This is a genomic window from Ochrobactrum sp. PL_is483 (assembly GCF_055816855.1).
Genome location: NZ_JBVPGS010000037.1, coordinates 1 through 57,671 on the forward strand (window position 1 = coordinate 1; position 57,671 = coordinate 57,671).

At 57.2% G+C, this 57,671-nt stretch carries 53 protein-coding genes and 1 pseudogene (1 of these 54 running past the window's edge); 37 read left to right on the plus strand and 17 right to left on the minus strand.

Annotation, left to right across the window (positions count from 1 at the left end):
• Positions 1 to 624 (plus strand): hypothetical protein (locus AC0TNJ_RS13740; RefSeq protein ID WP_473771407.1); only part of this gene is annotated, 624 nt, incomplete at its 5' end.
• 286 nt (positions 625 to 910) lie between these two features.
• A pseudogene (locus AC0TNJ_RS13745) lies at positions 911 to 1,094 on the plus strand (IS481 family transposase); the annotation flags it as partial.
• A gap of 171 nt (positions 1,095 to 1,265) precedes the next feature.
• Here AC0TNJ_RS13745 and AC0TNJ_RS13750 read toward each other — a convergent pair.
• Complete coding sequence (locus AC0TNJ_RS13750; RefSeq protein ID WP_473771408.1) at positions 1,266 to 4,520, minus strand: RCC1 domain-containing protein; 3,255 nt, start codon at positions 4,518 to 4,520, stop codon at positions 1,266 to 1,268.
• Positions 4,521 to 4,756: 236 nt separating this feature from the next.
• Here AC0TNJ_RS13750 and AC0TNJ_RS13755 point away from each other — a divergent pair, with 236 nt between their 5' ends.
• Positions 4,757 to 6,493, plus strand: a complete 1,737-nt coding sequence (locus tag AC0TNJ_RS13755; protein ID WP_473771409.1) for a Hint domain-containing protein — start codon at positions 4,757 to 4,759, stop codon at positions 6,491 to 6,493.
• Positions 6,494 to 6,821: 328 nt separating this feature from the next.
• On the opposite strand, the gene AC0TNJ_RS13760 is transcribed toward AC0TNJ_RS13755, so the two are convergent.
• From AC0TNJ_RS13760 to AC0TNJ_RS13770, 3 genes are all read right to left on the minus strand, one after another.
• Positions 6,822 to 7,394 carry a histidine phosphatase family protein gene (locus AC0TNJ_RS13760; protein WP_473771410.1) on the minus strand — a complete coding sequence of 191 codons (573 nt, stop codon included), beginning with the start codon at positions 7,392 to 7,394 and terminating at the stop codon, positions 6,822 to 6,824.
• Between the two features lie 69 nt (positions 7,395 to 7,463).
• Positions 7,464 to 7,886 (minus strand): VOC family protein, encoded by a 423-nt coding sequence (locus AC0TNJ_RS13765; protein WP_473771411.1) that lies wholly within the window; start codon positions 7,884 to 7,886, stop codon positions 7,464 to 7,466.
• Between the two features lie 207 nt (positions 7,887 to 8,093).
• Positions 8,094 to 8,714 (minus strand): transglutaminase-like cysteine peptidase, encoded by a 621-nt coding sequence (locus AC0TNJ_RS13770; RefSeq protein WP_473771412.1) that lies wholly within the window; start codon positions 8,712 to 8,714, stop codon positions 8,094 to 8,096.
• A gap of 295 nt (positions 8,715 to 9,009) precedes the next feature.
• Between AC0TNJ_RS13770 and AC0TNJ_RS13775 the strand changes: the two genes are divergently transcribed.
• Both AC0TNJ_RS13775 and AC0TNJ_RS13780 read left to right on the plus strand, forming a co-directional pair.
• Positions 9,010 to 10,116: a bifunctional GNAT family N-acetyltransferase/peptidase C39 family protein gene (locus AC0TNJ_RS13775; protein ID WP_122002874.1), complete on the plus strand. Its 1,107-nt coding sequence runs from the start codon at positions 9,010 to 9,012 to the stop codon at positions 10,114 to 10,116.
• Positions 10,116 to 11,576, plus strand: a complete 1,461-nt coding sequence (locus tag AC0TNJ_RS13780; RefSeq protein ID WP_473771413.1) for a RimK family protein — start codon at positions 10,116 to 10,118, stop codon at positions 11,574 to 11,576. Before AC0TNJ_RS13775 ends, AC0TNJ_RS13780 begins: the two co-directional genes overlap by 1 nt.
• Positions 11,577 to 11,606: 30 nt before the next feature.
• On the opposite strand, the gene AC0TNJ_RS13785 is transcribed toward AC0TNJ_RS13780, so the two are convergent.
• Positions 11,607 to 11,963, minus strand: a complete 357-nt coding sequence (locus AC0TNJ_RS13785) for a septal ring lytic transglycosylase RlpA family protein (protein ID WP_006468123.1) — start codon at positions 11,961 to 11,963, stop codon at positions 11,607 to 11,609.
• 564 nt (positions 11,964 to 12,527) lie between these two features.
• On the opposite strand from AC0TNJ_RS13785, the gene AC0TNJ_RS13790 reads away from it, so the two are divergent.
• On the plus strand, positions 12,528 to 12,944 hold the full coding sequence (locus AC0TNJ_RS13790; protein ID WP_473771414.1) for a YbaN family protein: 417 nt from the start codon (positions 12,528 to 12,530) through the stop codon (positions 12,942 to 12,944).
• 11 nt (positions 12,945 to 12,955) lie between these two features.
• Here the strand turns inward: AC0TNJ_RS13790 and AC0TNJ_RS13795 are convergent, their stop codons facing one another.
• Positions 12,956 to 13,804 carry a transporter substrate-binding domain-containing protein gene (locus tag AC0TNJ_RS13795; RefSeq protein ID WP_473771415.1) on the minus strand — a complete coding sequence of 283 codons (849 nt, stop codon included), beginning with the start codon at positions 13,802 to 13,804 and terminating at the stop codon, positions 12,956 to 12,958.
• Between the two features lie 313 nt (positions 13,805 to 14,117).
• On the opposite strand from AC0TNJ_RS13795, the gene AC0TNJ_RS13800 reads away from it, so the two are divergent.
• The 7 genes from AC0TNJ_RS13800 to AC0TNJ_RS13830 all read left to right on the plus strand — a co-directional run bounded on the left by AC0TNJ_RS13800 (position 14,118) and on the right by AC0TNJ_RS13830 (position 22,141).
• Positions 14,118 to 15,164, plus strand: a complete 1,047-nt coding sequence (locus AC0TNJ_RS13800; protein ID WP_473767497.1) for a PstS family phosphate ABC transporter substrate-binding protein — start codon at positions 14,118 to 14,120, stop codon at positions 15,162 to 15,164.
• A gap of 151 nt (positions 15,165 to 15,315) precedes the next feature.
• On the plus strand, positions 15,316 to 16,809 hold the full coding sequence (gene pstC / locus AC0TNJ_RS13805; RefSeq protein ID WP_473771416.1) for a phosphate ABC transporter permease subunit PstC: 1,494 nt from the start codon (positions 15,316 to 15,318) through the stop codon (positions 16,807 to 16,809).
• Complete coding sequence (gene pstA, locus AC0TNJ_RS13810; RefSeq protein ID WP_473771417.1) at positions 16,809 to 18,125, plus strand: phosphate ABC transporter permease PstA; 1,317 nt, start codon at positions 16,809 to 16,811, stop codon at positions 18,123 to 18,125. Before pstC ends, pstA begins: the two co-directional genes overlap by 1 nt.
• 64 nt (positions 18,126 to 18,189) lie before the next feature.
• Entirely contained in the window at positions 18,190 to 18,963 is a 774-nt protein-coding gene (gene pstB, locus AC0TNJ_RS13815) for a phosphate ABC transporter ATP-binding protein PstB (RefSeq protein ID WP_473767494.1), read from the plus strand.
• A 61-nt stretch (positions 18,964 to 19,024) separates the two neighbouring features.
• Positions 19,025 to 19,747 (plus strand): phosphate signaling complex protein PhoU, encoded by a 723-nt coding sequence (phoU, locus tag AC0TNJ_RS13820; RefSeq protein WP_010657755.1) that lies wholly within the window; start codon positions 19,025 to 19,027, stop codon positions 19,745 to 19,747.
• 116 nt (positions 19,748 to 19,863) lie between these two features.
• Entirely contained in the window at positions 19,864 to 20,550 is a 687-nt protein-coding gene (gene phoB, locus AC0TNJ_RS13825) for a phosphate regulon transcriptional regulator PhoB (protein WP_006468130.1), read from the plus strand.
• A gap of 643 nt (positions 20,551 to 21,193) precedes the next feature.
• Positions 21,194 to 22,141, plus strand: a complete 948-nt coding sequence (locus AC0TNJ_RS13830; protein WP_473771418.1) for a cell wall hydrolase — start codon at positions 21,194 to 21,196, stop codon at positions 22,139 to 22,141.
• Positions 22,142 to 22,240: 99 nt separating this feature from the next.
• On the opposite strand, the gene AC0TNJ_RS13835 is transcribed toward AC0TNJ_RS13830, so the two are convergent.
• Entirely contained in the window at positions 22,241 to 22,495 is a 255-nt protein-coding gene (locus AC0TNJ_RS13835) for a hypothetical protein (protein ID WP_122002884.1), read from the minus strand.
• Positions 22,496 to 22,620: 125 nt separating this feature from the next.
• Here AC0TNJ_RS13835 and AC0TNJ_RS13840 point away from each other — a divergent pair, with 125 nt between their 5' ends.
• Entirely contained in the window at positions 22,621 to 23,874 is a 1,254-nt protein-coding gene (locus AC0TNJ_RS13840) for an aminopeptidase (RefSeq protein WP_473771419.1), read from the plus strand.
• 47 nt (positions 23,875 to 23,921) lie between these two features.
• Here AC0TNJ_RS13840 and dps read toward each other — a convergent pair whose 3' ends face one another.
• On the minus strand, positions 23,922 to 24,419 hold the full coding sequence (gene dps, locus AC0TNJ_RS13845; protein WP_473771420.1) for a DNA starvation/stationary phase protection protein Dps: 498 nt from the start codon (positions 24,417 to 24,419) through the stop codon (positions 23,922 to 23,924).
• A 290-nt stretch (positions 24,420 to 24,709) separates the two neighbouring features.
• On the opposite strand from dps, the gene tsaB reads away from it, so the two are divergent.
• The 20 genes from tsaB to AC0TNJ_RS13945 all read left to right on the plus strand — a co-directional run bounded on the left by tsaB (position 24,710) and on the right by AC0TNJ_RS13945 (position 47,689).
• Positions 24,710 to 25,399, plus strand: a complete 690-nt coding sequence (tsaB, locus tag AC0TNJ_RS13850) for a tRNA (adenosine(37)-N6)-threonylcarbamoyltransferase complex dimerization subunit type 1 TsaB (protein WP_473771421.1) — start codon at positions 24,710 to 24,712, stop codon at positions 25,397 to 25,399.
• Between the two features lie 3 nt (positions 25,400 to 25,402).
• Positions 25,403 to 25,903: a ribosomal protein S18-alanine N-acetyltransferase gene (gene rimI, locus AC0TNJ_RS13855; protein WP_473767489.1), complete on the plus strand. Its 501-nt coding sequence runs from the start codon at positions 25,403 to 25,405 to the stop codon at positions 25,901 to 25,903.
• Entirely contained in the window at positions 25,900 to 26,703 is an 804-nt protein-coding gene (gene olsA / locus AC0TNJ_RS13860; protein ID WP_473771422.1) for a lyso-ornithine lipid O-acyltransferase, read from the plus strand. Before rimI ends, olsA begins: the two co-directional genes overlap by 4 nt.
• A gap of 55 nt (positions 26,704 to 26,758) precedes the next feature.
• Positions 26,759 to 28,147 (plus strand): tRNA (N6-isopentenyl adenosine(37)-C2)-methylthiotransferase MiaB, encoded by a 1,389-nt coding sequence (miaB, locus tag AC0TNJ_RS13865; protein ID WP_473771423.1) that lies wholly within the window; start codon positions 26,759 to 26,761, stop codon positions 28,145 to 28,147.
• Positions 28,148 to 28,305: 158 nt separating this feature from the next.
• Complete coding sequence (locus AC0TNJ_RS13870) at positions 28,306 to 29,367, plus strand: PhoH family protein (RefSeq protein ID WP_411507541.1); 1,062 nt, start codon at positions 28,306 to 28,308, stop codon at positions 29,365 to 29,367.
• Positions 29,368 to 29,483: 116 nt separating this feature from the next.
• A complete protein-coding gene (gene ybeY, locus AC0TNJ_RS13875) occupies positions 29,484 to 29,972 on the plus strand; it encodes an rRNA maturation RNase YbeY (RefSeq protein WP_473771424.1) in 489 nt (162 codons plus the stop codon).
• Positions 29,973 to 29,992: 20 nt separating this feature from the next.
• Positions 29,993 to 31,105, plus strand: a complete 1,113-nt coding sequence (locus AC0TNJ_RS13880; protein WP_473771425.1) for a hemolysin family protein — start codon at positions 29,993 to 29,995, stop codon at positions 31,103 to 31,105.
• A complete protein-coding gene (lnt, locus tag AC0TNJ_RS13885) occupies positions 31,102 to 32,700 on the plus strand; it encodes an apolipoprotein N-acyltransferase (protein WP_473771426.1) in 1,599 nt (532 codons plus the stop codon). The genes AC0TNJ_RS13880 and lnt overlap by 4 nt, the downstream gene beginning before the upstream one ends.
• Before the next feature lie 145 nt (positions 32,701 to 32,845).
• Positions 32,846 to 33,253 carry a helix-turn-helix domain-containing protein gene (locus AC0TNJ_RS13890; protein WP_122002895.1) on the plus strand — a complete coding sequence of 136 codons (408 nt, stop codon included), beginning with the start codon at positions 32,846 to 32,848 and terminating at the stop codon, positions 33,251 to 33,253.
• A gap of 262 nt (positions 33,254 to 33,515) precedes the next feature.
• Entirely contained in the window at positions 33,516 to 34,778 is a 1,263-nt protein-coding gene (metK, locus tag AC0TNJ_RS13895; protein WP_122002896.1) for a methionine adenosyltransferase, read from the plus strand.
• 122 nt (positions 34,779 to 34,900) lie between these two features.
• Complete coding sequence (trmB, locus tag AC0TNJ_RS13900) at positions 34,901 to 35,602, plus strand: tRNA (guanine(46)-N(7))-methyltransferase TrmB (protein WP_473771427.1); 702 nt, start codon at positions 34,901 to 34,903, stop codon at positions 35,600 to 35,602.
• A gap of 162 nt (positions 35,603 to 35,764) precedes the next feature.
• The gene (rimP, locus tag AC0TNJ_RS13905; RefSeq protein WP_473767483.1) at positions 35,765 to 36,427 is read left to right on the plus strand and encodes a ribosome maturation factor RimP; all 663 of its coding nucleotides are present in this window, start codon (positions 35,765 to 35,767) and stop codon (positions 36,425 to 36,427) included.
• A gap of 53 nt (positions 36,428 to 36,480) precedes the next feature.
• Complete coding sequence (gene nusA, locus AC0TNJ_RS13910; RefSeq protein ID WP_473767482.1) at positions 36,481 to 38,094, plus strand: transcription termination factor NusA; 1,614 nt, start codon at positions 36,481 to 36,483, stop codon at positions 38,092 to 38,094.
• 257 nt (positions 38,095 to 38,351) lie between these two features.
• Positions 38,352 to 38,966, plus strand: a complete 615-nt coding sequence (locus AC0TNJ_RS13915; RefSeq protein ID WP_473771428.1) for an RNA-binding protein — start codon at positions 38,352 to 38,354, stop codon at positions 38,964 to 38,966.
• A gap of 246 nt (positions 38,967 to 39,212) precedes the next feature.
• On the plus strand, positions 39,213 to 42,092 hold the full coding sequence (gene infB, locus AC0TNJ_RS13920) for a translation initiation factor IF-2 (protein ID WP_473771429.1): 2,880 nt from the start codon (positions 39,213 to 39,215) through the stop codon (positions 42,090 to 42,092).
• Between the two features lie 181 nt (positions 42,093 to 42,273).
• Positions 42,274 to 42,723 (plus strand): 30S ribosome-binding factor RbfA, encoded by a 450-nt coding sequence (gene rbfA, locus AC0TNJ_RS13925; RefSeq protein WP_473771430.1) that lies wholly within the window; start codon positions 42,274 to 42,276, stop codon positions 42,721 to 42,723.
• Positions 42,724 to 42,726: 3 nt separating this feature from the next.
• The gene (gene truB / locus AC0TNJ_RS13930; RefSeq protein ID WP_122002902.1) at positions 42,727 to 43,701 is read left to right on the plus strand and encodes a tRNA pseudouridine(55) synthase TruB; all 975 of its coding nucleotides are present in this window, start codon (positions 42,727 to 42,729) and stop codon (positions 43,699 to 43,701) included.
• A gap of 182 nt (positions 43,702 to 43,883) precedes the next feature.
• A complete protein-coding gene (rpsO, locus tag AC0TNJ_RS13935) occupies positions 43,884 to 44,153 on the plus strand; it encodes a 30S ribosomal protein S15 (protein ID WP_006473093.1) in 270 nt (89 codons plus the stop codon).
• 269 nt (positions 44,154 to 44,422) lie between these two features.
• Entirely contained in the window at positions 44,423 to 46,567 is a 2,145-nt protein-coding gene (pnp, locus tag AC0TNJ_RS13940; RefSeq protein ID WP_122002903.1) for a polyribonucleotide nucleotidyltransferase, read from the plus strand.
• 87 nt (positions 46,568 to 46,654) lie between these two features.
• The gene (locus AC0TNJ_RS13945) at positions 46,655 to 47,689 is read left to right on the plus strand and encodes a class I SAM-dependent methyltransferase (RefSeq protein WP_473771431.1); all 1,035 of its coding nucleotides are present in this window, start codon (positions 46,655 to 46,657) and stop codon (positions 47,687 to 47,689) included.
• A gap of 50 nt (positions 47,690 to 47,739) precedes the next feature.
• On the opposite strand, the gene fabI is transcribed toward AC0TNJ_RS13945, so the two are convergent.
• From fabI to fabA, 3 genes are all read right to left on the minus strand, one after another.
• Complete coding sequence (gene fabI / locus AC0TNJ_RS13950) at positions 47,740 to 48,558, minus strand: enoyl-ACP reductase FabI (protein WP_112588485.1); 819 nt, start codon at positions 48,556 to 48,558, stop codon at positions 47,740 to 47,742.
• Between the two features lie 14 nt (positions 48,559 to 48,572).
• Complete coding sequence (fabB, locus tag AC0TNJ_RS13955) at positions 48,573 to 49,796, minus strand: beta-ketoacyl-ACP synthase I (RefSeq protein WP_121981301.1); 1,224 nt, start codon at positions 49,794 to 49,796, stop codon at positions 48,573 to 48,575.
• Positions 49,797 to 49,958: 162 nt separating this feature from the next.
• Positions 49,959 to 50,477: a 3-hydroxyacyl-[acyl-carrier-protein] dehydratase FabA gene (gene fabA / locus AC0TNJ_RS13960; protein ID WP_006473091.1), complete on the minus strand. Its 519-nt coding sequence runs from the start codon at positions 50,475 to 50,477 to the stop codon at positions 49,959 to 49,961.
• Between the two features lie 264 nt (positions 50,478 to 50,741).
• Between fabA and irrA the strand changes: the two genes are divergently transcribed.
• Complete coding sequence (irrA, locus tag AC0TNJ_RS13965) at positions 50,742 to 51,179, plus strand: iron response transcriptional regulator IrrA (protein WP_122002905.1); 438 nt, start codon at positions 50,742 to 50,744, stop codon at positions 51,177 to 51,179.
• A gap of 174 nt (positions 51,180 to 51,353) precedes the next feature.
• On the plus strand, positions 51,354 to 52,133 hold the full coding sequence (locus AC0TNJ_RS13970; protein WP_473771432.1) for a MetQ/NlpA family ABC transporter substrate-binding protein: 780 nt from the start codon (positions 51,354 to 51,356) through the stop codon (positions 52,131 to 52,133).
• Between the two features lie 43 nt (positions 52,134 to 52,176).
• Here the strand turns inward: AC0TNJ_RS13970 and AC0TNJ_RS13975 are convergent, their stop codons facing one another.
• On the minus strand, positions 52,177 to 52,626 hold the full coding sequence (locus AC0TNJ_RS13975) for a GNAT family N-acetyltransferase (protein WP_473771433.1): 450 nt from the start codon (positions 52,624 to 52,626) through the stop codon (positions 52,177 to 52,179).
• A 184-nt stretch (positions 52,627 to 52,810) separates the two neighbouring features.
• On the minus strand, positions 52,811 to 53,383 hold the full coding sequence (locus AC0TNJ_RS13980; protein ID WP_122002908.1) for an SH3 domain-containing protein: 573 nt from the start codon (positions 53,381 to 53,383) through the stop codon (positions 52,811 to 52,813).
• 439 nt (positions 53,384 to 53,822) lie between these two features.
• Here AC0TNJ_RS13980 and AC0TNJ_RS13985 point away from each other — a divergent pair, with 439 nt between their 5' ends.
• Positions 53,823 to 54,827 (plus strand): 2-hydroxyacid dehydrogenase, encoded by a 1,005-nt coding sequence (locus AC0TNJ_RS13985; RefSeq protein ID WP_122002909.1) that lies wholly within the window; start codon positions 53,823 to 53,825, stop codon positions 54,825 to 54,827.
• Here the strand turns inward: AC0TNJ_RS13985 and AC0TNJ_RS13990 are convergent.
• The 4 genes from AC0TNJ_RS13990 to AC0TNJ_RS14005 form a co-directional block, all read right to left on the minus strand.
• A complete protein-coding gene (locus tag AC0TNJ_RS13990; protein WP_473771434.1) occupies positions 54,824 to 55,666 on the minus strand; it encodes an alpha/beta fold hydrolase in 843 nt (280 codons plus the stop codon). The genes AC0TNJ_RS13985 and AC0TNJ_RS13990 overlap by 4 nt on opposite strands.
• A gap of 18 nt (positions 55,667 to 55,684) precedes the next feature.
• Entirely contained in the window at positions 55,685 to 56,539 is an 855-nt protein-coding gene (locus tag AC0TNJ_RS13995; RefSeq protein WP_473771619.1) for a C40 family peptidase, read from the minus strand.
• Positions 56,540 to 56,541: 2 nt separating this feature from the next.
• A complete protein-coding gene (locus AC0TNJ_RS14000) occupies positions 56,542 to 56,892 on the minus strand; it encodes a MarR family transcriptional regulator (RefSeq protein WP_010657792.1) in 351 nt (116 codons plus the stop codon).
• A 74-nt stretch (positions 56,893 to 56,966) separates the two neighbouring features.
• Positions 56,967 to 57,671 carry the 3' portion of a leucyl aminopeptidase family protein gene (locus tag AC0TNJ_RS14005; RefSeq protein WP_473771435.1) on the minus strand. It continues 678 nt past the right edge of the window, so 705 of the gene's 1,383 nt are visible here — the last part of the coding sequence; its start codon lies beyond the right edge, outside the window; its stop codon occupies positions 56,967 to 56,969.

Sequence of the window (57,671 nt, forward strand, 5' to 3'; positions counted from 1 at the left end):
ACGGTTTCATCCACCGATGTTGGCAACGGCAAAGATCTTACCACGCCCGTGCCGGCAAATGTGATTCAAACGCTGGGAAGCGGGCGTATGCCCATCCATTATGTTGCCTCACGAACCAGTGCCATCAATCCCGGCGAAACCCCGGTGACCAATTCCGCAATTTCGGTCAGTACAATGGTCACAGTCGAAAGCGCCGGCGATCTGCCAGGTGGGGAAAACGGCCTTCCTGCACCTGCCTTCGGTGTGAACATTATTGGCTTTGTTGCTGCACAAAATGGGGTGCCGGTCACTATCCCAGACTACCTTAACAAGGCTGTCGGGGATGAGGTGACAGTTATTTTCAAGGCCTATTTCATGGACACCGATACGCTCGAAGTGGGTGCTGAGATAGTTAAAGCCAGCTATACGTTGCCGAAGGGTGTTGGTCCAGACGACCTCAACGCATCAATGGCGTTCACTATCCCGTCAAGTAAGGCACTCTACCTATTTCCAATGGCTGAAGGGCGCCTCCAATTTAGCGCTAGGAATTCCCATGGCTCGGTGACCTCCACTCCTGCGGTTACTATCATCTGTGACACCCGCGGCAATCTCAATCCCCCGGATGACAGAGATGATCCATCGTAACCCTACCGCATATAAATTTTAGAAGTTTACTATCGAAACTTGGTTTCTAATGAATTCACGATAATAACACCGATCACACTATGTGTGATCGGTGTTGATAGAGAACTGTCCGATTAGTTAACCCCCAAAAAAAGACCATCGTGTTGAGACTATTGCAGCTTTTCCGGCCGCCACTGAATTTTCATTCAGTGGCGCTTTGCTGTTGGGTCCCGGTATATGATGGTTTAAATTCTTTCATCGAAGCAGCGGAGGGGAGCTTCGGCCGCGCAACTTGAAAGCGACCGGCCCCTGGAAATTCAAAGGTTACGAGATCAGCGGTTTCACGTTGATATTGCTGAGCTACCTATGAGCGCGGCAAAGGCTTTCTTTTTGTGGCGGTCGACCGGACGAGCAAGCTGGTGTTCGCCCGTATCTATCGCAAGGCCACAAAACTGGCGGTAGCCGGCTTCCTGAAGCCATTGATTAGAACCCGTGTTTTACAGGATTCCCTACGATAACGACGGATATTGGCAACGCATCCTCATGGAGAATAGGGCCGCCTTCCACGCCTATGATTCAGTCCCGGCGTGGTATCGGGTCGCCAAAAAAAACGGCACGGATGCTGTGATCCGTGCCGATATGAACGATTCGTCAGAGAAAGCTTACCGAATTTTCGCAGGCAAAGCGAAAATGCGCTTCCGCAATCTGGCTGCCAATGGCGAACCGCTGTTCGCGGCCTCGTAGAAAAGATGTCCGTCCAAATATGCCTTGACGCTAGAGCTGTCTCCGCCGTTATTCGCTCCACCCCATGTCACAACACCGCCACCGTTTTTGATAGCGACGAATGCCTGAGTATTGCTATAGATCGCGCGAATATCGTTGAGCTGGTTTGCCACATTGGTGATGTCGCCTCCCGCGTCTGCTTTTCCCCATGCAACCACTGTTCCGTCGCGTCGCAGAGCCGCGAACGCAGTGCTGGTTCCTGCCACTTGGATGATGTCGTGGTTGAGCGCGGCAAAGTCGTCCGGGATGCTGCCCCCAAAGTCAGGCCGGCCCCAAGCCACTACTGTGCCGTTGTGCCTACGAGCGCAAAACGCTCCGAAACTCGCAGTCACCTCTTCAATGTCAGTCAGCCCCAGAATGTCGGGGGGCACCGTGCCGCCATATTCCCCGGAACCCCAGGCAAGAACAGACCTTTGATCAGTTATCACTGCAAATGCCTGCTGTGTGGCGCTTGCCAATTCCACGATATCGTTTCGGTTCTTAATGTTTGCCGGGACAGATCCGCCGTAGCGTTCCGCGCCCCAGGCAACAACTGCGCCATTTCTCCGCAAGGCGACAAAGCTGGCGCCGTTGCCACGAATATCCACAATGTCATGATATTGGTTCACCTCGTCAAGACTGCCTCTCCGCGACCCCCAGGAGACTATCCGGCCATCACTGGTTAGTGCGCAGAAAGCTGCTCCTCCGGGAACGACGGCTACTATATTTTTCAAAGCAAGAATATCAGTCGGTATCTCTCCTCCGTAAAAAGCCCTTCCCCATCCGGTCAAGTAACCTTGGCCCCGCAGGGCCACGAAGGCACCGTCATTACCGAAGACGCGACGGGCGTCAGAGATAGCGTCTTCAGGGCCCCCTCCTCCCATAGTCGGGTCTCCCCATGCCGAAATGCTCCCGTTTTCATGGGTTACGGCGAAGGCGAGCATCGTGGAGCTGATATTGACGGCGGCTGCCTTGGTCGCGAGGATTGGCGGAACGCTGCCTCCTGCTTCAGCCGCTCCCCAGGCGGTTACGCTACCTTCCGAACTCAACGCCGATAGCGCCGCCGCACTGACGTCGGAGTTATTTCCGGAACCACATACATTAACCGGATTAATAATGACCATGCTCAAGTGCGATCGCACCCACAAGGGAATCCACGGGCGTGTATCCTTGAAACTGACACCCCGCACCCACGTCGTATCGTCTGCGTAGCACCACTCGGCGTCTAAGTCGGTTCTGGTGGTGACGTCCAGCGCATGCAGGTATTGCGACGCTCCGTAATCGCTGAAGCTGCCAATACATGAACGAGCTCCCATCACCAGCAGATTGTTGGCCTGAGGAGTTTGTAGCACATTGAACTCGTTCCATTCGGATTCTTGCGCCGCCATGCCAGGTGCCTTCGGCGTTACCTTGTAGCGGACGGTGACAGAATCGGCCTTGGCCGCGTCGGCTTCGATGACGCTCCTTGGTATCACAATCTGGATGTCGTGGCCTTTTTGCTGCGCGTCAACAATTTTGTAGCCTTGAGTGCTGCCGTTCGTCGTATGGGCAGCCCAGTACCAATCGACTCTATCACCCTCGTCCATGTTGGGCCAAGCCGGAATGGTAACGTTCGCCCCGTTGGGAAACAGCGATGCGTACAACACGCCGTCCACCACCCCCTTGACCTCGGGTTTTGGAAGCAGCTTACTGGCAGTAATGTTTAGAAACAGATGCCGAGACGACAGAGTACTGCTTTCCCGCTGGATTCGATAGAACACATCGACGCTGCCGCCAGCGAGTCTGTCCACAAAACTGAACGGCACGGTGACCGGAATAGGTAGATTCAGCGGGCTGTCTTGGCCTATCGTAGCCAAGTAAGGATAGACAATCTCATAACCATTGGAGTCAATGCCACTCCAGTAGAACCTCATGCTGTCGCCAAGCCGCATCCCAGGCCAGGCGGGAACAATCACATGCGCCCCACCAGGTGCATCAGCGGGATTGAGTGTATGATCATGAGCCTCGATGACCGATGGCTCGGCCGGGACTAACGCGGTTCCAATGATTTCGAGGGAGGTGCGCAGCGATTGTCCCTTGACGACGCCCTTTGCGTCTTTGACCAGATAGTAAAGCGACGCCGTACCAGGGGTCACCCACGCAAGTACGCCGTTGCTGATCTTCATCAGCTTGCCCTGGGCCGCATCGCTTTCTTCGTGACCAGGGAGGAGGGAACGAGAGTGCCCGTCAAACACCAGATGAATCGTATCATTGGCAGCTATCGATGCCTGACGGGGAATGGAGACGGTTGCGTCGTTACCCATCAATGCGTCACGGTTCAGAATGTTATTCGGAGCCTCGATCACAAAAGGAGCGGCAAAGACGGCGCCACTGAGCTGCACTGCAACAGGCGTGGATGGGGCGTATTTTGACCACGTGCTAACGGCATTGGTGACGCTATAGCTAATCATCATGTTGTCGCTGTCACCGGCATTTGCAATCGTTTGGCGATCCACGTCAACGATAACGGGACGGCCTATTTCGGTGGTTTTCAATCGCGGATAGGCAATGACTTGCGCTCCCCAATTTACCTGCAACAAATCGTTGACCGCCATGTTTTCCCATGCGGGAACAGTCACCATAACCCCGTGGTCTGCTGCGTGTGGGTCGATGAATGAAGGTTGCACCAATGGAGGCTGCAAGTTTTCGTTTATATAGGGCGTATCGAGAACATTAGGATCGACACCACCGGGTATAGTGGTTTGCACTAAAACGGTCGTTTTATACGAGGGCTGTATCTGTCCGAAAACTCTAGTTCGAAACGTGTACCAGACATCGACTTTCCCATCGCCTGTCTTGACGATGTGAGCCGCATCAACCCACATCGAAATCGGGTCCTTTCTATCGAATTGTTCATCGATCAGGTGGGTATCGGCGGGATTTGTTTCATCGCCCCAATAGAGAGTGAGTGTGTCGCCCGTTCTGAATTCAGGTTGCGGGTCGATTAGTACGAGCACACGGTTGAAGGGGTTTTCAACATCGCGGCGACCTATTCCACCGTAGGCTATGGCGTGTTCCACAGTGGGTTCCCACAGGTTTTCTATCAGCCGCAGCGGCGGCGGCGCCATGGTGGAATCGATCTCGTTGGCTTGCGTGTTGGGTTGTTCTTTATTCATAAGTACCTCCAGTATTTCTAACAATTTAAAATAAAAACACCAGTCTGCTCACTTTGGTAACTATCAATGTTGACAGTTGATAAGTAAAAATCATCATGTTTGAATTGATGTGCAGAAAAGGTGAAAGCCGGATCGGCGAAACCATGGCGTCACGGCTCTTTTATTGAAATTGTCGCGAAATACACGTCGCAATGTACTTGATATTGATCCATCCTATGAAATTGGAGGTTGAGAATATGTCCGCTTCTATCAGGAAAAGGAAGCTTTTCGGCATGCTGGCTGCAACAGCACTCAGTATGACTGTTTTTGGGTTGCCAGCTCACGCTGTCACGCCAACAGAAGAAGAAGACCAAGCAGCACTGTCGCTTTATCTAAGTAAAATTCCTAAGGGGAAAACTGTCGTGTTGGATCTGACCGATCCGATCGTTGAAGCCGCCATGATGGCTAGATATCGGCTTGACGGTATTACGCCTCAATCTGACCCCACGCTGTTTGAACAGCTGAAAGAATACAAGGAGCGGCAGCTGAAATTGAAGAGCAGAGGCGAACCTATCACAGCGCGTTCCATGATGAGGGCTGCTGGGATATCCGATGATGTGCCTCAACCTTATGTTCAGATGCTGGGGTTCAAAGGCACTAAGAATGTGAGTTACGACGTAGTTGGAACCGCATATGCGCCCATTGAAGGTCTTGCAACCGGGCCTTCAAATAAAAACCTGAAAATAACACAGCAAATTCTCGAGAATGTTAACGGCAGATATGTGGCAATAACGCGTGCAAGCACTCAAAACAGCAATGACCCGAGCAAGAATTACGATATACGGCGCATGCCCGCAACCAGCAATACAACGCTTGTCAAGCCCACTAGTGCAACCCTTGGCGTCACCAATATGAGATACAGCGAGGGGGCGGTCTTGGTACTTGCGACCGACCAGGCTGTAGGGCTACCCATTAATGATTTCCAAGTCACAGCGACAAAACTGTATGATCCAATTCACAAAGTAACGACCAACAAGTTGGAAAATCCGGTCGTTGTTTGTTTGAACAGAGGTAATCCTAGCGGTAGCCTTTGTGATTATGGCCCCACTTATCCGGGGCAGCCTAACAGCAATGTCAAAGTGGTATTTCCAATAGGTGGGGCAATCAGGTACAGCCACGAGCTCATGCCCTTCGGAGATGGAACGGAAGACACCAACCCGCATATTGAAATAGCGTTGGGATCGATCGATGGCGGTGCGTGTCAGCTGGAGCCGAGCGCTATTTCCATCAAAGACAGCTTTCAGTTGGATGCGGACAAAAAAGGCTTCACGTTTACTATCAAGGCTGCGGACTTTGGAGCGCCATGTTATAGAAGCGGCACTGTACTGCCCTTTGGTGTGACGGTCACGTCGACGCTCGCCGATGGCGGCGCGTTTGGTCAGCCTTTTACTACTGGATGGGCGTCTAATTATACGCTTCTCCACGGTGTGGATGAGGACAATTTTGAGCGCATCTCCCCAATTGAAATCCAGTATGGTTGTGTGCTGGAAGGCACAATGGTGGAGCTCGTGAACGCGGAAGTGAGCGAGATGCCGATCGAAAACCTCAGAGAGGGAAGCCTGATTGCTGGCAAGGGTGGCGAGACTCTTCGAGTCCGCTCGGTTACTTACGGCACGGACACGGATTTTGTGCGGATTGTGGCAGGCGATAGCACGGTATTACTGACGCCGGGCCACCCTGTGCGTACCGGTAATGGCTTGATCGTCGCCAGCAAAATCAAGGCAGGCGACCATGTCTACGACAAAAGTGGCAATGCTGTGCAAGTGAAGGAAGCGGCCAAGCAGATCATGGATACCCCACGCAAGGTGTACAACCTGGTGCTCGAAAAAGAGAACCGCGAAGATGTCTCGACCCCTGAAGATGCGATCTTTATGGCAGGAGGAATCCAGGTGGGCGACAACACCATGCAGGGTATGTTGGCCAAGAAACAATAACCCAATAGAAGATGCAGGAACTCCTGGCAATATGACCGTGGTATATAGGCATATAATCAGGGGATCTATAGATACTTAAATACCGGACATTTTCAGTATTGTGCAATCAAAATGGCAGCAGAGCCGCGACGGTTTGTCTGGCGTTGTGGTGAAAGGACATAATCGCATTTGAACGTTGCGACAAAGCTTCTGCCATTCGATTTGATTGTCGGTTGCATACTGGCCTTCTCACTGTTCCGTGCGGATTTGCCGGAGCAGGGAAACGGTTCTCAACGGCTATGATGACAAGTGCTATCTATGTAACCTCGAACGCCTTTTTGGCGCGATTTCAACACGGCGCTATCGGCTTCCAGTGATGGAGGACAGCATTGTCCTCGCATGAATAGCACCAGTAGTGCCCTTGAAAAGGCTGGTCATACTGGCGGCTGATTGGAAGACCGGCAAGAAAACAGAAAAGAAGCGTACCGGCACCGCCATGGCCAACAATAGCGATATCGCCAGAGGGCAGGACTCGTCTCACTGCTTTGAAGCCCTCTACGATGCGCTGTTGCACATCGATGGCCCGCTCCCAGCCGTGAATGCTCGCCTCGGACGCTGAAAAGAACTGGTCGGCGATGATTTCATGTTGCTCTGCGGGCAGGAAGCCGGTGGCGCTTCGATCGATCTCGTTAAAACGGCGATCCGTTGAGGGAGCAATTCCCAGAACGCCAGCCAGAATTTCGGCAGCTTCAATTGCCTTTGTTTCGGTGCTGGACCAGATCGACGTGATCGATCGCAGCTCGGGCCTGCCGGCAAAGGAATGCATGCGTTCAAGGCCACGCTCTGACAGACTCCATGACGGAACAGGCTTGGCGGGATCTATCACGACTTCTGGATGTGAAATGAAATAGATTTTTGTCATGCGCGGCCCAATCGTCGCATCATCGGAACCACAGGGCCTAAAAAGCGCTCTGTGGCCACCCTGACGAATTCAAATCCCGAATGTTACAAAGCCATTTTCGTCGATGGCCCAGGCCGGGTTCCAGGCGATTTCCCAGGCGTGATCGTCGGGATCGGCGACATAACCGCGAAAACCGCCATGGACTGGTGCATCGGCTGCCCGCAACAGTTTTCCGCCAGCCCCAACCAGCCGGTCCATCAGCGGCATGACATCCGCTTGCTGCGCCACATTATGCGCAAGAGAAAATGCGCCCGGCTGCAAAAGGCCATCGCGGTTCATGTCGGCTTCAAGGGAGGCTTTCAGGAAGGTTCCGAGAACGAAACCGTTCATCTGATAAAAGATGATTTCTTCGTTCTCAAAAACCGGCACCCACCCGAAACCCTCGGCGTAAAAACGACGCGAGCGCGCAAGATCGACGATACCAATAGTGATGACGGAGATTTGCTGTTTCATGACCAAGACCTCTTTTTCTCCCATGCACCATTGCATCGGAGTGGAAGGTCAAGGGACTCGACGCCTCTGTCGAAATGACAGCAATCGCGAAGGCCAGGACCCGCTTTGCAACGGGGATCGGGCTAACCGCACCGATCTCTCCTTTTTAGACCCGGAATGAATAGCACTTTCCGGATCGTCTTCAAAACAAATAGGGAAGTTTCGATATCAGCGTACCGCGCCGACGAGCAGATTGTCCGGACCTTCGATCGTGACCCAGCGACCGGTATCGTTGGCGGCCTGACGCTTCAGATAGGTGTAGTCCGTCTCGTTCCAGCGCATGACTTCGTCGGTCAGGTTGTCGAGAACAAAGTCACCGCGATCAGTGCGAACGGTGAGGACCGCATGTCCTTCGCCGTCCGGTTTGCGAACAACGGTAATCAGAAGATCGGTGAGCGGAATGCCAGCCTTCTGCAATTCGCGTTGCTTCAGCAGGACGTAATCCTCACAGTCGCCAACGGTGGTCGGATAGGCCCAATATTCCTCAACGCCGTAGATTTCCATGTCGGTCATCGGCTTGATACGTTCGTTGACCGAAAGGTTGACTTCGACGATGCGTTGCCAGTTTGAATGGTTGAGCTGCAGCGGGCGGGTGTCGCGGCTAATAATGCCGCATTCCTTGGCTTCGCGCTTGCAGAATTCATAGTGTCCGATCGGCTGCGAGGTCAGCTTGCCGGTCTGCATGAAATCACCGGAGGCGGCTTCTGCGCCAAAGCTTGCCATCAGCAGCGACGCTGCGAAACCAGCGGCTGCCATAATCTTTGTGGTCGAGCGAACAACGCAAAACATACTCAACGCCCTTTGGCTCTCGCCATTACTCATTTATTAACGAAACGTTAATGTCTGAAATAGTGTGGAGTCAATTCGGTTCGCCCCGGGATCGCCCGACTTCTTAATTAATGGTTAATGCGGGTATCTTTCAATTATACAATCCTTGATTGATGTTGTGGGCGGACAGGGAGCAGCTTGGAGGGCGAAAACAACCCATAATTTTGCCACGGTCCGGGCGCTTGTCTTTTGCCTCGAATAAGCCAATTGTTGGTGTTCGACCGGATCGGAACGATCCCTTTGCAAAGGCCCAAAAATGACAGGCGCAACGACGCGCAAGGCCACGGCAGACGACATGGATGCGCTCCTGCGCATCGAAGAACGTTGTTTCCAGACAGACAGGATCTCCCGCCGTTCATTTCGCGCCCTCATCGCACGGCCGACAGCGGAAACCATCGTTGCAACGGTGGATGGCATAGTCATCGGCTATGCGATGATCCTGTTTCGTCATGGCACCGCGCTTGCACGGCTATATTCCATAGCCGTCGATCCGGAGGTCGGGATCAAGGGTATAGGATCGCTTCTGTTACAGGCCGCTGAGACGGCAGCTTACGACCACGACCGTCCATTGCTGCGGCTGGAGGTGCGCGAGGATAATGAGCGTGCCATCGCGCTCTATAAGCGCCACGGTTATCGCCCCATTGGACGTTATCTCGATTATTATGCGGATCATTCGGATGCGCTGCGTTTTGAAAAGACGGTTCGCGGTGACATTTCGCCGGTTACCGCCTTTCCCTATTACGAGCAGACGACCGATTTTACCTGCGGTGCGGCCTGCCTGATGATGGTGCTTGCCCGGCACAATCGGGAAACGCGGCTCGATCCGGTGCTGGAGGTCCGCCTTTGGCGGGATGCAACGACGATCTACATGATGTCGGGGCCGGGCGGTTGCGAGCCTTTCGGGCTCGCTGTTGCTGCACATGAGCGCGGCCTGAAAGCATCGATCATCGTCTCCATCGAGGACATGCTTTTTCTGCAATCGGTGAGATCGGAAGAAAAACGCAAGGTCATGCAATTGGCGCAGACCGATTTTCGCCAGCGCACGGAAGCCTATGCCATTCCGGTGGATTATCGCGGTTTCACGCTGCACGACATTCTGGCTGCCTTGCGCCGTGGAGCGGCGGTGATCGTGTTGATCAGCGGTTATCATATGTTCGGCAAGAAGGTGCCGCACTGGGTTCTGGCCCATGGTGAAGATGGGCGGCACATTCTCATTCACGACCCCTGGGTGGAGGAAGAGCTCGGCGAAACCATCGCCGATGCTGCAAATGTTCCTGTTCCCTTTCACATTTTCGACCGCATTGCGCGGTTCGGCAGCGATGGGCTCAGGGCGGCGGTTATTCTGGAAAAAAGGACGGACTGATGACCATTTGCGTCATTCTGGTAGGACGCCTCTCGGATATCGACAATGGGGCGACGCCGCATAAGGTCATGACCACGCGCGATTATCTCGCGCATCCCGCGCTCTTCAACGGCCAGCTGCGCCCGCGCATCATCAATCTGTCGCGCTCCTACGCTTATCAGAGCCGCGGCTATTACGCTTCGCTTCTGGCCGAAGCGCGGGGCCATCGCATCATTCCCTCCGTGGAAACGATGATCGATCTGTCGGAACGGCGGCTCTATGAAAACGCCATTCCCGAACTGGAAGACATGCTGAACAGGGCGCTCGGCAAGCATCCGGAAAAAGCGCCGGAAACAATCCATGTGCATTTCGGTCTTGCCGACGATCCCGAGTTTGAACGGTTCGGACGACTGCTCTTCGACTGGTTTCGCGCGCCCTCGCTGGAAGTCACGATCAAGCCCGGTGAATGGGCGCGAATCCAGAAGATCGGCTTTGCGAATATTGCGAAGTTTAGCAAAGCGCAGAAAGAACGCTTCGAAGAGGCGCTCGATCGCTATACCCAGCGTGAGTGGCGTGCCGCCCGCCCCAAGGTTCCGGCGCGCTATTCCTTTGCAACACTGTGCGATCCAAAGGAGGCAATGCCGCCCTCGACAGTTTCCACGCTGAAGCATTGGGCGAGGATTGCGGCGCGGCTCGGCGTGGAGGTGGAACCGATCGGCAAGCGTGACCTGCCGCGGCTTGCCAATTATGACGCCCTGTTCATCCGCGAGACGACGTCGATTTCCAATCACACCTACCGTTTTGCACGGCGCGCGCAGCAGGAAAACATGCCGGTGATCGATGATCCGATTTCCATGATCCGCTGCACCAACAAGGTCTATCTGCACGAATTGATGCAGGCGAACGATGTGGCGGTTCCGCCCACGGTGATGATCGCGGGCGAGGAAGATCTGGAGCGAGCCGCCGATATGCTCGGCTTTCCGATGGTCATCAAGATACCGGATTCGTCATTTTCGCGCGGCGTGAAGAAGGTGAAGGATTTTGCCGAACTGAAAGCGCTCGCCACATTATGGCTGGAGGACAGCGATCTCCTGCTGGCGCAGAAATATATGCCGACGAAGTTCGACTGGCGCGTTGGCGTTCTTGACGGCAAGCCGCTGTTCATCTGCCAGTATATGATGGCGAAGAACCACTGGCAGATCGTCAAGCACGATACGGGCGGCAAGCCGCTGGAAGGCGGATTTCGTTCCTATGCGCTGGGCGATGCGCCGCCACCGGTACTGGAAACGGGCTTGCGGGCTGCACGCTGCATCGGCGACGGACTATATGGCGTCGACCTGAAGGAAACGGGCGATGGGGTTGTGGTGATCGAGGTCAACGACAATCCCAATCTCGAACACGGTATCGAGGACGCAGCCGAAAAGGACGAGGTCTGGATCAAGCTGACCCGCTGGTTCACCGACCGGCTGGATCGGAAATAGATCCAGCAGTCAGGCGAAGTGCAGCTGAAATCAAAGCGGCGTAAAGCAGACCTTGGTGTGTCCCGCGCCGATGAAACCCAGACGGCCTGCGGCACCCTTTGACAGGTCGAGAACACGTCCCTTGATGAATGGGCCGCGATCATTGATGCGCACGACAAGCGACTTGCCGTTTCTCTGATTGGTAACCTTGACCTTGCTGCCAAGCGGCAGGGTGCGATGTGCTGCGGTCAGGCCGGACGGGTTCATGCGTTCACCCGAAGCCGTGCGGGAAGTGAGGGCGTACCAGGAGGCACCGCCGCATTGCTGTGCTGAAGCCTCGATTGCGGTGGCCGCGAGAAGACCGGTTGCCGCAACGGCAAGCATAGCCATACGGGTCTTGAAAGTCATGCCAGTTCCACTAGTTGTTGACGGGGTGTCCCACAGTTGTCGCTGAGAAAGACGGTTCCGAACTGGAATCTAAATGTGGCGCTGGCGTGGTTCGAATGAGAACATTGTGCGATAACTGAATCTATATCGCCTAGGGAAAATCATCCTATACTGGCTGTTGTTTACTTCATATTTCAAACATAACACAGGAATATTAGGAAGTGTTTGGGTTGATTGCTGTAAAGCTGTTTACGATTCGTTAGGAATCTGCGGCACGGCTTTGCTGCACCTTGATTTCGCGCGCAGATCACAAGAAAAGCTGCTTGCGTGTCCGGTAGCCGACCCCGCCCAAGGTGCAATTTTTATTTGCAAGGCAAGTTTTCAGCGCCAGCGGCGAAGTTGACAAATTAGGGCGTTTTGGGGGCAAAGTTGCAATTTCTGACTGTGTTTCAGGTGCTCTTCTCGAACTTCAAAAGTTATCCACAGGCCCGAAAGATGGTGAGATGACGTTTCTTTGACTGCTGTCACCCTGCACGAAACCGCTGAATTCCTGCTATAAGCGTTCAGATCAGACGACGGAACGCCATGCAGGACCACCCGAAAAAAGACAGGATCGACACCGCTTCGCCCGCGATTTCGGCGAGCAAGCGGATCGTCTATCTTTGCCTGGGCTTTCTCATGCTCGGACTTGGAATTGTGGGTGCCTTCCTGCCGGTCATGCCGACAACGATCTTCATCATTTTTGCCGCATGGTTCTTTGCGCGGTCTTCGCCAAAGATCGAGGCACGGCTGCTGGCCGATCAGCGTTTCGGACCGCTGGTCATCAAATGGCGCGAGCGCGGTGCCATCCCGCCGCGCGCCAAGCTTTACGCATGTCTTGGTATGACGGTCGGTTATGGCCTGTTCTGGTGGGGCGCAAAACCCGGCTGGCTGCTGGCAGGAGCGGTAACGCTGTTCATGCTGGGTTCCGCCGCTTATGTATTGTCACGTCCGAACGAGTAAGTTCGTCCGCTTTACGGCGTCACATCAAATCCGAACCATTTTTCGGACAGTCTTTTGATAGTGCCATCGGCCTTCGCTGCCATGATTGCAGAATTGAATTGGCGCTTGAGATCAGCTTCGTCCTTGCGCAGGCCGACAGCGACCCCGCGCCCGAGCAGGCCGCCTTTGAAAAGTGGCCCGGTCATGACGACATTCGCGTAGGCTGGCGTCTTCTGGATCGTATTCAGATAAGACCGTGCGGTAACCTGCATATCGATGCGTCCGCTTTTGAGGTCGAGGTCGACTTGTTCGGCGGTCTTGTACTCACGGATCGTGGTTCCCTGGCTGAAATAGGTATCGACCAGCATCTGGGCTATCGATCCTCCCACAACGCCGATAGTTGCTCCCTTTAGCTCTGCGGCAAAGTCCCGAACAACCTTTTCGGTGTCTGCCTGATTGCCGGAAAGGTCGAGGTTTTCGTTCGAATGAGAAAGTCCGCTATAAGGACTGTCGCGCACGGTGGCGAAGACTTGCGGAGTGCGGGCATAGGAGGTGGAGAAATCGATGATTTTCTCGCGCGCTTCCGTCGCCGACAGGGCGCCCATGACTGCATCGGCTTTTCCAGCCTGCAGGCTTGGGATGATGGCATCGAAAGGGATGGCAATAAAATTGCATTCGACGTTCATCGTCTGACAAAGATATTTGCCAAGCTCGACTTCATAACCGTCGAGCGTGCCGTCCGATTGCGTGAGATTGTAGGGCCGAAAGTATCCCTCGGTAGCAATGGTGAGCGCGGGGCGCCCACCTTGAGCATAAGACGGAAGCGACCAGCCTGCGAGCGCTGTTATCCAGACGAGATTGAACAGACGTGGATAGTTCACGTGGAAACCTTGTGTTTGTCACCGTGTCATTCGAAGCATAGGTCGGGAAATGCGGCTGCGTAAACTGGCCGGAAATTGGGAGCCGTTATTCGCGTGGCGGGGTCCATCCATTCGAAAACGCGACCCTCTTGCGGGCGGATGAATGCCGTCTTGTCCCTTGCCGGTTCAGTGGTCCCTGAAACCCCACAAAACCACTGGCAAACGGCTCTGATACAAACCTGTAACAATAGTGTCATATGAATGTAATATAGAGCGCGTAGAGGGCTAACGACGCCACATCGTCATATGTCTTTTACAACAGGAGCCGCAGCTCATGAACAAGATGATTTCCTCGACCGCAGCGCTTGCCATCGCTGCCGTTATGTCGGTTTCCGCCGCTCAGGCGCGCGATCAGATTCAGGTTGCCGGTTCCTCGACCGTTCTGCCTTATGCAAAAATCGTCGCCGAGACGTTCGGTGAAACCTTCCCGAACTTCAAGACGCCGGTTGTTGAATCGGGTGGCTCGGGCGCAGGCATCAAGGAATTCTGCAAGGGCGTCGGTGAAAACACCATCGATATCGCCAATGCATCGCGCGCCATGAAGGACTCGGAACTGAAGTCGTGCATCGACGCTGGCGTCAAGGACGTTCAGGAAGTACGCTTCGGCTATGACGGCATCGTGTTTGCGACCGACGCCAAGGGTCCGGATTGGAAGCTGAAGCCGGAAGATGTCTACAAGGCGCTCGCAGCCAAGCTGGTCGTAGATGGCAAGTTGGTCGACAATCCGAACACCAAGTGGAACCAGGTCAACCCGAACCTTCCGGACTGGGACATTGCCGCCTATATCCCGGGCGAAAAGCACGGCACCCGCGAAGTGTTTGAGGAAAAAGTTCTGGCCGACGGCTGCAAGCACTCCGGCGCGTTGGACGAAATCAAGAAGACCGGCCTCGACGACAAGGCTGCCGCTTCCGCCTGTATCGCAGTGCGCAAGGACGGCAAGGCTGTCGACATCGATGGCGATTATGCTGAAACGCTGGCTCGCATCGACTCCAACAAGACCGGCATTGGCGTTTTCGGCCTCTACTTCTTCGAAAACAATGCCGACAAGCTGAAGGTCGCCACCGTCAACGACGTTACCCCTTCCGCTGCAACGGTTGCTTCGGGCGAATATCCGGTGTCGCGTCCGCTGTTCTTCTACGTGAAGAAGGCGCATCTCGGCGTCATCCCGGGCCTCAAGGAATATGTTGAGTTCTTCCTCAACGACCAGATGATCGGTCCTGACGGCCCGCTCGCCGAATACGGTCTGGTTCCGGCCCCGGATGCAGAACGTGAAGCACAGCGCGCTGGCTTCGCCGAAGGCAAGACGTTGGCTGCGAAGTAAGTTTTGATCTGTGGAACGCGGGGATGAGAAATCTCCGCGTTCTTCTCCTTTCGCGCCTTTATATTATGACAGGCGCATTCGCGCGGAACGGCATGGGTGGAAGCTGCACCTCAAAGCCATCCGCATTCATCAGGGCAACCGGGGAAATTGAATGTCCTTCTTTCTGGTTCTCGTCAGTATCGTTGCAATCGGGCTGATCGGATTCTTCATAGGCCGCCAGCGTGCCGTTGCACTGGACAAGGCGCAGTCGGCTTCCGCAAAAGCCTCGCCGACCGAGAAAATGCATTCCCGCCCGCATTATCACGGCTGGTGGGTTTTCCTCGTTTCAGCGTTGCCCGCGGTTCTGTTCCTCGCCATATGGGCCCTTGGAACGTCGGTTTATATCGATCACAGTGCGACCGCCCGCTTGCCGGATGCCATTGAGGAAGGTTCCTTCACCAATCGCAGCCTGCAACTCGGCATGGTTCGCGGTCTGGCCAGCGGGCTTGACCGGCTGACGCCAACCGAACTGGAAAGCTTTCCATCGAATTATCAGGATGCTCGCACGCTTCTGGGCGCAAAGGGCGTGGCGCTCGCGACCGAAGGCGCGGATTATATGGTGCCGATCGCGCTGTACCTGAAAAAGGCAACGGCGCTGACGCACACCATCGGTTCCGCAGTTTCTCTGGTGATCGCCGTCGCGGGCCTGATCTTCGGGCTTTCCACGATCAGCCGGCGCATGCGTGCGCGCAACAATGTCGAGCGGATCGTTCTCTGGGGCCTGATTGCAGCCTCCGGCATCGCCATCCTGACGACAGTCGGCATCATCTGCTCGATGCTGTTCCAGACCATCAGCTTCTTCCAGTCGGTTTCGCCGTGGGATTTCTTTTTCGGCACGGTGTGGGACCCGCGCTTTGCCGCTGCCGGGTCGGGTGGCGAGACGGGCCAGTTTGGTCTCATCCCGCTTCTGGCAGGCACGCTCTATATCGCATTGGTGGCCATGCTGTTCGCGGTTCCGGTCGGATTGTTCTCGGCCATTTATATGGCCGAATATGCTTCGCCTCGCGTGCGCACCATCGTAAAGCCGGTTCTGGAGCTTCTGGCGGGCATTCCCAGTATCGTCTACGGCTTCTTCGCGCTCGTGACTGTCGGACCTTTCCTGCGCGATCTCTCCATTGCCATTGCAGGCGGGCAAGGTTTTATCATGGCGCAGAGCGTTCTGACCGCCGGTCTCGTCATGGGCGTGATGCTCATCCCGTTCGTATCCTCGCTTTCCGATGACATCATCACCGCCGTGCCGCGTGCGTTGCGTGACGGCTCGCTCGGCCTCGGCGCGACCCGCTCGGAAACCATCAAGCGGGTGGTTCTTCCGGCGGCATTGCCTGGCATCGTCGGCGCGCTTCTGATGACCGCCTCCCGCGCCATCGGCGAAACCATGATCGTGGTGCTCGCTGCAGGTGTTGCGGCACGCATCAACATCAATCCATTCGAGGCGATGACCACCATCACGGTGAAGATCGTCAATCAGCTCACCGGCGACCTTGAGTTCAACTCGCCGCAGACGCTGGTGGCCTTTGCACTCGGCATCACGCTTTTCGTCCTGACGCTGATCATGAACATCTTTGCGCTGCACATCGTGCGCAAGTACCGGGAGCAGTACGAATAATGACCGATACGACCTTTAACACCAGCGGCGCCACGGCACGGCCGACACGCCGCGATATTGGGATCAAGCGTCGCTACGCTGCTGAACGCCGCTTCCGCTACTATGGCATTGCCGCAATTGCCATCGGTGTGTTCTTCCTGTGCGCGCTCCTGTTCTCGGTCTTTTCCAAGGGCTATACTGCCTTCTGGCAGACGACGCTCTATCTGCCGGTCAAGCTTGAGGAAAAGGTGATCGATCCGGGCAACAAGCGGGCGACCGATCCGAATGTGCTGATCACCGCCAACTATCCGCTGCTGGTGCGCAACGCCCTGGCCGAAAAGCTTGGTATTTCCACGACAGACCGGCCGGCTATGCGCGATCTGGGCCGCTTCTATTCGGACGGTGTACGCATTCAGCTGCGCAAGATCGTGATGGACAATCCGTCGCTCATCGGCACGACGCAGACCGTTCCGGTTCTGGCAGGCGCCGACATCGATTCCGCCTTCAAGGGACAGATCGATCTTTCCGTGCCGGAGACGAGCCGCAAGGTATCGGACCGACAAGTAGGCTGGATGAAAACGCTTTCGGAAGAAGGCGTCATGAAGGAGGCCTTCAATACGGGTCTGTTTACGTTCGGCGCATCCAGCCGCCCGGAAACCTCCGGTCTCGGGGTTGCACTGGTTGGTTCGCTCTACATGATGCTTATCGTTCTCGGCCTCTCGCTGCCTATCGGCGTTGCTGCTTCGATCTATCTGGAGGAGTTCGCCAAGAAGAACCGGTTCACCGATATGATCGAGGTGAACATCAACAATCTGGCGGCCGTGCCATCCATCGTGTTCGGTCTGCTCGGACTTGCGGTTTTCATCAATTTCTTCGGCCTGCCGCGCTCTGCGTCGCTGGTCGGCGGTCTGGTGCTAACATTGATGACGCTTCCCACCATCATCATCGCAACGCGTGCCGCGCTGCGTGCCGTGCCACCTTCCATACGCTCCGCAGCTCTCGGTCTCGGCGCATCGAAGACGCAGATGGTGTTCCACCATGTCCTGCCGCTTGCCGCACCCGGCATCTTGACCGGCACGATCATCGGTCTCGCCCATGCGCTTGGTGAAACCGCGCCGCTCCTCCTGATCGGCATGGTAGCATTCGTTGCCGATGTGCCGTCGACACCGATGGATCCGGCGACCGCTTTGCCGGTGCAGATCTATATGTGGGCAAACGAAGCAGAACGTGCCTTTGTTGAACGCACGTCAGGCGCTATCATCGTCCTGCTTCTGTTTCTGGCCGTGATGAATATTGCAGCAATCATTCTGCGCCGCCGCTTCGAGCGCCGCTGGTAAACGGGAGTCGCAAGCTATGAACCTGATGACTGAACGATCTCTCGAGAAAGCCGTAGGAGAAAAAATGAACGCCAACGCCAGTTCCATAAAGATGCGGGGCGACAAGGTCTGCGTGTTTTATGGCGAGAAGCAGGCTCTGTTCGACGTCGATCTGGAAATCCAGGAAAAGATGGTCACGGCGCTGATTGGTCCCTCCGGTTGCGGCAAGTCTACCTTCCTGCGTTCACTCAACCGCATGAATGATACGATCGAAGGCTGCAAGGTCGGCGGCAAGATCACGCTCGACAACGAGGACATTTACGATCCGAAGATCGATGTCGTTGAACTGCGGGCCCGCGTCGGCATGGTGTTCCAGAAGCCGAATCCGTTCCCGAAATCGATTTATGAGAACGTCGCTTACGGCCCGCGCATCCACGGTCTTGCCCGCACCAAGGCTGATCTGGAGGAAATCGTCGTGACGAGCCTGCAGAAGGCCAGCCTGTTCGAAGAAGTGAAGGACCGCCTGCACGATGCGGGCACCGGCCTTTCAGGCGGCCAGCAGCAGCGCCTTTGCATTGCGCGCGCGATTGCGGTCAGCCCGGAAGTCATCCTCATGGACGAACCGTGCTCGGCGCTCGACCCGATCGCAACTGCGAAGGTGGAAGAGCTGATCGATGAACTGCGCCAGAACTATACGATCGTGATCGTCACGCACTCGATGCAGCAGGCCGCGCGCGTTTCGCAACGCACAGCCATGTTCCATCTTGGCAATCTGGTCGAAGTGGGCGACACGGAAACCATGTTCACCGCGCCGACCGAAAAGCGCACGCAGGACTACATCACCGGACGCTTCGGCTGATCCGGAACTGCGTTTCAACAGACAGTGCGGCTTCCCCGCAATTTTTATTACGAGGTCTACTATGCCGTCTCAGCATACCGTTCGCTCCTACGACGAGGAATTGAAGTTTCTCTCCCATAAGATCGCCGAGATGGGCGGACATGCGGAACGTATGGTCGAGCAGTCCGTCGCCGCAATCGTCAATGCGGACAATGCGCTCGCGCAGCGTGTCATCTCTGACGATCTTATCCTCGACGCCAGCGAGCGCGAGATCGACGACAAGGCCGTCATGATTATCGCCAAGCGCCAGCCCATGGCCGTGGACCTGCGCGAGATCATCGGCTCGATCCGCATCTCCGCCGATCTGGAGCGCGTCGGCGACCTGGGCAAGAACATTGCCAAGCGTGTTGCCGCCGTTTCGGAATCACGCCAGCCGGTAAAGCTTTATCGCGGTCTGGAAACGCTGGCCGAACTGGCGCTGACGCAGCTGAAGGACGTTCTCGACGCCTATGCGTCGCGTTCGGTGCAGCAGATCAATGTCGTTCGCGACCGCGACGACGAAATTGACGCCATGTACACGTCTCTGTTCCGCGAACTCTTGACTTACATGATGGAAGATCCGCGCAATATTTCCGCCTGCACGCATCTTCTGTTCTGCGCGAAGAATATCGAGCGCATCGGCGATCACGCGACCAATATCGCGGAGACTGTTTATTACATCGTGACTGGCCTGCAAATGCCGGCTGAGCGACCCAAGGAAGACCTGAGCCACGGTATTGTCGTGGATGAGGCGCGTAAACCCTGAACTGCAACCGGCCGGACTTTGGTCCGGCGGTTGAGAATGTGTGAATAGCGCGGCGGCACGCGGTCGATTGGGGGATTGTATCCACCGTCCGCCGAATTTGGATAGGGAAATACTGGATGTCACAGGCACCCAAAATCGCTGTGGTGGAAGACGAAGAGGCGCTGAGCGTTCTGCTTCGCTACAATCTTGAGGCAGAGGGCTATCAGGTCGATACGATGCTGCGCGGCGACGAGGCCGAAATCGCCTTGCGCGAGAATGTGCCGGATCTGCTTATTCTGGACTGGATGCTGCCGGGCGTATCGGGCATTGAGCTTTGCCGTCGCCTGCGCCAGTGGCCGGAAACCGAGCGCCTGCCGATCATCATGCTGACGGCGCGTGGCGAGGAGAGCGAACGCGTCCGAGGTTTAAGCGTCGGCGCCGACGATTATGTCGTAAAGCCGTTTTCAACGCCGGAGCTTCTGGCACGCGTCAAGGCAATGCTGCGCCGCTCCAATCCGAGCATCCTGTCTCATGTGCTGAAAGTGGGCGATCTTGTTCTGGACCGCCAGCAGCATCGGGTCTACCGCAAGGAAAAGGAAGTTCGTCTTGGACCGACGGAATTCCGGTTGCTCGAATATTTCATGATGTCGCCCGGCCGTGTCTTCTCGCGCAGCCAGCTTCTGGATGGCGTTTGGGGTCCCGATATCTATGTGGATGATCGCACCGTGGACGTCCATGTCGGGCGGCTTCGCAAGGCAATCAATGTCGGTCGTGCGCTTGATCCGATCCGGACCGTTCGCGGCGCCGGTTATTCTTTCGGTTGATCGACACCGTTTCGAAACTCTCAAGTACAGCTCTTGATCGGCCCGTCATGTTCATCGTGGCGGGCCGTTTCACGGGTGATAGGCCCTGGGCAATGCTGACCCGATTCGCCTCTGCCGGGTCAAAACTCGCGCCAATTAGGCGTTTTCACACGATGTTACAACTATGTTTCCAAAGTTGACGGCAACCAGCGGAACCCATGGAAAACTGAATTTTTGCAGATCATTTGAAGCAGCATGAATGTGGTCGGGAAAACTATCCAAGCAAACACGAATTAAGGCAGCGATATGGCGTGTATTGCGAGAATTTGAATCGCTTTAAATCAATGCCTTATCTGAATTCGTAACTCTCGTTAATAAATTATTAATATATTTAAATGGCTTGTAGGCATATTCGCACTCTCGATTCGGAATTCATTTTAGGCTGTCTGGCTGCTTCCTGCATCGTTGGGATTTGACGCTTCGCCTTTTTTTGGCCTAAAAATTCCAAAACCTTGAATTCGATTGAGCGACAGTAGGATGAGCGATTTTGATCTTCGTCCTCTTTGACTTGCACCGCAGTCAGACGTTCGCGCGCATCGTTTCAGATGTGTCTGCCTGAACGTATGACTGGATCAGTTAAGGGTCCTAACATGAGACTGAGCCATTGACGCGCGCCGCGAAGTGGAAATTGCCCGTTCTTATCGGGCTGGTGGTTGCGCCTTTCGTGGTGACCGGTTGCACGACGACCGGGACTTCGGGAAAAGCCAATTCGGAAAAGACGGCGGCAAGCCACGTCAAATCGGTCAATGGCGTGAAGACCTACACCTACACCGCGCGTGACAAGGAATGTCTTGAACGCGCGATGTTCTTCGAATCCAACCGTTCGAGTCCCGACGGGCTTCTGGCTGTCGGCACGGTCGTCATGAATCGTCTCGCATCGGGCCGTTATCCTGATACGATTTGCGGTGTGGTCGGTCAGAAGAACCAGTTCGCGCCCGGTGTTCTCACCCGCAAGATGAATTCCAAGGCGTTACCTGATGTTCAGGCAACTGCCGATGCAGTCCTGAAGGGGCAGCGCCATCCGAAGCTCAAGAACGCCATGTTCTTCCATACGGCGGGCCTGAAGTTCCCCTATAACAACATGCACTATGTGCTCGTCGCTGGCGGCAATTCCTTCTATGAGAAGCGCAATCGCGACGGCTCGCTCCAGAATCCGGTTCCGCAGGAACCATACAATCTTGCGCTCGCCTATTCGCCGCAATCGCCTTCCGTTCCTCAAGATCCATCCTATGACGTGACCCTGCCGCAGACGGGTCCGGTTCCGGGCGCAGCACCGACAGTTCAGGTGGCGCTCGCGGAGGCTTCTCAGGCTCAAAGCGCGGAACAGAACGGCGGCGCCGGTCCGCAGGCCCGCGGTAATCGCCTGGCGCGTCATCGCGGTGTCCCTGCAACTCAGCAGGAGAACCACATGCAAATGGCCTCCTATCAGCCGCAATTCGATACGACCGCTCCGCAGCCGACGTCGCTCGGCTATGGTCCGGCAAGCCAGAAGCAGGCCGACGCCATCGGCGCGCTTCTTCTGTCTCAGGACAGGCCGGAAGCGCCGCTATAAAAAGCTGATCTGCACTTGATCAATCAGAACGCCGGTCCTGTTTGCTTCAGGCCGGCGTTTTGATTTTGACTGATGGTCGCCGTTTTTCGCCACAAGGCGTCAGGGCCGGTATATCGGGCGATAGATCACCATCGGCGTGTCGTAGAAATCCACCCGGTTCTGCCAGGCACGCCTGTCGGCTCTGCGATCGAGGTCGAGCCGCATGAGGCAATTGGCGAAAGCATCGGTCCTGGGTTTGAAGCCATAGCTTTGGCAGGTTTGCTCGTCAGCCGCACGGCGCTGTTCGGGCGTCATCGTCACGCAGCCGGCCAGAAGGCCGGTAACGCCCAGTAAGATAAGCACTTTCTTATTCATTGCTTTCTGCTTTCTTCAGCAACTGACCGCGTGAATACTATAGCGGAAAGGCAGGAAAAAAGGTGGTGAATTTATGCCGTCTGATAAACTGTCGGTGATTCCATATCCAAAGAGGTCTTCCACCCATGGCTCATGAACAGCTGAACCCAGTCATCGATCCGGTGAAACTTGAACGTCTTGCGGAAGTCGCCGTTCGTGTCGGTCTGCAATTGCGCGAGGGGCAGGATCTCGTCATCACCGCGCCGGTCGTCGCATTGCCGCTGGTTCGCCTTATCGCCAAACATGCCTACAAGGCCGGAGCCGGACTGGTGACGCCATTCTTCGCGGATGACGAATTGGCTCTCGCCCGCTACGAGAACGCACCCGATGCAAGTTTCGACCGCGCGGCCAACTGGCTTTATGAAGGCATGGCGAAGGCCTATGCGGACGGTGCTGCCCGCTTGGCCATCGCCGCCGATAATCCGATGCTTCTTTCCAGTCAGGACCCGGCCAAGGTTTCACGCGCCAACCGCGCCAATTCAAAAGCCTATCAGCCGGCGCTGGAAAAGATTGCCGGTTTCGACATCAACTGGAACATTGTCTCCTATCCCAACCCGGCATGGGCAAAGCTCATGTTTCCGAACGACCCGGCGGACATCGCGACCCGCAAGCTGGCCGATGCGATCTTTGCGGCTTCGCGTGTCGACGTCGACGATCCGGTCGGCGCGTGGGCCGCGCATAATGCAGCGCTTCGCACGCGCACCCGTTTCCTGAACGGCAAGGCTTATCGCGCCCTGCATTTCAAAGGCCCGAACACTGATCTGACCGTCGGGCTTGCCGACGGCCATGAATGGCACGGCGGCGCTTCCACGGCGAAAAACGGCATTACCTGTAATCCGAACATTCCGACGGAAGAAGTGTTTACGACGCCCCACGCCCTGCGTGTCGAGGGCCATGTGACCAGCACCAAGCCTTTGTCACATCAGGGCACCCTGATCGAAAATATCGCGGTTCGCTTTGAGAGCGGACGCATTGTCGAGGCGAAGGCAAGTCGCGGTGAAGAAGTACTCAACAAGGTGCTGGATACGGATGAGGGCGCGCGTCGTCTGGGCGAAGTGGCGCTGGTGCCGCATTCCTCGCCGATCTCGCAGAGCGGGCTTTTGTTCTACAACACCCTGTTCGACGAAAATGCAGCGAGCCACATCGCGCTCGGCCAATGCTATTCCAAATGCTTTATCGACGGCGCCAAGCTGACGCCGGAACAGATCAAGGCGCAGGGCGGCAATTCGAGCCTTATCCATATCGACTGGATGATCGGCTCCGGCGAGATCGACGTGGATGGCATCAACGCGCACGGAACCCGGGAGCCGGTGATGCGCGGCGGCGAATGGGCTAACTGATCATGTAAAGGCCGGGATTTCCCGGCCTTTACACTATATCCGTTCGGTCAGTTCTTTTCCTGAACATGAGCTTCGAGGAACCACAGCGCCTTGTCGAGGCTGCGGGAAGCGGCGGTAAAAATATCCGCCGTGTCGTCATCCCCGGCATCGTCGGCATCCTTGATTGATTTGCGCAGCAAATTGGCGACATCGCCATAACGCTCGATCAATGCCAGCAGATGGTCATGAACGGCATAAATGTCGGTCGGATAGGGCTTCAATCTGGTTTCCTTCGCCACGATCTGCGTGGTGCCATAGGCTGTTCCGCCAAGCTGTACGGCACGCTCGGCAATCGTATCGACGTGTTCGTCGAGATCGCCGCGAAAACCATCGAGCATTTCATGAACGGCGATGAATTGCGGCCCCTTGAGGTTCCAGTGAGCCTGCTTGGTGATGAGGGCAAGATCGATTGTTGCGGCCAGATTTTCGTTGAGCAGGGCGATCATTGTCGTCTTCGTATTGGAAGGAAGATCGTTGCGGGTTGCATGCATCGACTTGTTGGACATTTTATCCTCACATCCTTTTGCTCGATCCGGCTTGGAGAGACTGGGAGAATGTCGCTCATGATCGTGGGCAGCTATTCCAGCACAAACGAACCCGCCAGATCCTTAGAAGGCTCGATTTGCCGGAGGAGGCCTTCGTTGACTTCAAGGCAACGCAAAACATTCCCGCACCCGGGGGAGAAATGCATGCCGGCAGTTTTTGTTCCGTGAGAAATGGCTAAAAAACGGCGCCGGTCCGGCTTCCACCAAGTTACGGCTTGTCGCAGCGCAAATTCTGATTTACCCGGTTGCGCATGAAGATACTTGCCCTCGATACTGCCGCTTCGTGGTGTTCTGTTGCCGTCTATGATTCCGATGGCGATGTGGTGCTTGCCGATGTGAGCGAAAACATTGGCAAGGGCCACGCGGAAGTATTGATGACCTATGTCGAACGCGCTTTGACGGAAGCGAGACTATCGCTCCGCGACATGGATGGGGTGGCGGTCAATATAGGGCCGGGATCGTTTACCGGCGTTCGTATCGGTGTCTCGGCGGCACGTGGTTTCGCGCTGGCGCTGGGCGTGCCAGCCATCGGGATAACAGCCTTCGAAGCGCTTGCCTCTGAAACCCGGATCGAGAGCCCGGAAAAACCGGTACTGGTCTTTCTCGACGCCCATCGCGGCGAGATTTATGCGCAATCGTTCGACGCAAAGGGGACCGCCAGCGCAGAGCCGCTGGTTCTGTCGCGGGAGGAAGCAGAGGCTCACGCAGCTTCCCAAGTGGAAAATACGGTTCTTGCTGGCTCCTCCGCTCGCTCAATCAATGAAGCAATTGGCGGCCGCTTCGCGCTGGGCCCGGTAGAGCCGACAGCAAGAATCGGCACCTATGCGCGTCTGGCAAGTTCCCGCCAGCCGGGGGATGCGCCGAAGCCGCTTTACATGCGCGGACCCGATGCAAAGCCGCAGGTCGGATTTGCGTTGCCGCGGAAGAGTGCCGGGGAATAGCCGATGATGGGCTTGCCGTTCGGCCGTTTCGGTCGCAGGGAGGTTTCGGTAGAACCATTGCGCGCCCAGGACAGTCATGCGATCCAGCGCATTCACGCCGTCGCTTTCCTTCATGGCTGGAGTTCCGACGATTTCAGGTCACTGATTGCACAGGATACGGTTTTCGGCTTCGTTGCCCGTACGGAGGGTAAACCCAATGACGCCTGTGGCTTTGTGCTGGCGCGTCTTGTGGCTGGAGAAGCGGAAATCCTCACCATCGCCGTCGCGCGCGACGTGCAGCGGCAGGGCGTCGGGCGTGCGCTGATGGATGCCGTTCTGCGCCATCTTTATCAGGAACGGGCCGAAACGCTTTTTCTCGAGGTGGACGAGGCGAATGTCGCTGCGCAGGCCCTTTATCGCCGCCTCGGCTTCCAGAAAGTCGGCGACCGTCCTGCCTATTACGAAACGCCGAACGGCCGCTCGGCAGCGCTCATTCTCCGGCGTGACCTGAAGAGGGCGCAATGATCGGCGCGATCAGGATATTTCTGGTTGTCGCGGCCATGGTTGCGCTGAGCCTGTCGCTGATCCCGTTTCAATATCTGTTTCTGAAAATGAAGAACGGGTGGAAGCGCCGTCTGCCAAACTTCTTCCACCGCGTCGTGGCGCGCCTGTTCGGCTTTCGCATCAGGACTGTTGGCCAGATGCACGAGGGCCGCCCCCTTCTCCTTGTTTCCAACCATACCTCATGGAGCGACATTGTCGTACTCTCGGCGGTGGGGCAGGTATCGTTTATTGCGAAGTCCGAGGTGCGCGGCTGGCCGGTTTTCGGCATGTTCGCCGTTCTGCAGCGCACGGTTTTCGTGGAGCGCGAGCGGCGCGGCAAGACAGGAGAGCAAACGTCGGAGATTGCACGGCGTCTGGCAACCGAGGACGCAATGGTGTTGTTCGCCGAAGGCACGACATCGGATGGCAATCGCGTTTTGCCGTTCAAGACAGCGCTTTTCGGCGCGGCGCATGCTGCGATCAAGGAAGCGAACCTATCGGAAGTCATGGTTCAGCCGGTCGCCATTGCCTATACCGGGGTTCACGGCATGGCGATGGGCCGTTATTTCCGCCCGATTGCCGCATGGCCGGGCGATGTCGAGCTGATGCCGCATCTCAAAGGTATCTTGCGGGAGGGGGCGATAGACGTCGAAGTGCGTTTCGGGGAACCTGTCGTCGTAACGGCCGGGACCGATCGCAAGGCGCTTGCTCGCACAATGGAAAACCGGGTGCGCGCGCTTTTGCAAAGTGCATTGCTGGGCCGCGATATTCCCGAAGAGTGACAGCCGTCAGATTGTCACCTTCCAAAATGGCGACAAAAGCTGTAGATAGCCGCGCATGAGCGACAATATTACCGATCTCGACCCCACGGCAGAGCGCCCCAACGCGCGCAAGGTTTTCGTAAAGACCTATGGCTGCCAGATGAATGTCTATGACAGCCAGCGCATGGCCGACAGCCTTGCCGCGGAAGGTTATGTCGCGACCGACACACCGGACGATGCCGATCTGGTCTTGCTGAACACTTGTCATATTCGCGAAAAAGCATCGGAAAAGCTCTATTCCGCGCTTGGTCGTCTGCGGAAGATGAAGGATGCGCGTGAAGCGAATGGCAAGGAATTGACCATTGGCGTCGCGGGTTGCGTCGCGCAGGCCGAGGGACAGGAAATCCTGCGCCGCGCGCCGAATGTCGATCTCGTCATCGGGCCGCAGACCTATCATCGCCTGCCCAATGCGCTTGCGCGGGTTCGCGGCGGCGAAAAGGTAGTTGAGACGGAATACGCTCTCGAAGATAAATTTGAACATCTGCCGTCGCCCAAGCGCGAGGAAACGCGCAAGCGCGGTGTCTCCGCGTTCCTGACCGTGCAGGAAGGCTGCGACAAGTTCTGTACCTTCTGCGTGGTTCCCTATACGCGCGGTTCCGAGGTTTCGCGTAACGTGAAGCAGATCGTGGCGGAGGCCGAGCGCCTTGCCGATAGCGGCGTGCGTGAACTGACCCTGCTAGGCCAGAACGTCAATGCCTGGCACGGCGCTGGCGACGATGGCCGCGAATGGGGCCTCGGCGAATTGCTGTTCCGCCTTGCGCGCATTCCAGGCATTGCGCGCCTTCGTTACACGACCAGCCACCCCCGCGACATGGACGACAGCCTGATTGCCGCCCATCGCGACCTGCGGCAATTGATGCCCTATCTGCATCTGCCCGTGCAGTCCGGCTCCGACCGGATTCTCAAGGCAATGAATCGCCGTCACAAGGCGGATGAATATCTGCGCCTGATCGAGCGTATTCGTGAAGTGCGCCCGGATATGGCGCTGTCGGGCGATTTCATCGTCGGTTTTCCCGGCGAAACCGATCAGGATTTCGAGGATACGATGCGGCTAGTGCGGGAGGTCAATTACGCGCAGGCCTATTCATTCAAATATTCTCCGCGCCCCGGTACGCCCGGCGCCGATCTTGACGATCATGTTGCGGAAGCGGTGAAGGACGAGCGTCTCCAGCGCCTTCAGGCGCTGCTGTCGGAACAGCAATATGCGTTCCAGGATTCCATGATCGGTCGCGAGATGGATGTGCTTCTGGAAAAGCCCGGCCGCGAGGCCGGTCAGATGGTGGGCCGCTCGCCATGGCTCCTGCCTGTCATCATCGATGGCAACAGTGACAGGATCGGCGACATCATTCATGTGAAAATCACCTCCACAGGGACCAATAGCCTTATTGCGCAAAAACTGGCCTGAAGGCATGATGATGCCGAGGCAGAAAATTTCGGCGTCTTGAGTCGCTTGCCGGTAATCCTGTCGAGACTGTGATTGCAATGCGTGGACGGTTTGTGTTCACCCATAATCTAGTCTGAGAAGTCTGCAACTTTTCAGGATTGTGCTTTAAGGAGATACGGTTGAGCGCTACGGAAAAGCTGAAATCTGCCAAGCCAACCAATCAAACGCAAAAAAGCCCGACGACCGGGGCCTCGGATATGGCCCATATCGTGCTCACCTTCGACAACAACCGTCTTGCCAGCGCGCTTTACGGTCAGTTCGATGAAAACCTTGCCCGTATCGAACAGAAGCTTGGCGTGGATGTCCGCTCCAAGGGAAATCAGCTGTCGATCCGGGGCGAGCCGACCGCGACCGAACAGGCGCGCCGCGCGCTCGACCATCTTTATGAAACGCTGCAGAAGGGCCATGAGCTGACGGTGTCGGATGTGGATGGCGCGCTGCGCATGGCTATTGCCGCCGACGACCAGCTCACCTTGCCAACGATGGAAAACAAGGGAAAGCTTTCCGCCGCCCAGATTTCCACGCGCAAGAAAACAATCTTCGCCCGCACGCCGACGCAGGATGCCTATATGCGTGCGCTCGACCGGTCGGAACTGGTGTTCGGCGTTGGTCCCGCCGGTACGGGCAAAACCTATCTTGCTGTTGCCCATGCGGCTATGCTTCTTGAGCGTGGTCTTGTCGAGCGGATCATTCTTTCGCGTCCGGCTGTGGAAGCGGGCGAGCGCCTTGGCTTCTTGCCGGGTGACATGAAGGAAAAGGTCGATCCCTATCTGCGCCCGCTTTACGATGCGCTTTACGACATGATGCCAGCGGAAAAGGTCGAGCGTGCCATTACCGCCGGTGTGATCGAAATCGCGCCCCTTGCCTTCATGCGCGGGCGTACGCTGGCGCATTCTGCGGTCATTCTCGATGAGGCGCAGAACACAACCTCCATGCAGATGAAGATGTTCCTGACCCGTCTCGGTGAAGGATCGCGCATGATCGTGACTGGCGACCCAAGCCAGATTGACCTTCCGCCGGGCCAGAAATCAGGGCTGGTAGAGGCGTTGCGCGTGCTGGACGACGTGGAGGGCGTCATCAAGGTGCGCTTCACAGAAAAGGACGTCGTGCGCCATCCGCTTGTGGCGGCCATTGTCGGTGCTTACGATCGCGACGGCAAACAGCACGCGCGTTCGGAATGATCTTGCAATTGCCGATCGGAATCACGATTTAAAAAATGCTGTCTGCCTTTTGGGCAGGCAGCTCTCATACAATTGAAAGGACGAAGTGGTCTGCTGGAAGGCGACCGCTGCATAACGTGTCAGACAACGCGATCCATATCGATATCATGATTGAAGCCGGCAACTGGCCGGACGAGGCGAGCCTTGAAGGTCTCGTCAGGAAGCCGGTCGAAGCCGCCTGGACCAGTCTGGGCCTCAAAAGCGCGGCAAGCGAACTGAGTGTGGTCTTCACCGACGATGCCTCAATCCAGACCCTGAACGCAGAATGGCGTGGCAAGGACAAGCCGACCAATGTTCTGTCCTTTCCGGCCTTTCCGGTGAAGCCCGGTTCTCAGCCGGGCCCGATGCTGGGCGACATCGTCATCGCGCGCGAGACGGTGGAGCGTGAGGCGAAGGAGGAAGGCAAGCCGCTCGAAAATCACCTTGCGCACCTCGTTGTGCATGGGTTTCTGCACCTTTTGGGGTACGATCATGAAACCGATGAGGAAGCGGAAGTGATGGAGGCGCGCGAGCGTGAAATCCTTCATGCTCTTGCCATTCCCGACCCTTATGCTGTATCCGATTAGAACACGAACAACGATTGACCATGGCTGATCAAACATCGCACCCTCCGTCCGCTGGCGAAAATCGCAGCGAGACTCAAGACGCCGAAGGGCAAAGTACGCAGCGGCCCATAGTGGCCGAGAAGCGTTCCCTATTGTCCAATATTTTCCCGTTCATGCGTTCACGCCAATCATCTTCGCTGCGCGAAGATCTGGCCGATGCCCTTTCCAGCACGGCAAGCGAGCAGGATTCAGCATTCTCGCCAGAAGAAAAGGCGATGCTGCACAATATCCTTCGCCTGCGCGAAATCCGCGTCGAAGACGTGATGATCCCGCGCGCCGATGTCGAGGCGGTGGAAATCTCCACGCCTCTATGGGAAGTGCTGGAGCTTTTCGAAAAGTCCGGCCATTCGCGCATGCCGGTCTATGCCGAGACGCTGGATGATCCACGCGGCATGATCCATATCCGCGATGTTCTCAATTACATCACCAAGCAGGCCCGCCAGAAGACCACGCGCCGCAGCAGCACACGCAGCAAGGCGACAGCCGAAGACAAGGCCGCGAAGTTCGACATGGGCCGCATCGATCTCACCAAGACGATCGGTGAACTTAATCTCATGCGCAAGGTCCTGTTCGTGCCGCCATCCATGATGGCGAGCGGATTGATGGCGCGCATGCAGGCGACCCATATCCAGATGGCGCTGGTCATCGACGAATATGGCGGAACCGACGGTCTGGTCTCGCTGGAAGACATCGTCGAAATGGTTGTCGGCGACATCGAAGACGAACATGACGACGAAGAAATCATGATCGCCGAAGAGGCCGATGGCGTGTTCGTTGTCGATGCGCGTGCCGATCTGGAAGAACTGGCCGCGAAAATCGGCCCGTCTTTCGAAGTGGGCGAACATGGCGAGGACGTTGACACCGTTGGCGGTCTCATCTTCTCCGTGCTTGGGCGCATTCCGGTTCGTGGCGAGGTCGTGCAGGCTATTCCGGGTTACGAGTTCCATGTGCTGGAAGTTGATCCGCGTCGCGTGAAGAAGGTGCGGATCGTGCCGCTCTCCGCAGCCGATCGCCGTCGCCAGCAACGGGCAGTCGTTTCAGCCAGACCGGGTGAAGCCGAACCCGCAACCGACACCTCCAAAGAGGCCGGATGATCGAAAGGCTGGCGGGGAGGATCATTCTTTCGAGCGGCTGGCGTCGTGCGCTGGCCGCTTTTCTCAGTGGCGCTTTCGCTACGCTGACCCAGCCGCCATTCGATGTTTTTGTCGCTGGCTTCATCTCGTTTCCCATTCTGGTCTGGCTGATCGATGGCGCCATCGCCACCGTCAATGCCGGGCCGGTTCGCCGCCTCCTTCCCGCAGCCATGGTTGGCTGGTGGTTTGGCTTCGGCTATTTCGTTTCCGGATTGTGGTGGATCGGTACGGCGCTGCTGGTCGATGCGGACCAGTTTGCCTGGGCCTTGCCGCTCGCTGTTCTGGGCCTGCCCGCCTTTCTCGCATTGTTCTATGCGTTTGCAACCGCGGTTGCCCGCATCTTCTGGTCGGACGGTTTGGGGCGCATCGTCGCGCTTGCTTTTGGTTTTGCACTGGCAGAATGGCTACGCCTTTTCCTGTTCACCGGCTTTCCCTGGAACGCCATTGGCTATGCCGTCATGCCGACTCCGCTCCTGATGCAGTCGGTCGCCGTGGTGGGACTGATCGGAATGAGTGCAGCGGCTGTTTTCGTCTTTGCCGCCCCGGCCCTGCTCATCGGCGGGCGGTTTGCGAAGACGGGCATTGCGGCTGCGCTTATACTTGTCATCAGCCACCTCGGTTTCGGTGCCTGGACGCTTTCACAAGCTCCCGCCATCGGCCAGGAAAAGGGCTCGCTCGCAGTGCGCATCGTGCAGCCTTCCATTGCCCAGACCATGAAATGGGATAATGCGGAGCGCCGATCGATCTTTGACAAGCTGGTGTCACTGGCAGGTGAGGCTTCTGCCGAAGGCAAGCCGAAGCCCGATGTCATCGTCTGGCCGGAAACAGCGGTTCCTTATATTCTCACCTCGACGCCGGAAGCGCTGTCGCGCATTGGCGAGGTTTTGCAGGACGGGCAGGTGCTGCTGACCGGTGCAGTCCGTGAAGAGAAGGGGGCAGCGGGCGATGAGCCGCGTTATTATAATTCGATCTATACGATTGATGATCGCGGCGTCATTGTCGATGCCGCCGACAAGGTGCATCTCGTCCCCTTTGGCGAATATCTGCCTTATGAGAATTTTCTTCGCAGGCTCGGGCTTCAGGAGGTGGTGGAAATGCCCGGTGGATTTACCGCTGGCACCACGCGTCGGGCGCTGAACGCGAAAGCTGGCAAAACCTTCTTGCCGCTGATCTGTTACGAGGCGATTTTTCCCGACGAACTCGGATATTCGGGCCAGAGGGCAAGCGCCATCATCAATGTGACAAATGACGCGTGGTATGGAGATACACCGGGACCGTACCAGCATTTCCGGCAGGCACAGGTCCGCGCCGTGGAGCAAGGCCTGCCCCTCATTCGCGCAGCCAATAATGGTCTTTCGGCTATTGTTGATGCCTATGGTCGAATCACCGATGGCCTCGCTCACGATGCTGTCGGGGTCATTGACGCTTACCTACCGTCAACTCGTGCACCATTTTGGGGCACGCCACCCGGGTCGCGACAATCTCTGGTAGCGCTGTTAACCTTACTCGTGTTGAGCGTGGCTTTCCGACTGCCAAACGGCAGGCGTTTTCATTGACAGACTAATATTGTTACGATGTTATGGCTCGGCGGCGACGGTTTTTGCGGAAAATCGTCAGACTACCTCCCAAAACTTATTAGTATCGCTGTTCAGATGAACAGAGCATGAATGAAAGCTCGCAGCTGCGAGGAGTGACAGTTGTATGATTGAGAACAAAAAGAAGCCCAACCCCATTGACGTGCATGTCGGCAGCCGCATCCGTCTCCGCCGTAACATGCTGGGCCTCAGTCAGGAAAAACTCGGCGAAAACCTCGGAATCACCTTTCAGCAAATCCAGAAATACGAGAAAGGCACCAACCGCGTCGGTGCAAGCCGTCTTCAAGCGATCTCGGCGATTTTGAACGTTCCGGTTTCCTTCTTTTTTGAAGATGCGCCGGGCTCCTCGAACCAGTCCGGTTTTGCAGAGGACAATGAAGCGACCTATGTCGTGGATTTTCTGAATTCCAATGAAGGTGTTCAGCTGACCCGCGCATTCACGAAAATTTCAGATCCCAAAGTGCGCCGCAAGATCATCGATCTCGTGAAGTCGCTCGCGGCGGACGCTGACTGATAGCATATCCGGAACGAGCGATTTGTGCGGGACATGGCCATGTCCCGCCGGACTTTGCGCTTCACAGCGCCGGAACAGGCAGAAAATGCCATCTGGAGCGAATTTTCGCGCCGGGGCACTGTCGCAACAAGAATATGCATTGACGGTTTAATCCCAACTTCGCTAACACATTACCGTGCCCGGAACGCTGGAACCTGTTCCGGGCGCTACTGTGTTTCCATGGCGGAAATATTCTCCGCTGGATTTTCAAGAGGGGTTACCCGTGTCGCGCAGTTCTTATCTCTTCACCAGCGAATCTGTGTCCGAAGGTCATCCGGACAAGGTTTGCGACCGCATCTCCGATGAAATCGTGGACATGATCTACAAGGAAGCGCGCCGCACCGGCGTCGATCCTTGGTCTGTTCGTGTTGCTTGCGAAACGCTTGCCACCACCAATCGCGTGGTCATTGCCGGCGAAGTGCGCGTGCCGGATACTTTCCTGAAGAAGAATAAGGACGGAACGATCGCCCATGATGCCGCCGGGCATCCGCTGATCAATCCTTCGCGTTTCCGCTCGGCGGCACGCAAGGCGATCCGGGAAATCGGTTACGAACAGAACGGTTTTAACTGGAAGACCGTGAAGATCGACGTGCTTCTGCATCCGCAGTCCGCCGACATTGCGCAGGGCGTGGACAATGCCGCCGATCGTCAGGGCGAGGAAGGTGCAGGCGATCAGGGCATTATGTTCGGCTATGCCTGCCGCGAAACCCCGGACCTCATGCCGGCGCCGATCTATTATTCCCACAAGATTCTCGAAAAGCTCTCTGAGGCCCGCCACAAGGGCGAGGGCGACGCGGGCAAGCTCGGTCCCGACGCCAAGAGCCAGGTCACGGTGCGCTACGAGAACGGCAAGGCCGCCGAGGTCACCCAGATCGTTCTTTCCACGCAGCATCTGGATGCAAGCTGGGATTCGAAAAAGGTTCGTTCGGTTGTCGAACCTTATATCCGGGAAGCGCTGGGCGACCTCCCGATAGCAGCCAATTGCAACTGGTACATCAATCCGACCGGCAAGTTCGTCATTGGCGGGCCAGATGGCGACGCGGGCCTGACGGGCCGCAAGATCATCGTGGATACCTATGGCGGCGCAGCCCCCCATGGCGGCGGCGCTTTCTCAGGCAAGGACACGACCAAAGTGGATCGCTCCGCTGCCTATGCCGCGCGCTATCTTGCCAAGAACGTGGTTGCCGCCGGTCTTGCCGACCGCTGCACGATCCAGCTCTCCTATGCCATTGGCGTCGCGCAGCCGCTTTCGGTCTATGTCGATCTGCACGGCACCGGCAAGGTTGCTGAATCCGCTGTCGAGGACGCGCTTCGCGAGGTCATGGATCTGTCGCCGACGGGTATCCGCAAGCATCTCGACCTCAACAAGCCGATCTATGCCAAAACCTCGTCCTATGGCCATTTCGGACGCAAGCCTGGCCGTGACGGTTCGTTCTCCTGGGAGAAGACGGACTTGACCAAGGCGCTGAAGGCGGCGGTGGCGTAACTTCCGGCGGAAAGTTGCATCACGGGCCGCTTGGCGTTATGTGTCCCGACGATTTTCGAGGAGCGCGGTCTTGGATCGCGCTCTTCTGTTATTCGAACCTGCTATGATGCCACGGATAAAGTATGACCGAAGAATCTCATCCTCTGCGCGGTGCCGGAAATTTCTTCGGCCGTCGCCACGGCAAGCCTCTGCGCAGCCATCAGAAGAACCTGTTCGAGGACCTTCTGCCGCGCCTGAAGATCGATGTCGAAAGCCCGGCACCGCAGGATTTGCGCACGCTTTTTGAAACAAAGGTCGATGCCGTGCGTCTGGAGATCGGTTTTGGCGGCGGCGAGCATCTGCACCATGAGACAGGCCGCTATCCGCAGACCGGTTTCATCGGGGTTGAGCCGTTCATCAACGGCATGGCCAAGATGCTGGCGGCATTGGACAGCGAACCGCGACACAATCTGCGTCTCTACGACGAGGATGCAACGGCGGTGTTGGACTGGCTGCCCGACGCGTCCCTTTCCGGCATTGATCTTTTCTATCCCGATCCCTGGCACAAGCGACGCCACTGGAAGCGTCGCTTTGTGAGCGACGCCAATCTTGACCGCTTCGCCCGCGTGCTGAAGCCCGGTGCGAAATTCCGCTTTGCCTCGGATATAGAACATTATGTCAACTGGACCCTCCAGCATTGTCGCCGTCATCCCGCTTTCGAGTGGCAGGCGGAAGGCCCGTCCGATTGGAATGAGGCTTATGAAGGCTGGCCGGGCACACGATACGAAGCGAAGGCTTTTCGTGAAGGTCGGCGCGCCGCCTATCTGACCTTCATCCGCCGATGAAGCGCTGACCGCGTACGGAATGAATAGAACAGCAGAAGCGGTCTTGAAAAAATCCGCCTCCGCTGGTATATAGGTTTCAAATTCTTGGTCGTTTGAACAAGAGTGGGCCCTCCCGGACCCGCTCTTTTTTGTTACTTACGGCTCTGTAAAAAGGTTTATCGAGTGACGGAACAGGAACAGGCAATTGAAGCCGCAAGCGCAGATGAGCGTATCATTCGCGAAACGGGCATCGATGCGAAAGTGGCAGGCATTGTGGAGCCGGTGATCAATACGCTGGGTTTCCGCCTTGTGCGTGTGCGCCTTTCCGGCCTCAACGGCCAGACCTTGCAGATCATGGCCGAGCGTCCCGACGGCACGATGACGGTCGACGATTGCGAGCTTGTCAGCCGCACGGTTGCGCCGGTTCTCGACGTGGAAGATCCGATCAACGGAAAATACCATCTGGAGATTTCCTCTCCCGGTATCGACCGCCCGCTGGTCCGCAAGTCGGACTTCGCCGACTGGGCCGGTCACATTGCAAAGGTGGAAACCTCGATCGTCCACGAAGGCCGCAAGAAGTTCCGTGGCCGTATCGTTCTGGGCGATGCGGAATCCGTCGTGATCGAAAGCGATCAGATTTCCTATGGCAGCGAACCTGTCGTGCGCATTCCATTCGATCTGATCTCGGATGCGCGCCTCGTTCTGACTGATGACCTGATCCGCGATGCGCTGCGCAAGGACAAGGCCCTGCGCGAAGGCCGCATTCCGGGTGACGATCTCGGTAGCGATGAAGCGGACGAGCAGTCCGGCGGAGCCGCAACGGACGAAGCCCAAGATAAAGAATAAGTTTCAGGCGTCCGGCATCTTGAGGAGCCGGATGCGACACCAAGGAGAGTCCAATGGCAGTCAGTGCTAACAGGCTGGAGCTTCTGCAGATCGCCGATGCGGTCGCACGCGAGAAGTCGATCGACCGCGAGATCGTTCTTGCGGCCATGGCCGATGCGATTCAGAAGGCGGCGCGTTCGCGTTACGGCCAGGAAAGCAACATCCGCGCGGACATCAATGCGAAGTCCGGTGAGATCAAGCTGCAGCGCCTGCTTGAAGTTGTCGAGCACGTCGAAGATTACGCGACGCAGATTTCGCTCTTCACCGCCCGTGATCGCAACCCGGACGCACAGATCGGCGATTTCATTGCCGACCAGCTTCCGCCGATGGATTTTGGCCGTATTGCCGCGCAGTCGGCAAAGCAGGTCATCGTGCAGAAAGTGCGCGAAGCCGAGCGTGACCGCCAGTATGACGAATACAAGGACCGCGTTGGCGAAATCGTCAACGGCACTGTGAAGCGGGTCGAATACGGCAATGTAATCGTCGATCTGGGCCGTGGCGAAGCCATCGTGCGCCGTGACGAACTGATCCCGCGTGAAGCTTTCCGTTATGGCGACCGCATTCGCGCCTATGTGTACGACGTGCGCCGCGAACAGCGCGGCCCGCAGATTTTCCTGTCGCGTACCCATCCGTCCTTCATGGCGAAGCTTTTCACCATGGAAGTGCCGGAAATCTACGACGGCATCATCGAAATCAAGTCGGTTGCCCGCGATCCGGGTTCCCGCGCCAAGATCGCGGTTGTCTCGCGTGATGCTTCCATCGATCCGGTCGGCGCCTGCGTGGGCATGCGCGGCTCCCGCGTTCAGGCCGTTGTCGGCGAACTGCAGGGCGAAAAGATCGACATCATTCCATGGTCGCCGGATGCAGCTTCCTTCATCGTCAACGCGCTTCAGCCTGCTGAAGTTGCCAAGGTTGTTCTCGATGAAGATGCCGAACGTATTGAAGTTGTCGTCCCGAATGACCAACTATCACTTGCAATCGGTCGTCGCGGCCAGAATGTGCGTCTGGCTTCGCAGCTTACGGGCTGGGACATCGATATCCTGACGGAAGACGAAGAATCCGAACGTCGCCAGAAGGAATTCGCTGAACGTTCGACCCTCTTCATGGAAGCGCTCAACGTTGACGAGATGGTAGGTCAGGTTCTGGCCTCCGAAGGTTTCGCATCGGTTGAAGAACTGGCCTATGTAGAGCCCGGCGAAATCGCCTCCATCGACGGTTTCGATGAGGATACGGCTGGCGAAATCCAGGAGCGTGCCCGCGAATATCTGGATCGCATCGAAAGCGAACAGGATGATCGCCGCAAGGAACTGGGCGTTGCCGACGAACTGCGCGAACTGCCGGGCATGACCACCGCGATGCTGGTGGCTGTTGGCGAGGACGGCGTCAAGACGATCGAAGACTTTGCCGGCTATGCCGTCGACGATCTGGTTGGCTGGCGCGAACGCAAGGACGGCGAAACCGTCGCTCATAGCGGCATCTTCTCGGCTTTCGACGTTTCGCGCGTCGATGCGGAACAGATGGTCCTGACTGCGCGTTTGAAGGCAGGATGGATCACGGAAGAAGAACTGGCATCGGCTCAGGAAGAAGTCGCTGAAGCGGAAGCCGGTGAAGAGGAAGCTGCTTCTTAAGAAGCTGCTGGAATAAAAAGAGCCGCGTGGCTTCTTACGTCTGGAGCAATTCAGGCGTAAGCTGTGCGGCTCTCGCAATTAAGCTCTGAAAAATGGTCGTCGTTCATTCGAATTGATCGGCCAGTCGGCTTTCGAGTGCGGTTCCGGCCATCTTGCGGGTTGTGGTAGGGCTTTTGCTCTGGTACAGCGCCCGCGTTGGGTCCCCGTGTTGGATTTGATGTGCGGGCAGACCGCAATATGGCAAGACTGGAGTTCGCGTGGAGCAGGATATGAATGACAGAACCTGTATCGTCACGCGCGAAAGCGGTTCTGTCGATGATCTGATCCGTTTCGTGGCCGGTCCCGATGGTTCCGTGGTGCCGGACTTGAAAAGGAACCTGCCGGGCAGGGGATGCTGGGTCAAGGCCGAGCGTCGTCTGGTGGATGAGGCGGTCAAGCGCAAGCTTTTTGCGCGTGCGCTGAAAGAAGGTGTGACGCCGCAGGGGGATCTTGGCGCACTGGTAGACCAGTTGCTGACGAAATCTGCCCTTGGCAGCCTCGCTCTGGCTCGCAAGGCCGGGGCCGTGGTGTCTGGCTCGACCAAAGTGGATCAGGCGATCCGCACCGGGACAGCCGCCATGGTGTTGCATGCGAAGGAAGCCGCCGCCGACGGTGTGCGCAAGCTTGATCAGGCTCGTCGCGCCGTGGTGCATCTGGATGGTCCGGAAATCCCTTCTTTCTCTCTTTTTACGGGAGAAGAAATGGATTTGGCATTTGGGGGCGGAAATGTGATACATGCAGCCGTGCTTGAGGGAAAGGCGGCAGCCGGGTTCGTAAAGCGGGCACTTATGTTGCATCGCTATCGTGGTGAAAGCGCGTCGAGCCTGGATTAGAGCATGTCTCCCAAAAGTGGGAACTGGTTTTGGGATAAAGACATGCATGAAAATAAAAGCGTAGAGCGTGTCGTAAGAGTTTGATGAAACGCGACACGCTTTAGAGCGCAACTCTGGAGGGGCTTTGGCAGCCCTGGATCGGATTGCGCGTTGAAGCGGATGACTGGAGCTTTATCCAACATGACCCCGTCACGTTGGATAAAGCTCGAGTAGAGCGGCCGGAGCCGCGAAGGAAACGGAAACGTAATGAGCGATAAAACGAACGACGACAAGACGCTGAGCGTTAATACGAAGAAGACGCTGACCATGAAGCGGCCAGGCGTCGAGCAGAGCACCGTGCGCCAGAATTTCAGCCACGGCCGCACGAAGGCTGTCGTCGTTGAAACGAAGAAGCGCAAATTCTCGCGGCCTGATGAGAAGCCGGAAGTCGAGGCAGCGGCTCCACGGCCTGCAGCACCCGCTCCGGCGGCTCCCGCGCCCGCAACTCCCGCACCGGCGCAGGCCGCGCAGCCTGCACAGCCTGCACAGCCCGCTCCGGCAGTGCGTGCGCCAGCGCCCGCAGCTCCGGCACCGAAGCCAGCGGCACCCGCTGCTTCGGTAACGAAGCCGCATGTCGCGCAGCAGCGCCCGACCCAGCAGCGCCCCGGTGGCCAGCAGGCTCAGCGTCCGCGCCCGTCCGACCGCTCCGGCATGGTGCTGAACACGCTGTCGCGCTCCGAAATGGATGCACGTCGCCGTGCGCTCGAGGAAGCGCAGGTTCGCGAAGTTGAAGAACGCGCCCGCGCGGTCGAGGAAGCCAAGCGCCGCGCCGAGGAAGATGCGCGCCGCGCCAAGGAACGCGAAGAATCTGCTCGTCGTCAGGCGGAAGAGGAAGCCCGTCTCAAGGCTGAAGCCGATGCCCGCCGCAAGGCCGAGGAAGAAGCTGCCAAGCGTATGCCGCAGCCGGAAGCCCGCACCGAACGCCGTGACGATGCACGTCCGCAGGGTAATCGCCCGCAGCAGGCTGGTCGCCCACAGGGCAATCGTCCGCCGCAAGGTGGCCGTCCGCAACAGGGCGGACCGCGCCCGGCGCCAAGCCTCGTCGATGCAGCTCCGATTCCGGGCAAGCCGCTTCCGCAGAGCCAGCTTCGCAAGCCTGGTCAGTCGGATGACGACGATGATCGTCGTGGCGCAGTCCGTCGCGGTACTCCCGCGAAGCCGGAAGTTCGCGCACCAAAAGCCACGAAGGGCGAGGATGATCGTCGCCGCGGCAAGCTGACGCTCACCAGCAACCTCGAAGAGGAAGGCCGGTCGCGCTCGCTTTCGGCGATGCGTCGTCGTCAGGAAAAGTTCAAGCGTTCGCAGATGCAGGAAACGCGCGAGAAAATTTCGCGTGAAGTGACCATTCCTGAAACCATCACGCTGCAGGAACTGGCCCAGCGTATGGCGGAGCGCTCCGTCGATATCATCAAGTACCTGATGAAACAGGGCCAGATGATGAAGCCGGGCGACGTCATCGATGCCGATACCGCGCAGCTGATCGCTGAAGAATTCGGTCATACCGTGAAGCGCGTTGCTGAATCCGACGTTGAAGAAGGTATCTTCAACGTGGAAGACAATCAGGCTGCCATGGTTTCGCGTCCTCCGGTCGTGACCATCATGGGCCACGTCGATCACGGCAAGACCTCGCTTCTTGATGCCATTCGTCATGCCAATGTGGTGTCGGGCGAAGCCGGCGGCATCACCCAGCATATCGGTGCTTATCAGGTCGAACAGAATGGCCAGAAGATCACCTTCATCGATACGCCGGGCCACGCTGCCTTTACCGCGATGCGTGCCCGCGGTGCGCAAGCGACCGATATTGCCATTCTGGTGGTTGCGGCTGACGACAGCGTGATGCCGCAGACGATTGAATCGATCAATCACGCCAAGGCGGCGGGTGTTCCGATCATCGTGGCGATCAACAAGATCGACAAGCCAGCTGCCGATCCGCAGAAGGTTCGCACTGCCCTGTTGCAGCACGAAGTCTTCGTGGAATCGATGGGCGGTGAAGTGCTCGACGTCGAAGTGTCGGCCAAGAACAAGATCAACCTCGACAAGTTGCTCGATGCTGTTCTGCTTCAGGCTGAAATGCTCGATCTGCAGGCCGACCCGACCCGTACCGCCGAAGGTGTGGTCATCGAGGCCCAGCTTGATCGCGGTCGCGGTTCCGTCGCTACCGTTCTTGTTCAGAAGGGCACGCTGCATCCGGGCGACATTCTTGTCGCAGGCAGCGAATGGGGCCGCGTGCGCGCCCTGGTCAACGACCGTGGCGAGCATGTCAAGGAAGCCGGTCCGGCAATGCCGGTCGAAATCCTCGGTCTTCAGGGAACGCCGCAGGCGGGTGACCGCTTTGCCGTCGTTGCCAATGAAGCCAAGGCCCGTGAAATCGCAGAGTACCGCCAGCGTCTGGCGCGTGACAAGGCGGTTGCACGCCAGTCGGGTGCGCGCGGTTCGCTCGAGCAGATGATGAACCAGCTTCAGGTTTCGGGCACGAAGGAATTCCCGCTCGTCATCAAGGGCGACGTTCAGGGCTCCATCGAAGCGATCTCGAATGCGCTGGACAAGCTCGGCACGGACGAAGTTCGCGCCCGCATCGTTCATTCGGGCGCAGGCGGTATTACGGAAAGCGACGTGTCGCTGGCCGAGGCCTCCAATGCCGCGATCATCGGCTTCAACGTCCGCGCCAACAAGCAGGCACGCGACGCAGCCGACCAGCAGGGCATCGAAATCCGCTACTACAACATCATCTATGATCTCATCGATGACGTTAAGGCAGCGATGTCGGGTCTCCTGTCGCCGGAACGCCGCGAAACCTTCCTCGGCAATGCGGAGATTCTCGAAGTCTTCAACATCACCAAGGTCGGCAAGGTTGCCGGTTGCCGTGTCACCGAAGGCAAGGTCGAGCGCGGCGCAGGCGTCCGCCTCATCCGCGACAACGTGGTTATCCACGAAGGCAAGCTCAAGACGCTCAAGCGCTTCAAGGACGAAGTGTCGGAAGTTCCGGCCGGTCAGGAATGTGGTATGGCGTTCGAGAACTACGACGACATTCGCGCAGGCGATGTCATCGAAGCCTTCCGCGTCGAACACGTTTCGCGCACGCTTTAAAAACTATTCCGCCGGGCTGTCGAGAGGTGGCCCGGCTTTTCGTTATCCGGTCCAGAGGGTCTGACTCCCGGCTGGATTGTGGTAAGTTGCGTATTATTACGCTTGCCAATTTGTAGTCATGTTGTCGGACAGTCCTCTGTGGCTGGATGCCGATTGGCGGCTGTTTATCGAGGATATAGCCATGGCACGTTCTCCAGATCCAAAAGGCTCGGGCGGCCTTTCCCAGCGCCAGCTTCGCGTGGGCGAGCAGGTGCGCCACGCATTGGCGCAGGTGCTTCAGCGCGGAGAAATCCGCGACGATCTCATTGCCCGCACGGTGATTTCCGTTTCGGAAGTACGCATGTCGCCTGACCTCAAGATCGCGACCTGCTTCATCACGCCGCTTGGCGATGCCGATACGCAGGCGGTCATCAAGGCGCTGGCGGCAAATGCGAAGTTCATTCGTGGCCGCATGGCGCCCAGCCTCAGCCAGATGAAATACGTGCCGGAATTCCGCTTTCGGGCCGATACCAGCTTTGACAATTTTTCCAGGATCGACGCGCTGCTCCGCTCGCCGGAAGTCGCCCGCGACCTGACCCATAATGAAGACGAAGACGGCGAGGACAAAACCTCCCGCAATGGAGACGAATAAAGCATGGCAAGACGGGGCAAGAAAAAAGGTCGCCCGATATCCGGCTGGGTCATTTTCGACAAGCCGAAGGGGATGGGATCGACCGAGGCGGTCTCGAAGATCAAGTGGCTGTTCAACGCCGAAAAAGCCGGTCATGCCGGTACACTCGATCCGCTTGCTTCCGGCATGTTGCCTATAGCGCTGGGCGAAGCGACCAAGACCGTGCCTTATGTCATGGATGGAACCAAGATCTACCGGTTTACGGTTAGCTGGGGCGAGGAACGTTCGACCGACGATCTGGAAGGCCAGCCGACCAAGACCTCTGACAAGCGCCCGACGCGTGCGGATATAGAAGCATTGTTGCCGAATTATACCGGCGTCATTTCACAGGTTCCGCCACAGTTCTCGGCGATCAAGATCGATGGCGAGCGCGCCTACGACCTTGCCCGTGAAGGCGAAACGGTCGAAATCCCGTCCCGCGAAGTCGAGATCGACCGTCTGGAGATCGTCGGCGTTCCGGATGCCGACCGCACCGAATTCGAAGTTGAATGCTCCAAGGGCACCTATGTGCGCTCGCTGGCGCGCGACATGGGGCGCGATCTTGGCTGTTACGGTCATATTTCGGAGTTGCGCCGCATAGAGGTCGCGCCGTTCACGGAAGAGGATTCCGTGACGCTGGCGGAACTGGAACAGGCATGGCCGCCGCTCCCGCCGAAGGATGAGGACGGCAATATCATTGAACCCGCGCCTCGCCGCGATTTTTCGGCGATTGACGCATTGGTCATCGATACGGGCGCCGCGCTCGACTGCCTGCCGCAGGTGCCATTGACCGACGATCAGGCCCAGCGCGTGCGTCTGGGCAATCCGGTGATCTTGCGCGGGCGCGACGCGCCTCTGGAAGCGGACGAAGCCTGCGTCACCACACGCGGAAAACTGCTCGCCATCGGCTATATCGAGCACGGGCAATTCAAGCCGAAACGTGTTTTCACAACAGGCTGAGATTTCGTTGGAAGCGTGCAGTGAGGCGGCAAATTGAATTGAGGCTGGCATTCCTGCCGATTTTGCACTATATGCCCCTCATCGATCATGCGTAAAAGCATGTCAATCGTGTAAATGGCCCGCGCTGGACGACATCCCGGCCCGGGCGTCTGGTTTTCCTCTCATCTAGAAAGGGTGTTACGATGTCGATTACTGCTGAGCGCAAGCAAGCACTTATCAAGGAATACGCCACCAAGGAAGGCGACACCGGTTCTCCTGAAGTACAGGTTGCCGTTCTTTCCGAGCGTATCGCCAACCTCACCGAACACTTCAAGGGCCACAAGAATGACAATCATTCGCGTCGCGGCCTCCTGAAGCTGGTTTCGCAGCGTCGTCGCCTTCTTGACTACGTCAAGGGCATTGACGAAGCGCGTTATCAGGCGCTGATTGGCCGTCTCGGCCTGCGCCGTTAAGGTTGAAATCGGGCGACGCCTCAAAACGTCGCCCGTTTGATTTTGAATGGGGCTATTCGTGGCCCTTGAAACCCGGTTCGGCGGCATGGTGCTCCCGGATCGGATGCCCGAGAGCCAAACGGCTCACGACTGGACCAGTCATGGGGCAGGATTGCAGGCAGTTCGTTTTGATTTTCCGCGAGCTTCCCGTTGTCTTGCCCGTGGCCTGTCCGCCAACCCGGCGATGCCTTCAGGCGCTTTTGCGCGGCATCACCACATGAGGACAAGATATGTTCAATACCCATAAAGTAGAAATCGAATGGGGCGGTCGTCCGCTCACACTCGAAACCGGCAAGATCGCCCGTCAGGCTGACGGTGCGGTCCTCGCAACCTATGGCGAAACTGTCGTTCTGGCGACTGTCGTTTCTGCCAAGGAGCCGAAGCCGGGCCAGGATTTCTTCCCGCTGACCGTCAACTATCAGGAAAAGACCTACGCTGCCGGCAAGATCCCTGGCGGTTACTTCAAGCGTGAAGGTCGTCCGAGCGAAAACGAAACGCTGGTTTCGCGCCTGATCGACCGTCCGATCCGTCCGCTCTTCGTCGACGGCTACAAGAACGACACGCAGGTTGTCGTCACCGTCGTCCAGCACGATCTGGAAAACGATCCGGACGTCCTGTCGATGGTTGCCGCTTCCGCTGCTCTCACCATTTCCGGCGTGCCTTTCATGGGCCCGATCGGAGGCGCGCGCGTCGGCTACATCAACGGCGAATATGTTCTGAACCCGAATATCGACGAAATGCCGGAATCGAAGCTCGATCTGGTCGTCGCTGGTACGTCGGAAGCCGTGCTGATGGTTGAGTCGGAAGCACAGGAACTCTCCGAAGAAGTCATGCTTGGCGCCGTTGTTTTCGGCCAGAAGGGCTTCCAGCCGGTCATCGACGCGATCATCAAGCTCGCTGAAGTTGCCGCCAAGGAACCGCGCGACTTCCAGCCGGAAGACCTGTCGGCTCTCGAAGCCAAGATGCTGGCCGTTGTCGAAAACGATCTGCGCGACGCTTACAAGATCACCGAAAAGCAGGCCCGTTACGCTGCTGTCGATGCCGCCAAGGCAAAGGCGAAGGAACATTTCTTCCCCGAAGGCGTGGAAGAAACCGAGATGTCGCCGGAACAGTTCGCGACCATTTTCAAGCATCTGCAGGCCAAGATTGTTCGCTGGAACATTCTCGACACCGGCAGCCGCATCGACGGACGTGACCTTTCGACCGTTCGCCCGATCGTGTCGGAAGTCGGCATCCTGCCGCGCACCCACGGTTCGGCCCTGTTCACCCGCGGTGAAACGCAGGCTATCGTCGTCGCCACGCTCGGCACCGGCGAAGACGAACAGATGATCGATGCCCTGACCGGCACCTACAAGCAGCCTTTCATGCTGCATTACAACTTCCCGCCTTACTCCGTCGGCGAAACCGGCCGCATGGGTTCGCCGGGCCGTCGCGAAATCGGTCATGGCAAGCTCGCATGGCGCGCAATCCATCCGATGCTGCCAGCCGCTGAACAGTTCCCCTACACGATCCGCGCCGTTTCCGAGATCACGGAATCGAACGGCTCGTCTTCGATGGCAACCGTCTGCGGCACGTCGCTGGCACTCATGGATGCAGGTGTTCCGCTCGCACGTCCGGTTGCCGGTATCGCCATGGGCCTGATCAAGGAAGGCGAACGCTTCGCCGTTCTGTCCGACATTCTGGGTGATGAAGATCACCTCGGCGACATGGACTTCAAGGTTGCCGGTACGGAAAACGGCATCACCTCGCTCCAGATGGACATCAAGATCGACGGTATCACCGAAGAGATCATGAAGGTTGCTCTTGAGCAGGCCAAGGGCGGTCGCGTCCACATTCTCGGCGAAATGGCCAAGGCCCTGTCGACCTCGCGTGACGAACTGGGCGAATTTGCCCCGCGCATCGAAGTGATGAACATCCCGACCGACAAGATCCGCGACGTGATCGGTTCCGGCGGCAAGGTCATCCGCGAAATCGTGGAAAAGACCGGCGCCAAGATCAACATCGAGGACGACGGCACGGTGAAGATCGCTTCGTCCAACGGCAAGGAAATCGAAGCCGCCAAGAAGTGGATTCATTCGATCGTTGCCGAGCCTGAAGTCGGCGAAATCTATGAAGGCACGGTCGTCAAGACCGCCGACTTCGGCGCTTTCGTGAACTTCTTCGGCCCGCGTGACGGTCTGGTTCACATTTCGCAGCTGGCTAGCGACCGCGTTGCCAAGACCACCGATGTGGTCAAGGAAGGCCAGAAGGTTTGGGTCAAGCTGATGGGCTTTGACGAACGCGGCAAGGTTCGCCTGTCGATGAAGGTCGTTGATCAGGAAACCGGCAAGGAAATCGTTCAGGAAAAGAAGAAGGAAGAAGCTGACGCTGAATAAGCGTTGCGTCTTTTCTGACGTTGGAAAGCGCGCCTCCGGGCGCGCTTTTTTGTTGCATGGGATTCATTTCAAGACCATGGATGAACCATGATTACACCGGCACAACAAACCCTCTTTCTCCCCTTCGATCAGGGCATTCTGGATATGCCCGAAGAAGGCCAGTTCTTTCTTGCCTGCGGCTTGTCTGCTGACCGGCGCCTTGAAGATGAATGGAAACAGGCGCTCACTTTCCTGCAGCCTTGGCGCCCTGATTGGCTTGCGTTGGAAAAGGAAGGCTTCAAGGCAGTTCCCAGATTAGGCCTTAGATTGGATGAGGAGCGACGTTTCGCCGGCGGGCTACTCTTGCTCGGAAAACATCGCGGACGCAACGAGGCATGGTTTGCGGAGCTTCTGGCGCGTGTTGAGCCTGGCGGCTGGATCGCTGTGTCCGGCGACAAGAAGCTCGGTATTGACAGTTTCCGGAAATGGGTCGGCAATATTGCCGAAATCAGCGACCGCATGTCGAAGAACCATGCTGTGGTGTTCTGGCTAAGAAGGCCTGCCGATCTGACCGATGACTTCATCGCGGCGCTCAAACCGCTTGCGAGCGATATTGACGAGGTGTTCCGGACCGAACCCGGCATGTTCTCGCACGGCGTCATCGACAAGGGTTCGGCGCTGCTCGTGCCGCATATGGAAAGGATCGTCTTCGGCAACGTCGCAGATCTGGGCGCTGGCTGGGGCTATCTGGCTGCGCAATGCCTGAAATTTGCTGATCGCATCAAGGCGATAGACCTTTATGAAGCCGATTATGAGGCGCTGGAAGCCGCACGCGGCAATCTGGAGCGACTTGCTCCATCGGTGCCGATCAGCTTCAACTGGTTCGATGTGACCAGCGAGAAGCTGACGGGTATCTATGACACTGTGGTCATGAACCCCCCGTTCCATGAGGGGCGGGTGACGGATGTTTCGCTGGGGCAGGCATTCATTGCTGCAGCCGCTTCACGGTTGAAAACCGGCGGACGGCTGCTGATGGTCGCAAACCGTCAGCTGCCTTATGAGACGACGCTCAAAGGACTGTTCAAGAACGTGACGCTTCTTGAAGAGGCGAATGGTTTCAAAATCTTCGATGCGAAGAAATGAAACAAAAAACCCGGCATCTCAGCCGGGTTTTTTGTTGAGCAAAACGAAGATCACTCGCCGCGTTCGGCGTCAGAGCTTTTCAGCTCTTCCAGCGTCGGCATGGAGACGATGTTGTAGCCCGAATCCACATAATGGATTTCGCCGGTGACACCGCTCGAAAGGTCGGACAGCAGATAGACGGCCGATTTGCCCACATCGTCGATATCGACGGTGCGGCGCAGCGGCGAATTGCGGCGCTGATAGCTGAAGATCGCACGTGCATCGCCAATGCCGGCACCGGCCAGCGTGCGCACGGGACCAGCCGAGATCGCATTGACGCGGATACCCTGCGGGCCGTAATCGGCAGCAAGATAACGAACCATGGCTTCAAGTGCTGCCTTGGCAACGCCCATGACGTTGTAGTTCGGGATGGTGCGCGTGGAACCGCCATAGGTCAGCGTCAGGATCGAGCCGCCGTCCTTCATGAGCTTTTCGGCGCGCTGTGCCATTTCCGTGAAGGAGTAGGCGGAAATCACCATGGTGCGGCTGAAATTTTCGCGCGTGGTGACGTCTGCGTAGCGACCCTTCAGTTCGTTCTTGTCGGAAAAGCCGATGGCGTGAACGATGAAATCGAGCTTGCCCCACTTCTTCTCGATTTCGGCAAAAACCGCATCGACCGATTCGATATCTTCAACATCGCAGGGCAGCACGAAATCCGAACCGACCTGTTCGGCAAGCGGCTTTACGCGCTTGCCGAGCGCATCACCCTGATAGGTGAAGGCGAGTTCTGCACCCTGTGCTGCGAGTTGCTTTGAAATTCCCCAGGCGAGTGAGTGATTATTCGCGACCCCCATGATGAGGCCGCGTTTGCCTTTCATCAGACCTTCCATATTTTCCCTCTCCCTCAGCCCTGGTAACGCTGGAAAACCAGCGTCGCATTGGTGCCGCCAAATCCGAAGGAGTTGGAGAGCACGGTGTTGAGCTGAGCGTTGTCAATGCGCTTGCGAACGATAGGCATGTCCGCGAAGGCAGGGTCCAGTTCTTCGATATGTGCGCTTTCGCAAATGAAATTGTTCTGCATCATCAAAAGCGAATAGATGGCTTCCTGCACGCCCGTCGCACCCAGCGAGTGGCCGGTCAGAGACTTGGTCGCGGCGATCGGCGGGCATGCATCGCCCGAGCCGAAGACCTGACGGATGGCTTCGATTTCAGGAGCGTCGCCGGCAGGCGTCGAGGTGGCGTGCGGATTGATGTAGTCGATCTTGGTCTTGACTGTCGAAAGCGCCATCTTCATGCAGCGGATAGCACCTTCGCCGGATGGAGCCACCATGTCATAGCCGTCGGAGGTTGCGCCGTAACCGACGATCTCGCCATAAATCTTGGCGCCGCGTGCCAGCGCCGTTTCGAGGTCTTCCAGCACCAGAACGCCAGCGCCGCCTGCAATCACAAAACCATCGCGGTTCTTGTCATAGGCGCGCGATGCGGTGGAAGGCGTGTCGTTATATTTGGTCGACATGGCGCCCATGGCGTCGAACAGGACGGAAAGCGTCCAGTCGAGATCCTCGCAGCCGCCTGCGAACATGCGGTCCTGCTTGCCATACTGGATCATTTCGAACGCGTTGCCGATGCAATGGTTCGACGTGGCGCAGGCCGAGGAGATCGAATAGTTGATGCCCTTGATCTTGAAGAAGGTCGCAAGCGTTGCGGAGGCCGTCGAGCTCATGGCTTTCGGCACGGCGAACGGGCCGACGCGCTTAGGACCCTTTTCGCGGGTGATGTCGGCACTATCGACAATCGTGCGGGTCGAAGGACCGCCGGAACCCATGATGATGCCGGTGCGATCGTTGGAAACTTCCTCTTCGGACAGTCCGGCATCTGCAATCGCCTGATCCATGGCAATGTGGTTCCAGGCCGTGCCACGCCCGTGGAAACGCATTGCGCGCCGGTCGACGAGGGCTTCGACGTCGATATTCGGGGCCCCGTGCACCTGGCAGCGGAAACCGAGCTCGGCATATTCCTCAGCCCGGGAGATGCCGGATTTTGCTTCACGAAGCGAAGCCGTCACCTCTTCGGTATTGTTGCCAATCGAGGATACGATCCCCATACCCGTTACGACCACACGCCGCATCGCGTTCTCCTTTACACCTGATCCGTGAGGGCGTGTCCGTCATGCGGATTGCCGCCTGTTCGCGGTTACATAGGTGCGATCTTCGCATGTTTTGAGCGCGGCCGCATGAAAACTGTTCACTTTTTTGCAGTCGCGCTCGTGGATGATGGTGACTGAGGCGCCTTACTGGCCCTCGCTGTCCTTGGACAGGCCGACACGCAGATCGGTTGCCCGGTAGATGGTTTCGCCATCGGCTTTCAGCCAGCCGTCAGCCGTGCCGAGCACGAGGCGGCCGCGCATGACACGCTTGAAATCAATGCCATATTCAAGAAGCTTGGTATGCGGACGCACCATGCCCTTGAACTTCACTTCGCCGGTGGAGAGCGCCATGCCGCGGCCCGGTTCGCCCAGCCAACCGAGGAAGAAGCCGGTCAGCTGCCACATGCCGTCGAGGCCAAGGCAGCCCGGCATGATCGGATTGCCCATGAAATGGCACGGGAAATACCAGTCGTCCGGCCGCACGTCATATTCAGCGCGGATATAGCCCTTGTCGAACTCGCCACCGGTTTCGGAAATATCGGTGATGCGATGGACCATCAGCATCGGAGGCAGGGGAAGCTGAGCATTGCCGGGGCCGAACATCTCGCCACGTGCGCAGGCCAGGAGTTCTTCATACCCGTAGCTTGATTTCTGTTCTGCCATTACGCCTCCCTTGAGGTTCATTCTGTATCGACCGGCAATCCGGCCCGATTGTAGGTTTCACCGGAACATCCCTACCATAGACTGTTTCCGGCAGTAAAATCATGCATTGGATTAATCCGGGGTTTATCCGAAAAACCGCGCAATTCCCAAGGCTATTGATAGTTATTTCGCAACGGCATATATCAATGTCAGTATGCAATGGGCAACAGCCCGTTTGACGATTGATGATTTTGCTACAAGCTTGTGACGGAACCAACGGTGAATATGCAGTCTTCACATACCCACTCGACGGTCTCGATGGAAGAGCAGCTCCGCCGCGCGGGCCTGCGTCCGACGCGGCAGCGCGTTGCGCTTGCGAGCCTGATCTTCGCCCAGGGCGATCGCCATCTGTCTGCGGAAGACCTTCACGAAGAGGCCGTCATGGCCGACGTGCCGGTGTCTCTGGCGACGGTCTACAACACGCTGCACCAGTTCACCGAAGCCGGTATGCTGCGCATCATCGCGGTCGAAGGCTCGAAGACCTATTTCGATACGAATATCTCGGACCACCAGCATTTCTTCCTTGAAGGAGAAAATGTCGTGTTCGATATTCCGCATGGCGAGAAGGGGCAGCCGACCGTTGCCAACATGCCGGATGCGCCGGACGGCATGGAAATCGTCAATGTCGATATTATCGTTCGTCTGCGTCGCAAGACCCAGTAACAGAGGCCAATAATGAGCCGATAGCGACGGCATCTATCAGCGGATTGAAAAGAAAGCGGCAATGGCCGCTTTTTTGTTGCCTATTGGATCGCATGGGGCTGAAAAGAGGTAAGTTCCCTCGCTCAGGCTGAATCGCCTCCCAGGTTTCGGCTGTGCACATTTCAAGGAGAAATCATGCGTAAACTACTCGTCGCTGCGACCATTCTCGCCGCTTTTACCGCTGGCAGCGCCTTTGCCAAGACCGTCCGGATCGGAGTTACGCCGGGGCCGCACGCCCAGATCATGGAAAAGGTCAAGGAAGTCGCCGAGAAGAACGGCCTTGAACTCGATATTCAGGAGTTCTCGGACTATGTCATTCCAAACATGGCGCTCGCGGATGGCGCGCTGGAAGCAAATTCGTTCCAGCACAAGCCTTATCTCGACAATCAGGTCGCCGATCGCGGCTTCGACATCGTGATGGTTGCCGAGACGGTCAATTTCCCGATGGGCGTGTATTCGAAGAAACTGAAGAATATCTCCGAACTGGCCGACGGCGCGACGATTGCAATCCCCAACGATCCGACCAATGGCGGCCGTGCTTTGCTCGTTCTGGCTGAAAACGGCATCATCAAGCTCGATCCGGCCAAGGGGCTGAAGGTCAGCGCTCTTGATATCGTCGAGAACACGAAGAAGCTGAAATTCGTGGAACTTGATGCGGCGCAGCTTCCGCGTTCGATGGAAGATGTCGATGCTGCCGTCATCAACACCAATTATGCCATGGAAGCCGGCCTGAACCCGGCAACCGATCCGCTGGTGCGGGAAGGCGAAAAGGCGCCTTACATCAATATTCTCGTCGTTCGCACCGCAGACAAGGATGCCGACTGGGTGAAAACCCTGATCTCATCCTATCACAGCAATGAGGTGAAGGAATTCATCGCCACAACGTTCAAGGGATCGGTGATTCCTGCCTGGTAATAATTCTGAGTGGAAGCGGGGCGATTTTCGCCCCGCTCGCTTGTCAGCCTTTCAGTTGCATCCGAATGTTGCGGAAGGGTAGGCCTTCGTCATCTTCCGACCGCTCGCCAATCACCTTGAAGCCCATGCGGCTATAGAAACGACAGGCCCGCTCGTTGTCGGCATAGACTTCAAGCGATAACTCGCTCTTCAATGCCAAGGCGTGGCGGAGCAAAGTTTGGCCCACACCAGAACCTTGAAGGTCGGGATCGACAAACAGCCCGCCGATGAAGCAATCCAGAAGGCCAATAAAACCGGCTGGCCTGCCATCAATCGTGGCAACCCATGTTTCCGCCTTTTCGAGATAGACGTCTTCGATAAGCTGGCGCTGCTGTTGAAGACGATCTTCTCCGAGAAAAGAATGGGCTTCCAGGGAGGCGCGATACCAGATGGACGATAAGGATGGTTTATCCGATGCCTTATAGGCACGGATTGTCACTTCGTGATTTCTCATGATTTTCCAGAGTTTTAGGTACACGCAAAAATTCCACCACGCGGGTGGGTTCAAATCCGTTAAAACGGCAGCGATGAACGTCTGCGCATAAAACTCCTTCGAAATTCAACCGCTTCACAATATCGGTCCGAGTCGGGCGAAGTCAAGTTTGGCCGGTTCCGTTATCCAACCCCGTGGGGGAGGGCTAGTCGAAGACTTCGCCCGGATAAACGCCCCAGAGATCCGATTGCTTTATCCAGCCGCGAACGCCACCCATGTCAACTCGACACCATTGGCCGGTGCACTCGCGCACCGTACCGATCACGCCCGGCTCGATTTCGGCGGCAAGTCCTGCTGTATCGCTGGCCTCGCGGCGCATATTGATCATCGAACCCTGATTGTTCTTGAGCCAGGGGGCCGTGATGGCGGTTCGCTTGCCGGATAAAAGCGACTGGTAGACCCAACCTTCCGTGCCGTCCGCATCGCGGATACGACGCCAGTTGTCATATTCCTGGATGATCTCGACCGGCAGCCCTGCCTTCATGAAAAGCCAGGAAACCGCATAGTCGCGTCCCGGCCCGATGCGCAGATTGACGCGCGCGGGTTTAAGGCTGACGAAACGCGGCACCGGCAGTCCGCTCGCGCCGACAGTCGTGCCTGCTGACTCTGCGGCCTGCGCGCCATGGCTGTGCGAAGCGCCGAGCGGTGCCAGAATGAGAAAAAATGCCAGACAGCCAAGCGTAGCCATCAAAAAGCGTTGCGAAAGTACTCTGTACAAACTGCGACCTCTCGCCGTCCTGTCACGACAGAACGGTAGCGGCTTCAGCAGTTGAAGGGGGCTGCGAGGCGACGTTGCCGTCCTGTTTTCAGATCGTGCCTCCATCTGTGTGCAACAGATCGATATACGACCTAATTATTTGATTTTAATTGCACATTTTTGGAAAATCACTGTGGATTTTCCAGGCGGCATCTAAAGTTTCCGGTTTTTCTTTGTCTTTATCGCTTCGCCTTGATAGAGATATTCAGCCGAAGCAATATCCCATATTGCACCGCCTTGGTTAAGGAGGTCTCAACATGAAGCTTCGGTTAACGCATTTCCCGGAAAAGTGGGAGTCGGTTTTCCGCTGGGAATGTGCAGGAAATTCCTTGGAGCGCAACCTGTCCGTTGTTTACGATACAGGCTGTTCCGGGGGGCTTTGCTCAACGATGGGGTGGAGATGTCGAACAAGAAGAAACCGCTGGTCGTTCTTACGCGAAAATTGCCGGACCCAGTGGAAACCCGGATGCGGGAACTGTTTGATGCGCGTCTGAACATAGACGACCACCGCATGAATCAGCCGGAAATCATCGCTGCGATGAAGGAAGCGGACGTTCTGGTGCCCTGCATCACGGATGTCATCGACGCGGCGGCGATCGAACAGGCTGGCCCCAATCTCAAGCTCATCGCAAATTTCGGCAATGGCGTGGACAATATCGACGTCGCAGCCGCTGCAAAGCGTGGCATCACTGTTACCAATACGCCAAAGGTGCTCACCGAGGACACTGCGGACATGACGCTGGCGCTGCTGCTTTCGGTGCCAAGGCGTCTGGTGGAAGGCGCGAACGTCCTCAACGAGCGTCATGGGCAATGGCCGGGATGGTCACCGACCTGGATGCTCGGGCGGCGCATCTGGGGCAAGCGCCTCGGCATTGTCGGCATGGGGCGCATCGGCACGGCTGTCGCCCGCCGCGCCAAGGCTTTCGGGCTTTCCATTCACTATCACAATCGCAATCGCGTCAATCCGCAGGTCGAGGAAGAGCTGGAAGCGACCTACTGGGATAGTCTGGACCAGATGCTGGCCCGGATGGACATCATTTCGGTCAACTGCCCGTCGACGCCTGCCACTTTCCATCTGCTGTCTGCTCGCCGCATCGCCCTGATGCAGCCGACCGCTTATATGGTCAACACGGCGCGCGGCCAGATCATCGATGAGAATGCGCTGATCGAGCTGATTGAACAAGGCAAGCTCGCCGGGGCAGGGCTGGACGTGTTCGAGAACGAACCGGCGGTCAATCCGCGCCTGCTGGCCCTTGCCGAAAAAGGCAAGGTCGTCCTGCTGCCGCATATGGGTTCGGCCACCATGGAAGGCCGCATCGACATGGGCGACAAGGTCATCATCAATATCAAGGCTTTTGTCGACGGGCATCGCCCGCCCGACCGCGTATTGCCGAACCGGATTTAATTTTTCCGGCTCGCGGTCTGCGTTTCTTCGGCGTTCTTGTCGTTGATGAAACGCAGGACCGTATGTGCATAAAGACGCGGATTCTCTACCGGAACGCCGTGCCCGGCGTCGGGCAGGATGATCAGTTGCGCGCCCGGTATCTGGCTGGCGATGAATTCCGTATGCTCGCGCGTGATGGCGGTATCGCGGTCGCCGATCACAATCGCCGTGCGCACCCGGATATCGGACAAATCCTTATCCGTATAGTTCGGCTCATTTGCCCACAGTGCATGGATTTCCTTGTCTATGCTCTCATAGTGACGCAGTTCCGGTATCGGTTTTCCTTGGGCCCGCGCTTCGACATAGCCGGTATTGCCGTCAGGCGTCACGTTCGCCGCCTGCGCAAACAGGCTTTTCAGCCGTTCGGGATAACGCATGGCGATATCGAGGCCGATAATGCCGCCGTCGCTCCAGCCGACAAGATCAACCTTGTCGATGTTGAGAAAATCCAGCAGCGCCACATAGTCGTCGGCCATCAAGCCGTAGGTGATCGGCTCCCTGGTGCGGCTGGAGCGTCCCTGTCCGCGACTGTCGGCAACGATGACGGTGTGATGGCGCGCAAGAATCGGTAGCTGCGCATCCCATACATGCTGGTCGGACAAGCCGCCGGCAATGAGCAGGATAGGCGGGCCCTTGCCGACGATCCGGTAATACATTTCGATGCCGTTGACTTCGGCAAAGGCGGCAGGTGACGCGGGAATGGTCATGCGCGCAATTCTCTCAGTCGAGACGGTGGAAGGAAAAGACAAGGCAAAGCCGACCAGCAGGGCGGCTATCGTCATTGTCATCGTTCCCTTCATCGGTCCCCGGTCTCATTTTCAGGGTCTGCGGATGAGTGTCGGCAGATCGTAGAGATAGGCGATGCGCTTGATCGCCTCCTGTAGCGGTTCCAGCGTAACCGTCATCGTATGGCCGCTCGCGTGGATCAGCATGTCGGGCGATGCGCAGATGGCGACATGACCCTTCCAGAAGACGAGATCGCCGCGCTTGAGGTTCGAATAAGCAGCATCAGGCTCGACGATTTCGCCAAGCGAGGCCTGTTGCATGTCGGAATCGCGCAGAGCTTTTCGGCCTGCCACCCACATGGAAAGCTGCACGAGGCCGGAGCAGTCGATGCCGAAGCCCGAGGTGCCACCCCACAGATAGGGCGTGTGAAGAAGGGTTTCCGCGACGGCCACATAGTCCGCCGCACGTTCGCCGATTGGGGCAAGATGACTTGCGATCAGCGTCTCGCCGCTTTCCAGAACGGCATATTTCGTACCGCGCGTCTCGGCCGCGCCGACGATGCGCGTGCGTGAACCGAGCGACAGCGCCTTGGTGTGGGGCAAGCGGAGGTCAGCGCCGGGATAAACAAAGGTGCGCGGCACCACCACCATATGCGTGGCATCGCCCGCCGGGCGTTCCAGCGCGGCAGCGGAGACGTAGCCGGTATAGCCGTCGCGCTCCGCCTGAACCCACGACCAGCCGTCCATTTCCTCGAAGACGCAGACAGAATCCCCAAAGATCATCTGAGTCTGCGGTCCGCTATCCATGCGCGGTTCGGAACGCAGATCGACAACCGGGGCGGAAACCTTCATCGGCGTTCCCGCCGCAAAACGCGCCGCTTCCACCTGACCGGTCAGCCGTTCGTCGGCGAGGTCGGGGCGGTAGGCATTGAGGCGGCGGTCGAGCATGGTCAAAGTGGTAACTCCCTGGCTTTGGCGATCACCAGATCACCCAGTCTTTCAACATAAAGTGCACCGGCGACCGTTCTCTTTACTAGCACATTTCGCCGGTCTTTTTCATCACGATGCCGGGAAACAAGTTCGAGCGCGCCCATCGTGTCGAGCGCGCGGGTAATAACCGGTTTGGTGACATTCAGCTTTGCGGCGAGCCCCCGAACCGTATGCGGCGGGGGCTCCAGATAGATGGTGAGCAAAATGGCTGCCTGTCGCGTGGTGAGATCGGGCATCTCGTCGCGCACCTGTTCCAGCGACAGGGTTCTCAGCAATGTCAGCGCCTGCAACGGCTTCAGCTCAATTGGCATCCGGCTCCACCAAAATGGGGATTGTTTCGGAACCGTTTTATTCAATCTGCTTTCGGCGTTTCAGGCAAGCGGATTCAGCGTGCCGGATAGCGTTCTTTCAAAAGCTGGTAAAGAGCGCGAATAGCTTGCGCTTCGCCGCCGACCGGCGAGGCGGGTTTTTCGACCGGAACCCAGCCGAAAATGTCGAAATGCGCCCATTTTTCAGCCTTCTCGACAAATCTGTCGAGGAAGAGTGCAGCCGTCACCGATCCGGCGAAACCGTCGGTGGTGACATTATTGAGGTCGGCAATCCGCGAGGAGAGTTTTTGCGCATAGGGCTTCCAAAGCGGCATCCGCCACAGCGGGTCCGCCGTTGCATCCGCGTTGTGCGCAATCGAAGCGGCAAGCCCGTCATCATGCGTATAGAAGGGCGGCAGATCGGGCCCGAGCGCGACACGCGCAGCCCCCGTCAGGGTCGCCATGTCAATGAGGAGTGCAGGCTCTTCTTCATCGGCAAGCGCAAGCGCGTCGGCAAGAACCAGGCGGCCTTCCGCATCGGTATTGCCGATTTCGACAGTCAGCCCCTTGCGGCTTTGCAGCACGTCGCCTGGCCGGAAGGCATTTCCGGCAATCGAATTCTCCACCGCCGGGATCAACACGCGCAGCCGCACCGGCAGTTGAGCATCCATGATCATGGACGCGAGGCCCAGCACATTGGCGGCTCCACCCATGTCCTTCTTCATCAGGAGCATGCCGCTTGCCGGTTTGATGTCGAGACCGCCCGTATCGAAACAGACACC

Coding starts and splice junctions, on each gene's coding strand:
- truB (WP_122002902.1), top strand. CDS start 42,727: ATGGCAAGACGGGGCAAGAAAAAAGGTCGCCCGATATCCGGCTGGGTC.
- phoU (WP_010657755.1), top strand. CDS start 19,025: ATGCCGTCTCAGCATACCGTTCGCTCCTACGACGAGGAATTGAAGTTT.
- AC0TNJ_RS14000 (WP_010657792.1), bottom strand. CDS start 56,892: ATGCCAATTGAGCTGAAGCCGTTGCAGGCGCTGACATTGCTGAGAACC.
- olsA (WP_473771422.1), top strand. CDS start 25,900: ATGATCGGCGCGATCAGGATATTTCTGGTTGTCGCGGCCATGGTTGCG.
- lnt (WP_473771426.1), top strand. CDS start 31,102: ATGATCGAAAGGCTGGCGGGGAGGATCATTCTTTCGAGCGGCTGGCGT.
- fabB (WP_121981301.1), bottom strand. CDS start 49,796: ATGCGGCGTGTGGTCGTAACGGGTATGGGGATCGTATCCTCGATTGGC.
- pnp (WP_122002903.1), top strand. CDS start 44,423: ATGTTCAATACCCATAAAGTAGAAATCGAATGGGGCGGTCGTCCGCTC.
- AC0TNJ_RS13945 (WP_473771431.1), top strand. CDS start 46,655: ATGATTACACCGGCACAACAAACCCTCTTTCTCCCCTTCGATCAGGGC.
- dps (WP_473771420.1), bottom strand. CDS start 24,419: ATGTCCAACAAGTCGATGCATGCAACCCGCAACGATCTTCCTTCCAAT.
- AC0TNJ_RS13785 (WP_006468123.1), bottom strand. CDS start 11,963: ATGACTTTCAAGACCCGTATGGCTATGCTTGCCGTTGCGGCAACCGGT.
- fabA (WP_006473091.1), bottom strand. CDS start 50,477: ATGGCAGAACAGAAATCAAGCTACGGGTATGAAGAACTCCTGGCCTGC.
- AC0TNJ_RS13790 (WP_473771414.1), top strand. CDS start 12,528: ATGCAGGACCACCCGAAAAAAGACAGGATCGACACCGCTTCGCCCGCG.
- rbfA (WP_473771430.1), top strand. CDS start 42,274: ATGGCACGTTCTCCAGATCCAAAAGGCTCGGGCGGCCTTTCCCAGCGC.
- AC0TNJ_RS13970 (WP_473771432.1), top strand. CDS start 51,354: ATGCGTAAACTACTCGTCGCTGCGACCATTCTCGCCGCTTTTACCGCT.
- AC0TNJ_RS13975 (WP_473771433.1), bottom strand. CDS start 52,626: ATGAGAAATCACGAAGTGACAATCCGTGCCTATAAGGCATCGGATAAA.
- AC0TNJ_RS13770 (WP_473771412.1), bottom strand. CDS start 8,714: ATGTTTTGCGTTGTTCGCTCGACCACAAAGATTATGGCAGCCGCTGGT.
- pstB (WP_473767494.1), top strand. CDS start 18,190: ATGAACGCCAACGCCAGTTCCATAAAGATGCGGGGCGACAAGGTCTGC.
- AC0TNJ_RS13995 (WP_473771619.1), bottom strand. CDS start 56,539: ATGCTCGACCGCCGCCTCAATGCCTACCGCCCCGACCTCGCCGACGAA.
- pstA (WP_473771417.1), top strand. CDS start 16,809: ATGACCGATACGACCTTTAACACCAGCGGCGCCACGGCACGGCCGACA.
- trmB (WP_473771427.1), top strand. CDS start 34,901: ATGACCGAAGAATCTCATCCTCTGCGCGGTGCCGGAAATTTCTTCGGC.
- rpsO (WP_006473093.1), top strand. CDS start 43,884: ATGTCGATTACTGCTGAGCGCAAGCAAGCACTTATCAAGGAATACGCC.
- AC0TNJ_RS13760 (WP_473771410.1), bottom strand. CDS start 7,394: ATGACAAAAATCTATTTCATTTCACATCCAGAAGTCGTGATAGATCCC.
- AC0TNJ_RS13890 (WP_122002895.1), top strand. CDS start 32,846: ATGATTGAGAACAAAAAGAAGCCCAACCCCATTGACGTGCATGTCGGC.
- pstC (WP_473771416.1), top strand. CDS start 15,316: ATGTCCTTCTTTCTGGTTCTCGTCAGTATCGTTGCAATCGGGCTGATC.
- AC0TNJ_RS13800 (WP_473767497.1), top strand. CDS start 14,118: ATGAACAAGATGATTTCCTCGACCGCAGCGCTTGCCATCGCTGCCGTT.
- nusA (WP_473767482.1), top strand. CDS start 36,481: ATGGCAGTCAGTGCTAACAGGCTGGAGCTTCTGCAGATCGCCGATGCG.
- AC0TNJ_RS13755 (WP_473771409.1), top strand. CDS start 4,757: ATGTCCGCTTCTATCAGGAAAAGGAAGCTTTTCGGCATGCTGGCTGCA.
- fabI (WP_112588485.1), bottom strand. CDS start 48,558: ATGGAAGGTCTGATGAAAGGCAAACGCGGCCTCATCATGGGGGTCGCG.
- AC0TNJ_RS13985 (WP_122002909.1), top strand. CDS start 53,823: ATGTCGAACAAGAAGAAACCGCTGGTCGTTCTTACGCGAAAATTGCCG.
- AC0TNJ_RS13775 (WP_122002874.1), top strand. CDS start 9,010: ATGACAGGCGCAACGACGCGCAAGGCCACGGCAGACGACATGGATGCG.
- AC0TNJ_RS13835 (WP_122002884.1), bottom strand. CDS start 22,495: ATGAATAAGAAAGTGCTTATCTTACTGGGCGTTACCGGCCTTCTGGCC.
- irrA (WP_122002905.1), top strand. CDS start 50,742: ATGCAGTCTTCACATACCCACTCGACGGTCTCGATGGAAGAGCAGCTC.
- AC0TNJ_RS13840 (WP_473771419.1), top strand. CDS start 22,621: ATGGCTCATGAACAGCTGAACCCAGTCATCGATCCGGTGAAACTTGAA.
- AC0TNJ_RS13765 (WP_473771411.1), bottom strand. CDS start 7,886: ATGAAACAGCAAATCTCCGTCATCACTATTGGTATCGTCGATCTTGCG.
- phoB (WP_006468130.1), top strand. CDS start 19,864: ATGTCACAGGCACCCAAAATCGCTGTGGTGGAAGACGAAGAGGCGCTG.
- AC0TNJ_RS13990 (WP_473771434.1), bottom strand. CDS start 55,666: ATGAAGGGAACGATGACAATGACGATAGCCGCCCTGCTGGTCGGCTTT.
- rimI (WP_473767489.1), top strand. CDS start 25,403: ATGATGGGCTTGCCGTTCGGCCGTTTCGGTCGCAGGGAGGTTTCGGTA.
- AC0TNJ_RS13780 (WP_473771413.1), top strand. CDS start 10,116: ATGACCATTTGCGTCATTCTGGTAGGACGCCTCTCGGATATCGACAAT.
- AC0TNJ_RS13880 (WP_473771425.1), top strand. CDS start 29,993: ATGGCTGATCAAACATCGCACCCTCCGTCCGCTGGCGAAAATCGCAGC.
- AC0TNJ_RS13750 (WP_473771408.1), bottom strand. CDS start 4,520: ATGAATAAAGAACAACCCAACACGCAAGCCAACGAGATCGATTCCACC.
- miaB (WP_473771423.1), top strand. CDS start 26,759: ATGAGCGACAATATTACCGATCTCGACCCCACGGCAGAGCGCCCCAAC.
- tsaB (WP_473771421.1), top strand. CDS start 24,710: ATGAAGATACTTGCCCTCGATACTGCCGCTTCGTGGTGTTCTGTTGCC.
- infB (WP_473771429.1), top strand. CDS start 39,213: ATGAGCGATAAAACGAACGACGACAAGACGCTGAGCGTTAATACGAAG.